The organism is Ruegeria sp. HKCCD6428 (assembly GCF_013110595.1).
Classification (GTDB): Bacteria; Pseudomonadota; Alphaproteobacteria; order Rhodobacterales; family Rhodobacteraceae; genus Ruegeria.
Genome location: NZ_WVQX01000001.1, coordinates 850,823 through 904,674 on the forward strand (window position 1 = coordinate 850,823; position 53,852 = coordinate 904,674).

The following is a 53,852-nucleotide window of genomic DNA, read 5'->3' on the forward strand; positions in this document are numbered from 1 at the left end:
CTCGAATCTCAGAAAACGCTCCTTTCCGCGTCAGGCCCCTGCGCTGTTCTGCCGGTTGTGGGACGAACAATCCGACCATCTTCTTTCCGCCCTCGACCTGCGTTGGCTGGTATCGTCTGTTCAGACCTTTGCGGATCACGGTCAGACGCCGACACAGCGCGAGGTCGGACATGCCTTGCGCGTGTTCTTCAGCATGATGAAGCTGTATGAGTTCGAGCGGCTCTTCTCGGGGCTGGCCCCGGAAACGCCGTTTCAGTTCAAGGACAGGAACCACGTCCCGCTGCCCTATCAGATGAAAGGCTTTTCCTTTGAAAAAGGCGGGCTTGACGTCAATCTCATCGCTCCGATCTGGACCAAGGCGATGAACGATCCCACGATTGCACCGCTGGTGGATCACCTGATGATCCAATTGAACAAGGACCCAGGTGGAGTTTTTCGACGCCTGAAACGCATGCGCGACACCCGCGCACCGCGCAAATGACCACCTGGGGCATTGTCTCCATGGTCCGGGGACCAACCGAAGACGTCCTTCGGTTCGTGGCCCATCACCTCGAACTGGGGGCGGATTTCATATATATCTACATGGACGAACCCAACCGCCGCACGTTCAGGGCTCTGAGAATGCATCCCAAGGTCCGGGTCCGTAACTGTGATGACGCCTTTTGGGAAAAACGCGGACGCGCACGGCCGGAAAAGCATCAGGTGCGCCAGTCGGTTCACGCCACTTTTGCCTATCGAAACACTCGGCTGGATTGGTTGACACATATCGATGTGGATGAGTTTCTTTGGCCGGCGGCCCCCATTTCCGATGTTCTGCGCGATGTTCCAGACACGGTTCCCGCGGTGCGCGTCCGCCCGTTGGAGGCCTTGGCCGGGGGCGATGACCTGTACAAAGCTCATATTCCGCATGGCCCGAACCGCGAAGCGCTGGTCGAGACCATTTACCCGAATTACGGCGCCTTCGTCATGGGCGGTTTCCTGAGTCATGTTCAGGGAAAGCTGTTCGTGCGCACCGGGTTGAAAAACCTGAGCATCCGCATCCACAACCTGTTTCAGAATAAGGTGCTGCTGCCCTGCAAATACGAACTTCCGCAGATCGATCTGTGCCATCGTCATGCCCCGGACTGGGACCACTGGATAGCGCACTACCAGTTCCGCATGGATCGTGGCTCGTATCAGGCCGGCATGGCACCGAATGTTCCGCGCGAACAGGGGGGGCTGAGCAAGAACGAACTGCTCAATTGGATCGAGGCCGAACAGGGCATGGTCGGGCTGCGTGCGTTCTACAATGAAATGAGCGGCGCGGACGCAGAGGTGCGCGCCAACCTGGAACGCCACGGCCTGCTGCGCCACCGCCCTTTGAACCTGGACGAAAAACTACAGAAACACTTCCCCGGAAGTTGCTGAATTGTTGCTGAAATTCACCGCAGACAAAAGGCAGGGTCAGGTGAAATTCTCTTCATTTGACCCCGATCAACGTTTTTGTTATGTCCGCGTACAAGCCGAAATGTCGCATTACGCGCATGGCCATCCGGGCCCGGCACATCTTTGACGCGCGGGCCAGGTCAAGTGTCCGCAAAAACCGGACATACATGACAAAATTCAACGAACTGAACCTGAACCCGAAGGTCCTCAAAGCCATTGAAGAGGCCGGATACGAATCCCCCACCCCGATCCAGGAAGGCGCGATTCCGCCCGCTCTGGAAGGCCGTGATGTCTTGGGGATTGCCCAGACCGGCACTGGCAAGACCGCCAGCTTCACACTGCCGATGATCACCCTGCTGGCCCGTGGCCGCGCCCGCGCGCGCATGCCGCGCTCGCTGGTCCTGTGTCCGACGCGGGAACTGGCCGCCCAGGTGGCCGAGAATTTCGACACCTATACCAAACACCTGAAACTGACCAAGGCGCTGTTGATCGGTGGCGTCAGCTTCAAAGAGCAAGAGGCCCTGATCGATCGCGGCGTCGACGTTCTGATCGCCACTCCGGGCCGCCTGCTGGACCATTTCGAACGTGGCAAGCTTCTGCTTACCGGTGTTCAGATCATGGTGGTGGACGAAGCCGATCGGATGCTGGATATGGGCTTTATTCCTGATATCGAACGCATCTTCTCGCTGACGCCGTTCACGCGGCAGACATTGTTCTTCTCGGCGACCATGGCTTCCGAGATCGAGCGCATCACGGATACTTTCCTGTCCGCCCCTGCCCGGGTTGAAGTCGCCCGGCAAGCGACCGCATCCGAGACGATCGAACAGGGCGTTGTCATGTTCAAAGGCGGCCGTCGGGACCGTGAAGCAAGCCAGAAACGCAACGTGCTGCGCGCCTTGATCGACGCAGAGGGCGAAAAGTGCACCAACGCAATCATCTTCTGCAATCGCAAGACAGATGTCGATATCTGCGCGAAATCGCTGAAGAAATACGGCTATGACGCTGCCGCGATCCATGGCGATCTGGACCAATCGCAGCGGATGAAGACGCTGGACGGGTTCCGCGACGGATCATTGCGTCTGCTGGTTGCGTCCGACGTCGCTGCGCGCGGTCTGGATGTTCCAGCCGTCAGCCACGTGTTCAATTTCGACGTCCCCGGCCACCCCGAGGATTACGTGCACCGTATCGGCCGCACCGGTCGCGCCGGGCGCGAAGGCAAGGCCATCACGATCTGCTCGGTCCGCGATGAAAAAGCCCTGGCTGCGATCGAAAAGCTGATCCAGAAGGACATCCCGCGCATCGACAATCCGGTCAAGGAAGAGCCCAAGCCTGAAAAGCCGAAGCCCGAGAAAAAAGCCCGGGACTCCGAAGCCAAGAAAGACACCCGGAAAGAGCGAGAGCCCAAAGGGCGTGGCCGCGGGCGCAAGGAAGACAATGGCCGGGCCGTGGTGGGTATGGGCGATCACCTGCCCAGCTTCATTGCCCTGAGCTTTGACGAGCGTCGTGCCGGCTAAATCGCCAGCACCAAGGCCAATATCGAGACACCCAACAGCAACATCCCGGCGATTTCTCGCCGGGTGATCGTCTCGCGGAAAAACAGGATCGAGGCCATCAGGCTGAAGATCAGCTCTACCTGCCCCAGCGCTTTGACATAGGCTGCGTTTTGCAGTGTGAAGGCCCAGAACCAACAAAACGAACCACCCAGACTGGTCAGTCCGACAAACACGCCGGTGGATCGGGTTTGCCACACCGCGCGCAGTTCGGCCCGGTCGCGCCACAACAGCCACAGGCCCATGCTGACAAACTGAAACGTCACGACGGCGGCCAGGGTGATCAGTGCGCGGAACCAGGCGTCGGCATCACCCAATTGCAACGAGGCCCCGCGATAGCTGACGGCGGAAAATGCAAACAATACCCCTGATCCAAGCCCCAATTGGGACGCGCGGTTGGTCAGATGCCGCCACCAGGCGCCGCCTCCTCCGGGGGTTTTCGACAGCAAAAGCACCGCCATCAACCCCAACAGGATCGCAACCAGCGCGCCGCTGGAAACGCTGTCGCCCAAAACCAGAAAGCCGACGATCGCGGTCTGAATGACTTCGGTTTTCTTGAAGGTGATCCCGACCGCAAAGTTTCGTTGTTTGAACAACGCCACAACACAGATCGTTGCCAGGATTTGCGCCGTGCCTCCGATGACAGCGTACAGCCAGAACACTCCGCCAATCGGAGGCAAGCTGGCGCCCGTTGTCAGCATCGCCACAAACAGCCCAGCAACGGCCAGCGGCATGGAATACGCAAATCGCGCAAAGGTCGCGCCGGCGGCAGACAGTTTCACGCTGCTCAAGGATTTTTGCAGCATGAACCGCACGGTCTGAAAACTGGCGGCGGCGATGGTGACAGGGATCCAGAGACTCATGTCACCCGTTGTGTCGCCAAATCAGTGCTTTGGCCAGAGCGGATGCGGAACTGGATCCTTGGCGCGCAGTAGATACTGCCGGAAAATCTGTGCATAGGAGCGGTAAACATACGCCTCATTGCAGGCCAGATACCTGTCTTTGCCATCCCGATACAACGACGGCAGCCGATACCATGGCGCGGCGGGATTCATGTGATGAACAACATGCAGGTTGTTGTTCAGAAACAGAAACGCCAACGGCCCGCTGTCTTCGATAATCACGGTCCGCGCGCGAGACTTCTCGTGCGCGCGGTGTTCCAGAAACGTGCGGATTTTCAGCAACGCCAGCCCGATATAGGCCGAAATCAGATAGGCCCAGATCGGCATGGCCGACTGTGCAACGATCCACAGTACTGCAACCGCGCCGGGGATATGCAATGCCCAGGCCAGCAGGATCGCCCTGTCGCCGCGCCGCAGCCCTCGCCATTCGTCGCGCAGAAACAGCACCTGCCCAATGGCCGGACCCAGAACCATTCGCCCCAGAAGCGTGTTGTTCAGGGCCAGCAAAGCCCGCACGCCACCCGGCAGGTCCGCCCAAACCTTGGGATCCAGATAGTTGGACTCGGGGTCGTCATACGGGTCGGTCAAAGTGGCATCCTGATGATGCGCCAAATGCAGATCGCGAAAACGGTTATACGGAATGGCCAAGGTCAGCGGCAGCGCCATCAGCGCCTCATTCAGCCATTTGGCTCGGAACGGGTGCCCGTGCAGGACTTCGTGCGTCAAAGACGAATGCAGGGCGGCAACAAAGCCCAAAACCAGCACCGTCAACCACAGCGAAACATCCGCCAACCAGAACAGCCCGACCAGCCATGCGGCATAGCAGCCGACGATCAGGGCAAATGTACCCCATTCGGGCGACTTGGGTGTTGAGGGCTCAGCCATTGCGCCCCCACGAAACTCCGGCCCAAATTCTTTCATAGACAATGTAAAGCGCCAGGCCAATGGCGGTATTCACCAGCGCCAATGCCCCGCCGACGGCGGCCGACCCCGTGGCGATCAGGCCCACCAGCGTCATGGTCGCCAGCCCCATGGCATTCCACACGATTGCTTTCACGACAGATCTTCGCCGCGTTTCCATTCCGAACCCCATTCTTTTTGCTTTTACAAAGGGGTTACATTTCATTTCTCACGCTGAAAATTCTGAATATGATTAACAAAACTAATCATCTGTGATATTTTTCATCGCATGAAGGAAAACATCGACAAACGCGACCGCGCCGCTCAATTCCGCCTACGCCTTGCCCGCGCGATGGAGGACCGTCACGTCAGCCAAAGCGCGCTTGCGCGCCACATCGGCGTGGACCGTTCGACCGTTTCTCAGTTGTTGACCGGTCATGGCGCGCGTCTTCCCAACGCGCATGTTGTGGGTGGCTGTGCCGCGGCACTGGGTGTCTCGGCTGACTGGTTGCTGAGCCTGTCCGACAGACCGGAAAGCGCGGCAGAGATTTTGGCCAGTTCCCTGTCCTTTACGGAAGCCCCTCGCGCCCTTGTCGATGAGCGGATTTTCGACTGGCACAAAGAAGCCGCCGGGTACAAGATCCGCTATGTTCCGGCCGCCCTGCCTGACATGCTCAAGACGCGCGCGGTGCTGGAGTGGGAATATGCCCCCCATCTGGGTCGCACGGCAGATCAGGCCATCGGTGCATCCGAAGACAGGTTGACCTGGATGCGCAGTGCGCAGTCTGATTACGAAATTGCAATGCCATTGTTCGAGATCGAAAGCTTTGCAAGCGGCACGGGGTATTACCAAGGCCTTTGTCCGGCGATTCGTCAGGAGCAGATCGATCATCTGCTGGAGCTGTGTGAACAGCTTTATCCCCGAATGCGTATCTATCTGTTCGATGCCAAACGGCTTTATTCGGTCCCTGTAACGATTTTTGGGCCGCTGCTGTGCGTTTTTTACGCAGGCAGTCACTATATGGCGTTCCGTGACCGGGACCGGATCGAGACGTTTTCACGGCACTTCGACACACTTGTGCGCGAGGCCGATGTGGCCGCCCGCGATTTCCCCGACCACTTGCGACAACTCAGAACTGCAGTATCCGGCAAGAATTGATGCAGCGGCGCAAAACCTGTGCTATCGTCCCTTGGCGCGAACCAACGGGCATTCCGATCACAAACGGAGGACCACAGGAATGGACGCAATTCAAACCGCTCAATACGCGCGCGCGCTGTATGCCGCGCACGGAGACCGGGCCGAGGCGGAAGCCGCGCAGAAAATGCGTGAATGCGAAGCCGCCGGAAACCAGAAAGAGGCGCAGGATTGGCAGGCGGTCCGTCAGACCATCCGCCAGATCCGCGGACCAAATCAGGGCTGACCTACAGTTTTGGGTCGGGGTTGACCGTGTGCCCATCCACCGCAATCACCTGCCCAGACACCAGCCGTGCTGCGTCTGAAGCAAGAAAGACGGCCATATTGGCAATATCCTGCGCTTCCACAAAGCGCCCCATAGAGGTGCCCGAGGCATAGCCCTGATAGACCTCATCGCGGGTCATGCCTTTCGCGGCGGCCTCTCGGGCCAAGACACCTTCCATGCGCGGGCCTTCCACGGCACCCGGGCAAATGGCGTTTGCGCGAATGCCCAGCGGTCCAAGTTCCATCGCCAGGGTTTTCATCAACCCTATGACCGCCCATTTGGCCGAAGCGTAGGGCGCTCGGAACGGATAGCCGTACTGACCGGCTGTCGAAGAGGTCAGAATGATGCTGCCCGCCCGCGCCGACTTCATTATAGGGGCCGCGTGTTTGGCGGCCAGAAAGGCCCCGTCCAGATTGACCGCGACGCAGGCGCGCCATGCATCCAGATCGATATCATCGATCGCGCTGGTCGGCCCGGCGATTCCGGCATTTGCGCACAAAACATCCAGCCCGCCGGCGGCCCCGACAGACTGAAACACCGCGCTCATGTCGGCCTCGTTGGTCACATCAGCCCTGTGCGCCACCCAATGGTCGGGCAAGATTTCCAGGGCTAACTGGTCAATATCCGTTACCCAGACATCATAGCCAGCAACGTCAAACGCCGCGGCCATGGCATGACCGACACCCGATGCCCCGGCCGTTACCAATACGCGCCTGGTCACGATGGCTTCCGAATGGCGGCACCCGCCCCTTCAGGGTAAGGCAAACCGGCCTGTGCCTCGGCAATCCGCGCCATCGCTGCTTCGATCTTGGGCGACGGCGGGCTGGGACGGCGGGTTTCAAGACTGACATGCAGCAGAAAGCTCTCGCCCGTGGCCAACAGCTTGTCGCCTTCATACATGCTGTGAAAGACATGCAGCTTCTTGCCCTGCCCCAACAGCATCTGCGTGCGCACGTCGATCTTCGCCCCTGCATGGACCTCGTCGATGTAACGGATGTGGTTCTCGGCGGTGAAATAGCTGCCACCCGACGCGATATACTCCATATCGCAACCGATGATCTCCATGAAACGGTCCGTGGCGGCCGCAAAGGCTTCCAGATACTTGGCTTCGTTCATATGGCCGTTGTAATCCGTCCAGTCCAACGGAACGGCGCGGGACAGGGTCAGGATCGGCTGGCTCAGATCCGCCTGATCCAGCGACGGCAGGGCACCCGGTTTCAACAGCGCATCATGCTGGTTCAGCACCGCCCCCGCACCATAGTTCTGCGCCTTGAGGGCACGCATCATGCCAACAAGGTTGTTGTCGCGAATGCGCTCCAGTTCACGGATCGAATGCATCCCTGATTGCGCGTCTGACTGATCGGCGATCAGGTCGACCAGTTCATCGGTGAATTCCGGCACGTCCATCAGTTTGGTCCAGGGCCATTTCAAGGCTGGCCCGAACTGAGCCATGAAATGTCGCATTCCCGCTTCACCTCCGGCCACGCGGTAGGTCTCGAACAATCCCATCTGCGCCCAGCGGATGCCAAAACCCATCCGGATCGCCTCGTCGATCTCTTCGGTCGTGGCGATGCCATCCTTGACCAGCCACAGCGCCTCGCGCCAGACCGCCTCAAGGAACCGGTCGGCGATATGCGCGTCGATCTCTTTCCTGACATGCAGCGGGAAGAAACCAACCGAGGTCAGCAATTCTTTGGCCCGTTCAATCATCTGCTGTGGGTTTTTGTCGGTCGGCACCAGCTCGATCAGCGGCAGCAGATAGACTGGATTGAACGGGTGCGTCACGACGATCTGTTCGGGCCGCAAAGCACCGTTCTGAAGCTCGGATGGTTTGAACCCGCTGGTCGATGACCCGATGATCGCTTCTGGATCACAAGCCTCCTGCAAGCCCTTGTAAACCTTCAGCTTCAAGTCCAGCCGCTCTGGCACGCTTTCCTGGATCCACATCGCGCCCTGTACGGCGTCGGCCATGTCGTCATGAAAGCTCAGTGCGCCCTCGGCCGGCAACGGAACGTCACTCAGCCCCGGCAGGGATCGCCGCGCATTGTCCAGTACTTCGCCTATTTTGCGTTCTGCTTCGGGGTCCGGGTCGAACACCCGAACGTCCCATCCATTGAGCAGGAACCGTGCGGCCCATCCGCCGCCGATGACACCGCCACCGATAATTGCTGCCGTCTTTGTCATGCTGTCCTCTAATCGATACAGATTACCTGCGCGCGCCCCGCCTCATCCAGATGCGGAATGCATCCGAATTGCGGTGTCACCGCGCTGCATTGTTTGGTGTCCGACAGGCAGAACCCTGCGCAGTCAGAGGCTTTTTCACAGGAGTTTCCAGCGTCGGGCAATGGTTCAAAGCAGATAAACTGCCGTATCCGCCCGCCTACCTCATAGCTTCCCCCTTTGGCTTCGCAGTCCTTGCGGGCCAAAGGGTCTTCCGCGGTCTGTGCCACCCCGACCCGGGGTAGACAAACGGCCAGAACCGTCGCGCAGATTACAAGCACCGATCGCATTGCTCACTTCCTCTTGCTGGCGCCCCTGCACTTACCGGTCATGGCAAGGGACGCAAACAGGTCAACCTTTGGGCGCCCGTTTGACCAGACCCAGCTTCTCACGCACTTCCTGCGGCCCGATCACCCGCGCGCCCATGTTCTCGATGATGGTGCCTGCGCGTTCGACCAATTGCCAGTTTTCGGCCAGCACACCCTTGTCCAGCCACAGGTTGTCCTCGAGCCCCACGCGCACATTGCCGCCCGCCAGCACCGAGGCCGCCACATAGGCCATCTGATGCCGCCCCAGCGAGAACGCGCTGAAGGTCCAGTCATCGGGCACGTTGTTTACCATCGCCATGAAGGTGTTCAGATCATCCGGCGCGCCCCACGGCACGCCCATGCACAGTTGAACCAGGGCGTTGGGTTCCAGAATTCCCTCTTTCACCAGTTGCTTGGCAAACCACAGATGGCCGGTGTCAAAGGCCTCGATCTCGGGTTTCACGCCCAGATCGGTCATCATCTGCCCCATCGCCCGCAACGCGCCGGGCGTATTGGTCATGACGTAATCCGCCTCGGCAAAGTTCATCGTCCCGCAATCCAGCGTGCAGATTTCGGGCAGACATTCGGCCACATGCGCCACACGCTCGGTCGCACCAACCAGATCGGTTCCAGCCTCGGCCAATGGCAACGGGTTTTCGATACCGCCGAACACCATGTCTCCGCCCATGCCAGCCGTAAGGTTCAGCACTGCGTCCACCTCGGCATCCCGAATCCGATCGGTCACCTCACGATACAGCGCCAGATCGCGCGACGGGGCACCTGTTTCGGGGTCGCGCACATGGCAGTGCACCACGGCAGCACCCGCCTTCGCGGCGGCAATCGCACTGTCGGCAATTTGCTTCGGTGAACGCGGCACATGAGGGCTTCGATCCTGCGTCCCGCCCGAGCCGGTCACGGCGCAGGTGATGAAGACTTCGCGGTTCATTTCCAGAGGCATGGCGTTTTCCCCAAGTTATACCCGGTTTTGCCTTGGGTTTTCCCCAGGCTTCTCCCCGGATTCCGATTTGCGTTCTGCCCCGACTCTGGCGCAGCCTTGGGAAAACCACTTGGCAGAATGCGAATCGAACTTGATGCAATCCGCAAAAAACATACTGCAACCCGAACATCGGGCCCTGAAAACCGCCGTTCTGGTGCTGGACGAATGCAACACGCTCAGCTTCGCCTCGGCGGTCGATCCGATGCGCGCGGCCAACCGTTTGGCGGACCGGCCCGCCTTTGACTGGGACTATGTGACCGCCACAGCCGAACCCGCGATGCTGACAAGCGCCCTGCAAGTGCCCGGCATCCCGCTCGCTCGCCTGCAAGGCTGCGACCTCATGATTGTCGTCGCGGGCTTCCAACTCGCCCGCCACGCCACCCCCAGCCTGCTGGCCGGGCTGCGCCGCATTGCCGGTACCGGCGCGACGATGGCCGGGATTGACGGCGGCCCCTGGTTGCTGGCCGAGGCCGGGCTGCTGGACGGTCACCCCGCGACAACCCACTGGGAAGACCTGGAAAACTTTGCCACTCGTTTCCCCGACGTGGACGTGCGCCCCGACCGTTTCACCGTTTCGGACGGTCGCCTGACCTCTGGCGGCGCGATTCCCGCTGTCGAGATGATGCTGCACATCATCGCCGCCCGTCATGGCGCGGGTTTCGCCTCCCGTGTCTCGGGCCTGTTTCTGTATGATGGCGCGCCGGACCCCGGCACACCGCAAAGCCGCACCGGCGTTCCACATCGCCACACCGCGCTGACGGCAAAGGCGAATTCGCTGATGCAGGCATCCCTGGATGATCCCCTGCCACTGGCCCACATCGCAGACCAGCTGGGCACCAGCCCGCGCACTCTGCAACAACAGTTCCGCCTGCGCCTGAACACCACGCCGCAGGATCACTATCTGCAACTGCGCCTGGCCGAGGCCCGCCGTCTGGTCACCGACACCGACCTTCCACTGATGGATGTCGCGCTGGCCACCGGTTTTGCCTCGCAATCCAGTTTCGCCCGCGCTTTCCGCACCGCACATGGTCAATCTGCCCGCGACCTACGGCAAGAGCGCGCGCACCCCACCCATCACTGACCCGATCCAACTTCATCTGGCCAGAAATATCCCGGGGGAGGCACGCGCGGCGTGCCGGGGGCAGAGCCCCCTCGCCTCAGTACGGCATCGGGTGCGCCTTGTGGACAGCGTCCAGCTCGGCCAGCAACTCCTTTGACAACGTCAAATCCGCACCGGCCAAAACGTGTTCAAGCTGCGCGACCGTGGTCGCGCCAAAAATCGCCGACATCATGAACGGCCGCGAGCGGCACCAGGCCAGTGCCATATGTGTCGGATCCAGGTCATGCCGCGCGGCAACATCCAGATAGGCCGCGACCGCATCAAACACCCGGTCAGACTTGCGCCCGCCCAATTCAGGCGAAAGCGACATACGCGAGCCGCCCGGCACGGCCCCACCCTGGTATTTTCCGGTCAGCAACCCGGTACCCAGGGGCGAAAACGCCATCAGGCCGACATCCTCTTGTACGCTCAGCTCGGCCATGTCGGTATCGAACAGGCGACACAGCAACGAATACTCATTCTGCACCGACGCCGCACGCGGTGTGCCCGTCTGTTCGGCCAGTCTCAGCCACTGCGCCGTACCCCACGCGCTTTCATTCGACAGACCAAAAGCACAGATGTTGCCTTTGTCCACCTGAACCTGCAAGGCCTCCAGACACTCCTGCATGTTATCCAGAACGTCCGCGGTATTGTGCCCCGAAGGCGCATAATCCCAGTTTTGACGGAACATATAGCTGCCGCGATTGGGCCAGTGGAACTGGTAGAGATCGATGTAATCCGTCTGCAACCGCCGCAAAGACCCTTCGATGGCCTCGGGAATGGTCTTGGCGGTGATCGGCGCACCGTCGCGAACATATGACAACCCCTCACCCGAATGCTTGGTCGCCAGTACGAAGTCCGCCCGGCGCGACGAATTTGCAGCGTTCCAGTTTCCAAGAATTTCTTCGGTACGACCAATTGTCTCTTGGGCGACAGGATTCACGGGATACATCTCGGCGGCATCCACAAAGTTGATCCCCGCGTCCAGCGCCATGTCCATCTGTCGGTGCGCATCCGATTCCGAGGTCTGCGACCCGAACGTCATCGTCCCGAGGCAAAGATCGCTCACGACAATCCCGGTGCGGCCCAGAGGCTTCATCTGCATCCTCAAATCTCCTGATAAATGGCACGGCCCGTCAGGCTTCGGCCTTCTTTTCCCACCGCCCGGATTCCTCCGACCAGTATTGCGCGGCGCATCCGGCGCCGGTCAGCGTCTTCCACTGCCCGCGCGCGTGCTGTACGGCCATGTCGTCATTGCCGTCGAACAGAATGCAAACCCGCTCCAGGGCCGACACCTCTTCGGGTTCGACCGGCGCGCCGTCCACCGCCATGACACACACCGCGCCGTTGGGGGCCTCGGCGCTGGTGGTCAGAAGGATCGGCTGCTCGGCGTCATGCGGGCCGCCTTCGCGACCATGCGGCAGGAACCCGTCCTCGGGGCCCAGCCACAGCTTTTCATCCAGCCAGTCCATCCGTGCGGGATCGGTGCCCCGCACGGCAATCTTCCACCCGGCCTGTCGCGCCTTGTCCAGCAGCACAGGCAAGGTGTGCTCCAGCGGCTGGCGGGTCAGATGGTAGAAATAGACGGCACCCATTCGCTTACTCGAAATTGTCCTGCACGAACCGGCTCAGCGCGCGCACACCCCAGCCCGTGGCACCTTTGGGCGCATAGGATGTCTCGGACGACACCGAGGCCACACCCGCGATATCCAGATGGATCCAGGGCGTATCCTCTTTCACGAAACGTTGCAGAAACTGCGCCGCGGTGATCGAGCCCGCCGGACGGCCACCGACGTTCTTCATGTCGGCGATGCGCGATTTGAGCAGCTTGTCATAGGCATCGCCCAACGGCATCCGCCACGCGCCTTCATCCTCGGCCCGGGCCGATTTCAGGAAGGCGTCACAGAATGTGTCATTGTTGGAAAACACACCTGCATTCTCATGACCCAGCCCGATGATGATCGCCCCGGTCAGGGTGGCCAGATCGATCATGCCCACCGGTTTGAACCGCTCCTGCGCGTACCACATAACGTCGCACAGAACCAAACGGCCTTCGGCATCGGTGTTGATGATCTCGACCGTGTCGCCCTTCATCGACTTGACCACATCGCCCGGACGGGTGGCATTGCCCGAAGGCATGTTCTCGACAAGCCCGACAAGGCCCACCACATTGGCCTTGGCCTTGCGCTTGGCCAACGCGCGCATCGTGCCCGCGACAACACCGGCACCGCCCATGTCCATGGTCATGTCTTCCATGCCACCGGCCGGTTTCAGCGAAATGCCACCTGTGTCGAAAACCACCCCCTTGCCCACCAAAGCCAAGGGCGCATCGTCCTTGTCGCCGCCATTCCAGTGCATCACAACGACTTTGGACGGGCTGGCAGAGCCCTGCCCGACGCTCAGCAAAGTGCGCATGCCCAGTTCAGCCAGCTTGTCCTCTTCCAGAACTTCGACTTCCAGGCCCAGCTCCTGCATCTCGACAAGACGATCGGCAAATTCCGTGGTCGTCAGAACATTTGCAGGTTCGTTGGTCAGATCACGGGTCATCCGCACGCCGTCGGCGATCGCGTATAGCGGTGCAAACTCTGCTTCGGCTTCCTTGGGTTTTGAATGTCCGATCGTAATCGAACCGCTGCCTTCGCTGTCCTTGGTTTTGTGCGCGTTGAAATCATAACTGCGCAGCACCATGCCAAGGGCCAGGTTTTCGGTCTGCGCCTGATTGCCAACCATCACCAGCATGTCCTTGCCAACTGCGGATTTGGCCAGCGCGGCACCAGCCTTGCGGGCCTCGTCGGCTTCCGGACGGCGCGGCAGCACCACGACGTCCAGCGCTTCGGCCGCCATCCCAGCCGGCCAGGCCATCGAGATGACATCGCCGGTCTTGGACTTTCCGAATTTCTCACTTTCGACAAGCCGCGCCACAGCGCCTTTCGTCAGACGATTGGCCCGACGCGCCGCAGGGTTCATTTTTCCGTCCGACGGAATGATGATGGCCACCCGCCCTTCGGCCTGCGCCATCGCATCCAAGTCAAACTCCTGAAAGCGGACCGGTATCAGACTGCTCATTGCAAACTCCTCGAATTCTGTTCCCCAAGACCTAGCCCGCGCCGCCCGACTTGACCAGATAGCAGTTTTCCCCGCGTTTCAATTGCAGTAAGGTCCCGCAAAAATAACCGGCAGGCTCGGGGGAGAAAGACGTGACACGAGAGGGCAGGCATACGCCGTCGCGCAGGAGGACATGCATGCGCGATTTCGGCCCGTTTTCCGGCGCAAAAGGCTTGGCGGGGGCACTCTTGTGATCCTCGACCGCTATTTCGCCCGCCGCTTTGTGCAGAGCTTTCTGGTCATCGGCGGTATTTTTCTGACCTTGATGATTCTCATCGATCTGATCGAACAGATCCGCCGATTTGACGACGTCGACCTGTCCTTCGGCCAATTGTTGCACCTGACGCTTCTGAACACACCGGCCGCCATTAGTGAAATGCTGCCCCTGCTGGTCATTCTGTCCACCATTGCCTTGTTCGTAGGGCTGGCACGGACCTCTGAACTCGTGGTGACCCGCGCCACGGGTCGCTCGGGTATCCGCGCACTGGTCGCGCCAGCGGCGCTGGCCCTGATCATCGGTGCGCTTGCGGTGGCATTGCTGAACCCCATCTCTGCGGCCACATCCCAGGAATTCCAACGCCTGTCCGATTCCTATCGCAACAACGGCAGTTCAGCGCTTTCGATCAGCAGCGAAGGCCTTTGGCTGCGTCAATCGGCGGAAAACGGACAGGCCGTCATCCATGCCCGGGGCACCTCGAACGGGGATACGCTGGGCCTGGACGACGTGACCATCATCACCTTTGCGCGCGATGGCAAACCCACCCAGCAGATCGTCGCCGACAGGGCCGTGCTGGAAGACCGAAACTGGGTCCTGTCGCGGGCCAAGATCTGGAATTTGCAGAATGGGCAGAACCCCGAAACCAGTTCGGTGGAGCATGAACGGCTGGAGTTGCCAACCTCGCTGACCCGGCAGCGGATTCTGGACACTCTGGGGCAACAGGATTCAGTGTCGGTTTTTGACCTGCCGCAACTGATCAAGGATCTGCGCGAAGCCGGGTTTTCGACCAAGCAATATGAAGTCTGGTTGCAGGTGCAGCTGGCCCGGCCGTTCTTTCTGGTCTCGATGGTGCTGATCGGGGCTGCTTTCACCATGCGCCACGTTCGGTTCGGCGGTACCGGAATAGCAGTTTTGACGGCCGTACTGCTTGGCTTTGCCATCTATTTCGTCCGCAATTTTGCGCAAATCCTCGGGGAAAACGGACAATTGCCCGTCTATATCGCGGCCTGGGCGCCGCCCTTCGCCGCCATCTTGTTGTCCCTTGGCCTGCTTCTACACGCGGAGGACGGCTGATGCGGAGCATGATTTCCCTGCTGCTGACCAGCGCAATCGCGTTGTCGGCACCGACCGTTCTGGCGGCGCAAACCACGTCGGCCGAGCCTGACCCGCAAGCTGCGCAGTCACAGGCCGAACCCGCCCTTTTGGTTGCCGACAAAGTCTTTATTACACCCGACAGAAAACTGGTGGCCGAAGGCAATGTCGAAGCCTTTCAGGGCGATACCAAGCTGTCAGCCCAACGTGTCACCTATGACCGGGAAACGGGTGAGCTGACGCTCGAGGGACCTATTCGCATTGATCAGGGGGGCCAGTCGACCCTTCTGGCCGATTCCGGACAGCTGGACAGCGGTATCCAAAACGGTCTGCTGATCGGTGCTCGGATGGTTTTCGATCAGCAGATCCAGATTGCCTCGGTTCAGGCGAAACGGGCAGCGGGCCGCTATACGCAATTCAGCAAGGTCTCGGCCACTTCCTGCCATGTCTGCACCAATGGTAAGCCACCCCTTTGGCAGATCCGCGCCCGCAAGGTCACACATGACCAGTTGGAGCGGCAATTGTACTTTGAAGGCGCGCAGCTTCGCGTGCTTGATTATCCGGTATTCTATTTCCCGTATCTGCGCTTGCCGGATCCGACATTGGAGCGCGCAACCGGCTTTCTTGTGCCGTCGATCCGCAGCACCTCACAACTGGGAACGGGGGTTCAGGTTCCCTATTTCTTCAAGCTGGGGGACCACAAGGATCTGACCTTGACGCCGTACTTGTCGGGCAAGACCACGACGCTGGGGTATCGATATCGCCAGGCGTTCGTGAACGGGCGCATTCAGCTTGAAGGGGCCTATACCCGTGATGATGTCCAGCCCGATCAGGATCGCGGTTATCTGTTCGCCAGCGGTTGGTTCAACCTGAAGAACGATTTCCGGCTGACATTCGCTCTGCAAACCACCTCGGACGACGCCTATCTGGCGGACTACGGGCTGCCGGGCCTGGATCGTTTGCGCAGCGAGATAGCGCTGGAACGGATCAAACGCGACACCGCGTTCAAAACAAGCCTGATCCATTACAAAACACTGCGTGACAGTGAAAATCAGGACGAAATCCCATCCCGCGTCTTCGACCTGAATTATGAAAAGCGATTCTTCCCCGGCGCACTTGGCGGCGAGGTTCGGCTGGCTTTCATCGGTCATGCACATGAACGCACCAGCGACGCCGATATCGTTGGCCGTGACCTAGCAAGGGCAACTGTTGATGCCGAATGGTTGCGAAGCTGGACATTTGCATCGGGCCTGCGCGCGGACGCGACGCTGGGCGCATCGGTGGATACGTTCAATATTCGCCATGACAGCAACTTTCCCAGCAATGTGACCCGCTCGACGCCGCGCGCGGCGTTGACGCTTCGCTATCCGATGACCCGTCGTGAAAAGACCGGCGCGGTTCAGCTTCTGGAACCGATCGCACAGTTGGGATGGACCCATGTCTCGGACACTGATGTGCCAGATGATGAAAGCACGTTTCAGGAATTCGATCAGGGTAACCTGCTGGCCCTGTCCCGATTCCCTGCGGAAGATCAGCGCGAAGACGGTGCCACCGGGGTCATCGGCCTGAACTGGGCCCGCTATGGTGCAGACGGACAGCAGGCGCTTGTAACGTTGGGTCAGGTGTTTCGGGCGGATGCCGACCCGAATTTCACCCTGACGTCCGGGTTGCAGGGCACCACGTCCGACTTGCTGGTGGCGGGGCAAATCACCACGGCCAACGGTTGGTCACTCGGCGGGCGCGGTCTGATAGACAGCGATTTCAGTTTCGTCAAAGCTGAATTGCGCGGCGCCTGGGCATCCGAGTTTGCCGGCCTGTCCGGAAGTTATATCTGGCAGGAAGAGGATCCGGCGGAAAACATTGCGGATGAAATCTCGGAAATCTGGCTTCTGGGCCGCTATCAAGTCGACCAGAACTGGCTTACGAATGCCGAGGCACGCTATGATCTGAACCAGTCAGAGCCAATCCGGTTGGGGCTTGGTGTAACCTACCAGAACGAATGTGTTCAGGTTAACATGTCCGTAAGCAGACGCTTTACTTCAACATCCACTATTGAGCCTTCGACAGAATTCGGCTTTACCCTATCGCTGACAGGATACGCCCTTGAAGGCGGTGGTAACACATACAAGAGAAAATGCAGTTGATATCAGGTTTCTCCAGGTTTCTTCGTTCCGGTTGGCACAAACCGGTCACGCCGGCACTGGCCGCCGTTTTCCTCGCTTTTTCAGCACCGCAGGTCAGCGCCCAGAGCCTGTTCTCGCCAGCGATCCGCGTGAATCAGGATATCGTCACCTGGTACGAACTGGAACAGCGCCTGCAATTCCTGAATGTTCTGGGCCTGCCCGGCGGCAATGAAGCTGACGTCAGAGAAGCCCTGATCGAAGAAAAGTTGCGCAAGCAGGCCATGCGTGAAGCAGGCGTGGAAGCTGCGCCGGAAGCCGTACAACTGGGTATCGACGAGTTCGCCTCGCGCGGGCAATTGTCCACCGAACAATTCCTGCAACTTTTGGGTGAGGCAGGCGTCGACCCGGAAACTGTCCGTGATTATGTTGCAGATCAGCTGGCCTGGCGCGACTATATCAGCTCGCGCTATCTGTCGCAGGCCCGTCCGACCGAAGACGAGATTGATCGCGCGCTGGGACAAACCGGTGGCGGCGGCCTTCAGGTTTTGCTGTCCGAGATCATCATCCCGGTGAACCCACAAACCGTTGCACAGACCGAATTGCTGGCGGAAGAAATCTCGCGACTTGAAACTATCGAAGCGTTTTCAGCCGCAGCGGCGCAATATTCCGGAGCGGCAACCCGCAACGAAGGCGGACGTCTGGACTGGCTGAATATCTCCAACCTTCCGCCTGCCTTGCAGCCGGTTATTCTTGGGCTTCAGAACGGTGAGATCACCGATCCCATCAGTTTGCCAAACGCCGTCGCCCTATTTCAGTTGCGCGGATTGCGCGAGGTGGCAACCGCCGCGCCGCGTATTTCCAAGCTAGATTATGCTGCCTATTACCTGCCGGGTGGTCGCAGCGCCGAGACCCTGGCACGGGCTGCCACCCTGCGGGAGGAGATCGACACCTGCGATGACTTGTATGGAATCGCCAAAGATCAACCCGTCGAAGTCCTGGACCGTATCGAAGCCAGCCCTTCAGAAGTACCACGCGATTTCGCCGTAGAGCTGGCCAAGCTGGATCGCTTCGAGGTGTCAACAAACCTGACCCGTAACAACGGGCAGACGCTGGTGTTCTTGATGTTGTGCAACCGAGTCCGCGACCTGGGCGAAGACACCTCGCGGGCGGATGTCGCGAATGCACTGGCGCAGCAGCGGCTACAGGCCTTTGCGTCCAGCCTGGTAGAGCAGCTGCGGGCTGACGCCACCATTGTTCAGGAATGACACGCCCGATTGCGCTCAGCTGCGGTGAACCGGCCGGGATCGGCCCTGAAATCGCGGCCAAAGCATGGGCCGAGCTGCGCCAAACCTGCCCGTTTTTCTTTATCGGCGACGCCAACCACCTGCCCGCTGGCACGCCCATTGCGAAAATCCAAACCCCTTCGGATGCTGTTGCAGTCAGTGATCAGGCCTTGCCCGTGCTGCAACTGAACTTCCCTGCTGCAAACATGCCCGGTCAGCCAGACCCGGCCAATGCCCCATCGGTGATCGATGCCATCGAAACCGGCGTCGATCTTGTGAAAGCCGGGGCAGCGGCCGCTCTTTGCACCGCGCCCATTCACAAGAAGGCCCTGATCGACGGGGCCGGGTTTACCTATCCCGGCCATACCGAGTTTCTGGCTGCGCTGTCGGGCACCCGCCGGGTTGTCATGATGCTTGCCAGCGACCAGTTGCGGGTTGTCCCGGCGACAATCCACATTCCCCTGGCGCAGGTTCCCGCCGCGCTGACACCCGACCTGCTTCGCGAGACGATCGAAATCACCACGCGCGGTCTGCGCGACCAGTTTGGCATACAACACCCCCGCATCGCCATAGCCGGCCTGAACCCCCATGCCGGCGAAGGTGGCAAAATGGGCAGCGAGGAGCTTGACTGGATCGCCCCAATGCTGGCCGATCTGAACCCGGAAGCTGCGACCCTGACGGGCCCGCACCCTGCGGATACGCTGTTCCACGCCGCTGCCCGCGCGCGCTATGACGCGGCGATCGCAATGTATCATGATCAGGCCCTGATCCCGATCAAGACACTGGATTTCGACCGGGGCGTTAACGTCACCCTTGGCCTGCCCTTCATCCGCACGTCGCCGGATCATGGCACTGCACTGGATATCGCCGGGAAAGGCATCGCCAATCCTACCAGCCTGATCGAAGCTCTGAAGCTTGCCCAACGCATGGCACAAGGCTCTTGATCCTTCATCTGGCTGAAAATATCCCCGCCGGAGGCATAAAATTTCTGGCGCTGCCCCTGCGGCCTGCGTCACGGTAATCGGATCATGAGTGCTATCGACAATCTCCCCCCTCTGCGCGAGGTCATCGCCACACATCAACTCTCGGCGCGCAAATCCTTGGGTCAGAACTTCCTGCTGGACCTCAACCTGACCGCCAAAATCGCCCGTCAGGCTGGCGATCTTGCAGACTGCGACGTACTGGAAATCGGCCCCGGTCCTGGTGGCCTCACCCGAGGGCTCCTGTCCGAAGGCGCACGCAAGGTCGTGGCGGTCGAAAAAGACACCCGCTGCATCGCCGCCCTGAACGACATCGCCGCCGCCTATCCCGGAAGGCTGGAGGTCATCAATGGTGACGCGCTCGAGATCAACCCGCTGGAACACCTGACCCCGCCAATCCGCATCGCGGCCAACCTTCCATACAACGTCGGCACCGAACTGCTTGTGCGCTGGCTGACACCCCCGGAATGGCCCCCCTTCTGGCAGAGCCTGACGCTGATGTTCCAACGCGAAGTGGCCGAACGCATCGTGGCCCAGCCGGGCAACAAGGCGTATGGCCGCCTCGCCATCCTTGCCCAATGGCGGGCCGAGGCGCGCATCGCCATGTCCCTTCCCCCCGGCGCCTTCACCCCTCCGCCCAAAGTCTCCAGCGCGGTGGTCCACCTGACCGCCCTGCCCGAACCGCGCTATCCTGCTAACGCAGCGACCCTGTCGCGAGTGGTGGCCTCTGCCTTCAATCAACGCCGCAAAATGCTGCGCGCCTCGCTCAAAGGCGTTGCCCCGGATATCGAGGATCGCTTGCGGGCCGCAGGTATCCAACCCACTGAACGGGCCGAGCAGGTTCCGCTTGAAGCGTTCTGTGCCCTGGCGCGCGAAATCCAGAAACCCTGATCACAAAAAAGCCCCGAGGCTTGACCTCGGGGCTTTGCAAATTCTGATGCCGGCTTATTCAGCCGCTTCCGGTGCGTCGCCATCCGTTTTGGGCGCATCTTCAGCCGCTGGCGCCGGTTTGGGTTTGCGTGCCCGCGGTTTGCGCACAGGCTTTTCCTTCTTCTCAGCTGCCGGGGCTTCGGCCCCTTTGCTTTCCGGTGTCTCGACCAGACCGCTTTCCGGAGCAGCGTCCGGTGCCGCGAAATCCATTACGTCCGGCTGCGGCGCTTCGGCGGGATCGGCCTGCCGGGCCGCTTCACGTTCCTGGCGCTCGGCGCGCTCACGGTCACGCTCGGCCTGACGTTCGCGGTTCTGGCGCTCCTGCTCTTCGCGGCGCGCTTCAATCTCGCGCTGCGCCTCACTCAGCATGCGCAGATAATGTTCCGCGTGCTGCTGGAAGTTTTCCGCCGCAACGCGGTCGTTTGACAGCTGAGCGTCACGCGCCAGCTGATTGTACTTATCAATGATTTGCTGCGGTGTGCCACGCACCTTGCCTTCAGGGCCCGAGCTGTCAAAAACCCGGTTCACGACGTTACCGCCGGAAGGACGATTGCGGTTGTTCTTGGCCCGCGAGCGGGATTTGGAAGATCTCATTTTACTTTACGTCAGCCTTATCAATGCGCTGTCGCTCAACCCGTGTTTTGCACTGCTCTGAGGCGTTTGCCGTGACGGGATGTCGACTTTTTTGGGCTTGGCGTCAGGGGTGCGCTGCAACAGCGTCAACCTCGCCGACTAATCCTGAGTAAACATGTCCTGACCGTGCAGACAAGAGGAATCTCGAATTTTCACACGCTTTTTTACTCGGGGCAGCATTTTTTGGCCTCAGACAACAGTTTCAACCCGGCATCTTCGCGCCGACAACCCGGTCACGCCCGTCCAGATCGGGGATCACGCGAATATCCGCCAAACCCGCCGCATCAAACAAGGCAGACACCAGATTTGCCTGTGTCGGGCCAATTTCCACAAGTATTCGCCCGCCTGGCAGCAGGTAATCCGGGGCCGAGGCCGCAATCTGCCGATACGCGCCCAGCCCGTCCCCTTCATCGGTCAGCGCCATGCGCGGCTCGTGCTCCCGCACTTCGGGCGAAAGATCCTCCATTTCGGTTACGGAAATATACGGTGGGTTGGAAACAATCAGGTCAAACCGGCCTTCAATGTCTTCAAACCAGTTTGACTGCGCAATCTCGGCTCGTCCTTGCACCTTGTGGAGCACGGCATTGGCGCTGGCCTGAAGACAGGCGGCTTCACTCAGGTCGACCCCAAGACCCGAAGCGCTGGTTCGTTCCGCAAGCAATGTGACCAGAATACAGCCCGACCCGACGCCGAGGTCCAAAACATGGTCGAAAGGTTCGCTCAGCGCGGCCTCGATCAGGGTTTCAGTCTCGGGGCGTGGATCCAGAACATCGGAGCTGACACGAAACCTGCGCCCATAGAACTCGCGTTCGCCCAGAAGATGAGACACCGGCACCCGAATGGCACGCAAAGAAACCAACTGGTCATAGCGTTCAGCGATCTCGGGCTGCAACTCTTCCGGGGCAATCAGCGTCACTCGGCTGGCTTCTATCCGTGCGGCATGGGCCAACAACAGGCGCGCATCGCGCGCCGGGTCATCCACGCCCGCGGCCCTCAAACGCGCGGTTGCGGCCACCATGGCCTGCGCTGCTGTTTGCGGCCCCATCATTGCGCCATCTCGGCCAGCAACCGGGCCTGATCATCCGCCGTCAGAGCGTCAATCACTTCGTCCAGATCCCCCTGCATCACCTGATCCAGTTTATAGAGCGTCAGGTTGATCCGGTGATCCGTCATCCGCCCCTGTGGGAAATTATAGGTGCGAATGCGTTCCGAACGATCCCCTGACCCCACCTGGCTGGCCCGGTCGGCGGAACGTTCTCTGTCGATCCGCTGCCGCTCGAGGTCATAAAGCCGCGTTTTCAGCACCTGCATGGCGATCTCGCGGTTGCGATGCTGGGACTTCTCGGAACTTGTGACCACCAAGCCCGTCGGAATATGGGTGATCCGCACCGCCGAGTCGGTGGTGTTCACGTGCTGCCCGCCCGCGCCGGAACTGCGCATCGTGTCGATACGGATGTCATTGGCGTCTATCTGGATGTCGACATCCTCGGCCTCGGGCAGTACCGCCACCGTCGCCGCCGAGGTGTGGATGCGCCCGCCGCTTTCGGTTTCGGGCACGCGCTGCACACGGTGCACACCGGATTCGTATTTCAGCCGGGCAAAGACGTTGTCGCCCTTGATATGGGCCACCACCTCTTTGATCCCGCCCAGATCAGAAGCCTGTTCTTCGATGATCTCGAACTGCCACCCGCGGGCCTCGGCATAGCGTTGATACATACGCAATAGATCGCCCGCGAACAAAGCGGCCTCGTCCCCGCCGGTACCGGGGCGAATTTCCAGCATCGCCGGCCGCGCATCCGCCGCATCCTTGGGCAACAGCGCCAGTTGCAGCGCGTGTTCCGCCTCGGGGATGCGCGATTGCAAGTCCGGAATTTCCTCTTCGGCCAACTCCTTCATATCCGGGTCGGCCAGCATCGCCTCGGCCTCAGTCAGATCTGCCACCAGCTGGCGCCAGGCCATGATCTGATCGACCACGGGTTTGAGGTCGGAATATTCCTTGGCCAACGCCGCAATATCGCCGCCCGATGCGCCATCCGCCATGGCAGCTTCGAGGTATTGGAATCGCTGGGTGATCTGTTCAAGACGTTCTTCGGGGATCATCCCGGCGGTGTCTATCATCCGGGGGCTTTGGTCAAGGGCCACGTCGTGCTAAGCTTGCTGTCATGAAACGGATTTTGCTTGCCCTTTTGCTGACGTCCACGCCGGTTTTCGCCGATTACATCGGCCCCGACGGCAAGACCCGCGATTGCTATTGCACCGACACGTCCGGGTCCCGCATCGAACTGGGTGAGATGATCTGCCTACAAGTCGACGGCCGCATGTTCACGGCACAATGCCAGATGTCCCTGAACGTGCCCATGTGGCGCGAGGTGCAGGAAGGGTGTTTATCGTCCGGGTTGCAAAGCGATCCAGTTGATCACTTTGAACAGGATGAGGCGTCCTGAGCGCCGGTAGAGCAGTTACATCTGCTTCAACCACCCATCAACCCGTGCCTTGTTCACCCCGAAATCCCTGCGCCCGAACCGCAAACGGCCATGGATGCGCAGCGTGTCGCCGTCCTGCTGAACAGTGGTATAGTCGGGAAAACCGATCCATTTCGTGCGGGTGACATAGGTGATCATGCCCTCATCGACCGAACCTGCCAAAACCGAGGTGCGCGGCGTGGCGCGGGCGATCCGATCGAGCTTTTGCAAACCTTCCGGGCCGGTTGCAACAACGCGCAGAACGCCACCCGGCAAGTCCTGATCAACCTCTGCAATCGGTGCAATATGCCATTGGGCCGGCGCAGATGGGGCCAGCCGGATGTAAGCGCCCAGCCCAAGCACCAGCGCGATCACCGCCCAAAGAACCATTCTTTTCATCCCGCTTTACCCTCTTGCAGAAACCCTATGCGGATCACGCGCCGGGGCAAGCCGTTCCGGGCCGGTTTACCGTGACGTCACACCCGGCAGGATGCACAGCATCTCGTAGATTAGGTTGGCTGCCGTCAGGGCCGTGTTGCCGGACGGGTCATACGGAGGTGAAACCTCGACCAGATCACACCCCACTACATTCACACCCTGCAACGCGTGGATCAGTTGCAGCGCCTGCGGCGTAGTCAGCCCGGCAATCTCTGGCGTACCCGTGCCCGGTGCAAAGGCCGGGTCCAGGCTGTCGATGTCATAGGTGACATAGACCGGATGATCCCCGATGATCTTGCGGATCTGAGAACCGATCTGCGTCAGATTCTGCTGCCACAACTCCCAGGCCGGGAACTGGCGGAAGCCCCAATCCTTGGCTTCGATGAAATCCGAAGCCGCGTAGCCCGATCCGCGAATGCCGATCTGAAAGGTCTTGTCGGGGACAATCAGCCCCTCTTCATAGGCGCGGCGGAAGACGGTTCCGTGGGTCTCCTTCTCGCCGAACATCTCGTCATTCACATCCGCATGGGCATCCACATGCACCAGAGCCACCGGCCCATGCTTTGCCGCAATGGCCCGCAGGATCGGCAGGGTGATCGAATGATCGCCCCCCATCGCCACCGGGGTCACGTTCTTTGCCAGGATTGCATCATAGCTTTCCTTGATGATCCTCAGGCTGTCCGCAAGCGAAAAGGTGTTGATCGCCAGATCCCCGATGTCGGAGATTTGCAAGCTGTCGAACGGAGCCGCCGAGGTGGCCATGTTGTAGGGCCTTATCATCGCGCTTTCGCTGCGGATCTGTTTGGGTCCGAACCGGGTGCCCGATCGCCACGAGGTGCCGATATCCATCGGAATCCCCAGAACCGCCACATCCAGCCCCGCCAACGAGGCAGCCTGGGGCAGGCGCATAAACGTATTCGGCCCCGAGAACCGCGCCAGATCATTGCCGCTGACCGGTTGATTGAATTCAGTCATGCGCGTTGTATCCCCATCCCTTCAACTTTCTTTACCCAGCACATACCGGAAGTATGGCTAACCAATGGTTAATACGCATCCAAACGGTTATGTTCTTGCCAGCTTGTTCCACCCCAACAGGCAGACGATCTGCGTCGCCACATGCGCCCCCGCAATCGCCGTGGCGCCGGATGTATCGAACGGCGGAGACACCTCGACCACGTCGCCGCCCTTGATGTTGATCCCGGCGATGTCGCGCAGGATGATCTGCGCCTGAATGGAACTCAAACCACCCCAGACCGGTGTCCCCGTACCCGGTGCAAAGGCCGGGTCCAGACCGTCGATGTCAAAGCTCAGATAGACCGGGCTGTCGCCCAGAATGCCCTTGATCTTCTGCGCCACAGCAGCGGGGCCGGATTCGTAGACCTCGCGCGCGTCGATGATGTTGACGCCCAGCGTGTCCTCGTTGGTGGTGCGGATCCCCACCTGGACCGAGCGTTTCGGATCCACGATCCCCGACTTCACCGCCTTGTAGAACATGGTGCCGTGGTCCACCCGGCTCATGTCGTCGTCGGCCCAGGTGTCGGTATGGGCATCGAACTGCAACAGCGACATCGGCCCGTATTTCTCGGCATAGGCCTTGAGGATCGGAAAGCTGATATAGTGATCGCCCCCCAGCGTAACTGAGGCCACATCCGCCGCCAGAATGGTGCGGATATGGTCGGTCAGCGTGTCTGGAAAGGCGGGGATATTGGCATAGTCATAGGCCATGTCGCCGTAGTCGATGATCGCCAGCTCGCTCAGCGCATCGAAGGGCCAGCCATAAGGCGCATCGGGAGATTGCAGCGCACTGGCCTCGCGGATCGCACGCGGGCCAAGACGGGTGCCCGGGCGGTTGGTCACCGCCTGATCAAACGGCACGCCGGTCACGGCGATGTCGGCACCGGTCAGGTCCTTGGTATACAGCCGCCGCAGAAACGAGGTCGCCCCGCCAAAGGTATTTTCATAGGACAGTCCTTTGAGGTCCGGATTGGTGAATGCCTCATCCACCTGGTTTTTCGCGTCTTCCAGTGCCATTTCGCTCCCCCATCAGCCCAACGGCTGCGCCTTTTCCACGATCCGAGCGAAGAACGATGCCCCCACCGGCGCGATATCGTCATTGAAGTTGTATTTCGGATGATGCAGCCCGGCACCCTCACCCTGACCCAGGAACAGATAGGCCCCCGGCCGCGACTGCAACATGTATGAAAAATCCTCGGCCCCCATGTCGCGGCCCATAGTGTCGACCACCCGCTCAGGCCCCGACACTTCGCGCGCGACGGCCGCGGCAAAGGCAGCCTTTTCAGCATCGTTGATCGTCGCCGGATATCCCACCTGATATTCCAGCCGTGCCTCGACACCGTAAGACGCGGCCTGCCCCTGAACGATCTGCTCCATCCGCTCCATCACCATTTTCTGCACCGAAGGATCGAATGTGCGAACCGTGCCGTTCAGATAGGCGGTGTCCGGGATCACGTTGTTCACCGTTCCGGCATGGATCTGAGTGACCGAAACAACCAGGTCTTCCACCGCATAGTGGTTGCGGCTGACGATGGTCTGAATCGCCTGCGCAATGCCGCAGGCCGCCATGACCGGGTCGCGGGTCTGATGCGGCATGGCGCCATGGCCGCCGACGCCTTGGATATGAATCTCGAAGGTATCGACCGCCGCCATGATCGGCCCCGGCGTTGTATGGAACGTACCTTCCGGGTTTCCCGGATCGTTGTGGATGCCATAGACCTCAGAGATCCCGAACCGCTCCATGATGCCTTCCTCGACCATCACGCCCGCGCCGCCGCCTTCTTCCTCGGCCGGTTGAAAGATCAGGGCCACGCGGCCGCTGAAATTTCGCGTCTCGGCCAGATACCGCGCCGCGCCCAGCAGCATTGTGGTGTGCCCGTCATGCCCGCAGGCATGCATCTTTCCGGGATTCTTCGATGCATATTCGACGCCTGTTTCTTCGGTAATCGGCAATGCATCCATATCGGCACGCAGGCCAATGGTCGGGCCGTCGCCCTGCCCGTTGATGATCGCGACCATCCCGGTCTTTGCGATCCCTTCATGCAATTCATCGACCCCGAACTCACGCAGACGCTCGGCCACAAACGCGCCAGTCTCAAAGCACTCGAACTCCAACTCGGGTATCGTATGCAGATATTGGCGCCATCTGGTCATATCGGCAGAGAAATCGGCAATTCGGTTGACGACGGGCATCTGGGGTGGACTCCTGATCGGGACTGCGGGATGGATGCATCTGACACCGGAATGAAAGGGTTCGCAATGGCCGATAATCCTCTGATCCATGACAGTAACGCAGGGATCGAACGCCTGCTGGAAATCATGCGCCGCCTGCGTGATCCGCAAACCGGCTGCCCGTGGGATATCGAACAGGATTTCGCCACCATCGCGCCCTATACGATCGAAGAGGCCTATGAGGTCGCCGACGCCATCGAGCGTGAGGCCTGGGACGAGCTGAAAGGCGAGCTGGGCGATCTGCTGTTCCAATCCGTCTTCCACGCTCAAATGGCGGAAGAGGCGGGATATTTCACCTTTCAGGACGTGGTGCGCACCATGTCAGACAAGATGGTCAACCGCCACCCGCATGTTTTTGGCGACGAATCCCGCGACAAGTCCGCCGATCAGCAGACCCGGGATTGGGAAACGATCAAGGCGGCCGAACGTGCGGGCAAGGAACAGAAAGGCGCGCTGGACGGGGTGGCCGCCAACCTGCCTGCCCTGCTGCGGGCCCATAAGTTGCAAAAACGGGCCGCACGCGTGGGGTTCGACTGGCCCGATGCAAGCCACGTGCTGGCCAAGATCACCGAAGAAGCCGCCGAGTTGGAAGAGGCGCGTGACAAGATGGACGCGGATGCGCTTGAGGATGAATTCGGTGATCTGCTGTTCGTGATGGTCAATCTGGGCCGCCACCTGGGTATCGAACCCGAAGCCGCCCTGCGCCGCACCAATGCCAAGTTCACCCGTCGCTTTGAACAGATCGAAGCCCGGCTGGCCGAACGGGGAAAGACCCCCTCGCAAAGCGACCTGACCGAGATGGATGCGCTCTGGGACGAGGTCAAAACCGAAGAGCATCGCGCCAACGGCAAACTCCCGCCGGTTGATGTTTTGGCCGCACCCAGAAACGGGTAGACAAGGCACCCGACACTTGCGAGTGTCCCACCTTCACGACCACCGGAGACACCCATGCCCCCTCGCAAGATCATCATCGACACCGATCCCGGACAGGACGACGCCGTCGCCATCCTGCTGGCGCTGGCCAGCCCGGAGGACATCGAGGTACTTGGCATCACGGCGGTCGCAGGCAACGTGCCCCTGGAATTGACCGCCAAGAACGCTCGGATCGTGTGCGAACTGGCGGGCCGGACCGACATACCTGTTTATGCGGGCTGCGACAGACCGTTGAACCGCCCGCTGGTCACGGCCGAGCATGTGCATGGCAAGACAGGTCTGGATGGCCCGGACCTGCCCGATCCGCAGATGCCGCTGGCCGAGGGGCACGCGGTGGATTTCGTCATCGACACCCTGCGCGCTGAAGAACCGGACACGGTAACCCTTTGCCCGCTGGGGCCACTGACAAATATCGCGACTGCGTTCAGCAAGGCTCCGGACATAGTGGACCGGGTACAGGAAATCGTTCTGATGGGCGGAGCGTATTTCGAGGTCGGCAACATCACCCCGACAGCTGAATTCAACATTCACGTCGATCCAGAAGCCGCTGATATCGTTTTCAAATCCGGCAGACCTATCGTGGTCATGCCGCTGGATGTCACGCATAAGGCGCTGGTCACCCAACCCCGCAATGATGCGTTCCGTGCGCTGGGAAACAAAGTCGGAATCGCTGTCGCCGAGATGACCGATTTCTTTGAGAGGTTCGACAAGGAAAAATACGGCAGCGCGGGCGCGCCTTTGCACGACCCTTGCGTGACCGCCTATCTGATCCGGCCCGAGCTGTTTTCAGGCCGTCATGTGAATGTCGAGATTGAAACCCAGTCCGAGCTGACAATGGGCATGACCGTCGCCGATTGGTGGGGCGTGACCGACCGCTCGCCCAATGCGCTGTTCATGGGGGAAATCGACGCCGACGGCTTCTTCAATCTTTTGACGGAAAGGTTGGCAAGATTATGAGCGCCGCCCTGCGCCTGGCGCGCCCCGAAGACCTGGATCGTCTGATGGCACTGGTCACCGCCTTCCATACCGAGGCCGGATTGACGCAAGACCCGGACCAGACCCGAAATGCTCTGACACCCCTGCTCGAGGGTATTCCCCATGGCTGTGTCTATCTGATCGGCCCCGGACGCGCGCCGTTGGGCTACATCATCCTGACCTTCGGCTGGTCCGTCGAATTCGGCGGCATGGACGGTTTCGTGGACGAAATCTATATCCGGCCCGCTGTTCGCGGCCGCGGCATCGCGACCGAAGTTTTGCTGGCACTGCCCAAAGCTTTGTCCGAAGCGGGGCTGACTGCCCTTCATCTGGAAGTCGACCGACACAACGAAGCCGCTCAGAAAATCTATCTGCGCACCGGGTTCAAACCACGCGACAGATATATGCTGATGAGCAAGTTGCTTTAACGAGACTCGCCGCGGAAGATATTGGCCGGGTTCATGTCCTGTACCGGGTCATTCGCCGAGACCGGATCTCCGGTAATTGGGTAGGTTCCCGGACCCGCGCAGGCGGAAAGAACTGTGACGGAAGCTGCTGCGATTACCAGAAGGAATTTGGATACAGACATCGTGGTCTCCTTTCTGCAATGCATCCAGATTAGATCACGTGCCTGTGATTTACTTAGTAACAAGTTCACACATAATGTGATTTTTGCATTCTTTTTTGACACAAAAGGGCCATTGCAATACGCCTGCGAAACAAAAACCATTGAAATGATTGCGTAATCCGGATCACACCTCTTTCGCGAAAAGATCCAAGATTTCTTGAAAACTTTCAACTTCAACTGCAAGCAGGCCCGGCAATCTTAAACCCAAAGAAGGATCGAACCAGAGAGGTTCAATCAAGGGTGGATATCAGCTGAAGTCGTGTTTCCCGCCGCAACTTTCACCGGGATCGCCCGGAAGATGCTGGTTCAAGGCCCATGAAACGCTTGAATCCAAGAGGTCCGAAGGGTCAACAGCACCAATTGATCCGTCTCGCGGATTGCGGCACGGGCAGCGGGACGACCGTTTGATGGATCAGAGACCTGCACTTTCAAAAATGGGGGCCGTTGGCCCCCATTCCATGCTTATTTCAGGATCGACGCGCCGGCGTATTCGGCCACTTCCCCCAGCGACTCCTCGATCCGGATCAGCTGGTTGTATTTCGCCAACCGGTCCGATCGTGCAAGCGAGCCGGTTTTGATCTGACCACAATTGGTGGCAACCGCCAGATCGGCAATGGTCGCGTCCTCGGTCTCGCCCGAACGGTGCGACATCACGTTGGTGTAGCGCGCGCGGTGCGCCATATCGACGGCACGCAGGGTTTCCGTCAGCGAGCCGATCTGGTTCACCTTGACCAGCATCGAGTTCGCACAGCCACGTTCGATCCCTTCGGCCAGACGTTCCGGGTTGGTCACGAACAGATCATCACCAACCAGTTGCACCTTGTCGCCGATGGCATCGGTCAGGGCCTTCCAGCCATCCCAGTCATCTTCGGACATGCCGTCTTCGATCGAGATGATCGGATAGTCATTGACCAGCGCAGCCAGATAAGCCGCGTTTTCCTCGGATGTCAGGGTCGTGCCCTCACCCGACAGAACATATTTGCCGTCTTTGTAATACTCGGTCGCCGCGCAATCGAGCGCCAGGTGGATTCCCTCACCCGGCTTGTAGCCCGCCTTTTCGATGGATTTCAGAATGAAATCCAATGCTTCACGGGTCGAGGCGATGTTGGGGGCAAAACCGCCCTCGTCGCCCACACCGGTCGCCAGACCTGCGCCTGACAGTTCCTTTTTCAGCGTATGGAACACCTCGGACCCCATGCGCACCGCTTCGCGAATGTTCGCGGCGGCGGTCGGCATGATCATGAATTCCTGAATGTCGATCGGGTTGTCGGCATGTTCGCCACCGTTGATGATGTTCATCATCGGCACCGGCAGAACCCGCGCCGAGGTGCCACCCACATAGCGATACAGAGGCTGGGTGGTGAAATCCGCCGCCGCCTTCGCCGTGGCAAGCGAGACACCCAGAATAGCGTTTGCACCCAGACGGCCCTTGTTCTCGGTGCCGTCCAGCTCGATCATGGCCTGGTCAATGGCCACCTGCTCGGTCGCGTCAAAGCCCACCAGTTCTTCGGCAATCTCGCCGTTCACGGCGGCGACGGCTTCCAGAACGCCTTTGCCCATATAGCGCGCCTTGTCGCCATCGCGTTTTTCAACCGCCTCATAGGCACCGGTGGACGCGCCCGAGGGCACGGCAGCGCGGCCCATGGTGCCGTCTTCCAGAATCACGTCAACTTCGACTGTCGGATTGCCCCGGCTGTCCAGAATTTCGCGTGCGTGGATGTCGATGATGGTGCTCATGAAGCCTGTCCCTGTGACTGCGGTCGGTTGCACGCGTCATAACAGCAACCGGCCAAAAGTAAACCGGTTCCGTTAACGCTAACACGCATATTCCCGGACATTTAGGGCTAACAATTCGCTGTTTGCGCCAACAGGGTCAGGCAGGTGCCAATTCGCGCGCCAGACGCCGTTCGCGGACAAAGGTATAAAGACCCGAACCGATGATCAGGGTCGCCCCCGCCATTGTCAGCGCATCAGGGCGTTCACCGAACATCAGCATTCCAGCAAGGATAGAGAACACAAGGCGCGTGTACCGGAACGGCATCAGGGCCGAGGCTTCGCCCACCCTCATCGCAGTGACAATGCCGTAATAGCCCAGCACGCCAAATCCGATCGCCCCAGCATAAGGGCCCGTTTGACCGGCTTGAACCGGCACGAAGGATGCCCCGGACATGACCATCAGAAGCAGGCCGGCCACAGCCACCGCAATATAGGCCTGCATCGCAACAACGGATGAAGCCACGCGTGGGTCCAGCTTGCGGGTAATCAGATCGCGCGCCGCAATTGCGACCACGGACAACACCACAAACAGGGATTCCGGCCGAAAGCCCTCCATCCCCGGGCGGATGATCATCAAAACACCGACAAAGCCGACACCGATCGCGCTCCAGCGGCGCCACCCGACCTGCTCTCCAAGAAACAGGGCCGCCCCCATGGTGACGACCAGCGGCATGGCCTGAAACACGGCCGCAACGGTGGACAGGTCGATCAGCGACAACGCCGTCACGAACGCCACTGCGCCAAAGCCTTCGGTCGCGGCGCGGATCAATGGCAGGGTTTTCCATGCCACGGGGTCAAGGATCCGCTTGCGGGTGACCACTGACATCGTGGCGAACACGAGCCCGCAAAACACGCCCAGAAACACCATGATCTGCCCTGTCGGCACAGAGCCGGACAGGAGCTTGATGAACATGTCCTCAAGTGCAAAGGCCGCCATCGACCCGATGAGCAGCAGGATGCCGTTTACGTTGTTCATTTGCGCGTCCGTTGGAAAGGGCACATCTGGTGCCTGTAGATGCACAACAACCTCAACCAACGGCATCTGGCAAGACAATTCCCGTCACGCCTGATGAATTAAAGTGAGGGCATCAATCGCGTTTCGTGATGGGTCAGTCCTTTTCCAGCGGGACGCCATACAGCTCCAACCGGTGCCCCTTCAGCTTGTACCCAAGCTTCGCGGCGATTCTTTCCTGCAGGGCTTCGATCTCGGGGTCGACGAATTCAATTACCTCTCCTGACTGCATGTCGATCAGGTGGTCGTGATGATCGCGCTCGGCGTCCTCGTACCGGGCCCGTCCGTCGCCGAACTCAAGGCGTTCCAGAATACCAGCCTCTTCGAACAGTTTGACCGTGCGATAGACCGTTGCAATGGAAATGCCTTTGTCCACGGCAGACGCCCGCGCATAGAGTTCCTCGACATCCGGGTGGTCGTCGCTCTGTTCCAGCACCTGCGCGATGACCCTTCTTTGACCGGTCATGCGCAGCCCCTTGGCTTCACAACGCCCAATAATCGTTTCCGACATGATGCCCCTCAGACTTGCTCGGGTGTCTGTCTTAATATGTCTGCGCAGGTTTCGCTACAGGGATTTCACCTTTTGCGACCTTCTGATCTGGCACGCGTCAGATCGGCCCAGACCGGCAGGTGATCAGATGCGATATGCGCGGGACGTGTGTCGTGAACACCGTGCGCCACGGCCTGTATTCCGCTGCCCAGCGCGATCCGATCCAGCGCGCCCAGGGGCTGCGCGGCGGGAAAACTTGGTCTGGGGGGCAGAAACCGCATTTCGGGGACCAGATGATCCAGAACTGGCTGACGTGACCACTCGTTGAAGTCACCGGCCCAAACAGTCGGCATCTGGTCCATGTCCCAATCGTTCCGCCGAATGTGTAAAATCTGCTGTCGCCGCGACGCTGGCAGCAGTCCCAGATGCATACCCATCACGCGCAAGGGCCCGATATGGGTGTCGAACTCGACCCGAACCGCCCCGCGCGGCTCCAGCCCCGGCAACTCGTGATGCCCTTTTCGGCGGACCGAGATCCCCTCTCCGCGCCAGATCACCGCGTTGCCGTGCCAGCCCAGACTTCCCGCGCCGCCCAGATCGACGATCTGCCATCCCGCCTCGTCCAACATGAAATGCGGCAGCGCGGCCGGACGGGGCGGCAGGCGTTTGTCGGCCTCCTGCAACACCACGATATCCGCTTTCATGTTTTCGATGACTTGCAGAATACGCTGGGGCTGACGCCGGAAATCCAACCCGACGCATTTCTGGATGTTGTAGCTTGCGATACGCAGCGTGGACGAAGTTGGCATGAGGGCGTGACCAAATGAATTGACCCTAAAGTGCCATGCCTGACGTGAGGCGCAACCCCTGTGCTCGGTTTCCTGCTGCGACAATTCCGATACGACACCCGCCCCCGGCAATCTGCCTGCTATTTCGGCGATTGAAACGTGACTGATATCAAAGCGAAGGTTCCGCTTGATCCCCGGCCCTGCAACGCTCTATCCCGATGCGGTGACGACAACGCATCGCAGCCAAAGCGGGGCCCGCATGAGCCTGAGCCAGACCCAACCCGACAACAGCACCCGGGCCAGTATGGTTTTGGTGACAGGCGGCGCGCTGTGGGGCCTTTATTGGATTCCGGTGCGGTTTTTCTACGATCAGGGCCTGACCGGCCCCTGGTCAGGGATCGCAATGTACTGCGCGGCCCTGATTGCGCTGATCCCCTTTGTCTGGTCCGACAGGCGCATGCTGGCCCGGCAATGGCGCGATCTGATGCTCAGCGGAATGTTCACAGGGGCTGCATTCAGCCTGTATTCGATCAGCCTTGTCTACACCGACGTCGTCCGCTCGATCCTGTTGTTCTATCTCACTCCGATCTGGGGCACGATTCTGGGCGTCGTATTTCTGAAAGAACGCCTGAGCCTGATGCGCCTTGCGGGCCTGATCTGCGGGCTTGGCGGGCTGTTTGTCGTGCTCGGAGGCGCCGGATTCGTGCCATGGCCGCAGAACTTGGGCGACTGGCTGGCGCTGGCATCGGGCATATGCTGGGCATTGGGCACACTGGGCCTGTACAAGGCTGGTAGCATGACCATCTCGGGTCAGGTCTTTGCCTTTGTGATTGGCGCGTTGTTGCTGTCGCTTGTCAGCCTGCTGATGCTTGGGGGCCAAACCCTGCCGAACATCACAAGCGAAGAGCCGATCCGCATAGCGGGATACGCGCTGCTGTCGGCCTTTTATGTCCTGCCCATGATCTACATGACCATCTGGCCAGCAACCAAGCTGTCCCCCGCAAAGGTCGGTCTGCTGCTGATGAGCGAGGTTGTCGTTGGCATCGCGTCGGCCGCAGCCCTGTCAGGAGAACCATTTGGCCTGCGAGAATTTCTGGGCGCCACCCTGATCGTCAGCGCTGCGGTGTTGGAAATCCTGAGGAAATAGACGCAGGCCTCGCGTCACGTCCCGCAGAATGTTGCATGAACCACCTCATTTTCGGCCGGAGGACGCCTCAGATCTTCCGCATCCCCTTGATCCTCGTACGGCCGCGCCAACACGGCGTTCAACCGGTCGAAGGGCGCATAGTCGCCCTGCACCGCCGCCTGAATCATCTGTTCGATCCGGTGATTGCGCGGAATGAATGCGGGGTTTGCGGCGGCCATCACCTCCTGTGGCGCCGCTTCGCGCGCCAACCGTGCGCGCCAGTCTTTTTCCCAGGTGTCAAACGCTGCCGGGTCAAGGAACTGATCCCGCGCCGTGCCGCCGCCCAGCGCCCGGAAGGTATTGGTGAAATCCGCCTGCCCCTCGGCCATGAGCTTCAGAAGATCGGTGATCAGTTCCTGATCGCCCTCGTCCGCGGTTGCCAGTCCGATCTTCGCCCGGAACCGGGACAACCAATTCTGTTGCAGCAGGTCCGGCATCGCGTGGACGATCTCGGTCGCCTCTTCCACAGCGGCCTCTTTGTCGTCCATCTGCTGGATCAAGGACGTTGCCAACTGCGCGAGGTTCCACACCGCGATATCGGGCTGGTTCGAATAGGCATAACGACCCATCCGGTCGATCGAGCTGTAAACGGTGTTGGGGTGATACGAATCCATGAACGCACATGGGCCGTAGTCAATGGTCTCGCCCGCGATCGAGCAGTTGTCGGTATTCATCACGCCATGGATGAACCCCACGCTCATCCACCGTGCAATCAAACCGGCCTGCGCATCGCGCACCGAACGCAACAGGCCCATCGGCCCTTCTGCCTTGGGATAATGCCGCGCAATGGCATAGTCCGTCAGGCGCTTCAGGCTGTCCATCTGCCCACGCGCGGCAAAAACCTGAAATGTCCCCACCCGCAGATGACTGGATGCAACCCGGGTCAGAACAGCTCCGGGCATCGGGCCCTCGCGAAAGACGGTCTCGCCGGTTTCCACCGCTGCCAAGGCGCGTGTGGTCGGAATGCCCAGAGCATGCATCGCCTCGGACACCACATATTCTCGCAGCACCGGCCCCAGCCAAGCCCGGCCATCGCCCCGGCGGGAAAACGGCGTAGGGCCCGAACCTTTCAGCTGGATGTCCCGGCGCACCCCGTCCGTTCCGACCGTCTCGCCCAGCAGCACCGCACGCCCGTCGCCCAGCTGCGGGTTGTACTGCCCGAACTGATGCCCTGAATAAAGCTGTGCGATGGGCTCGGCACCTTCGGGAATACTGTTTCCCGCAAAGGCTTCGGCCATGTCCTCGACGTCTCCGGGTGAAATCCGCAGCAACCTGGCCAGATTATCGTTGAACGCAATCATCCTTGGCGCGCGCACGGGAACCGGTGACTGCCGTGCAAAGAACGCACCCGGCAGACGGGCATAGGAGTTATCGAAAGGGATTTTCAGGGTCATGTCGTAAACATATCCCTCGGACGCATGAATACCATAGCGGATCACACCGGCCCGTGCATAATCGCACCCAAACACGAGGAACCACATGACCGCACAAGAGATTATCGAACGCTTGAACCTGCAACGGCATCCCGAAGGTGGTTGGTACGCCGAGACATGGCGCGCCGAAAACGAAGGTCGCCCCACCGGCACCTGCATCTACTTCCTGTTGCAGAAAGGCGAAAGCAGCCACTGGCACCGCGTCGATGCAACCGAGATCTGGCTGTACCATGCCGGCGCGCCGCTTGTCCTGTCGCTCAGCGCAATGGACCAAGGCCCCGCCACCGAACATGTGCTGACCCCCGATCTTTCCTCTGGCGCACCACAATTGATCGTCCCGGAAGGCCATTGGCAAGCCGCCCGCAGCACAGGTGATTACACGCTGGTCAGTTGCACGGTCTCGCCCGGTTTCCAGTTCGAGGGGTTCGAACTTGCTGCACCGGGCTTCGATATCCCCAAGGTGTGAATGTTTACATAACGATCCCTGAAAAGGTCAGTTTACAGACGGTTGCCCATTGATCATTCTGTACACGCAGCCACAGGCGACGGAGTAACGAGTAAGAATGAAACAGGTCCTGCTGACTGTCTTGTTCTTGTGTCAAAGCGCAGCATTCGCCAGCGCAGAGCCCGCTTGCGCCGAGGCCCGTCTTGCATCCGATCTGACTGCGCCAGAGCTGATCGGGGAAGAAACGGCTGAAGATGCTGACCCGATCGTGACAGCCGAACCTGCGGTGCTGGTTTCCAGGCGCCCCGCCCTACGGCCCTGCAAGTTTCGGCAATTCGAAGCGGGCCGTGAACGAATGCAGGAACGGGGCGCCGTGTGCGGCGACTGGACCATTCTGGGTGAAACACGCAAGCCCGTCGCGGGAAAGGCCCGCGGATGCGGGATCACGAACCCGGTTCGGGTTTACAAAATCTCTGATATCGCACTCAGCCAATTCTCATTGATGGACTGCCAGACAGCGGTCACGCTGAAAACGTGGATCGAAAACACGGCCAAGCCGGCCTTTGCCGATATGGGCGGCGGGCTGAAGGGGATGCGGATCGTTGGCCACTATGCCTGCAAGACCCAGAACAACCAGCCGCGCTCACGCATCTCGGAACATGCGCGCGGAAGGGCGATCGACATATCGACCTTCGTTCTAAAGGACGGAACTCAGATCACGGTCCGGGACGGGTGGAACAACGCGCAGGGCGCTGTTTTGCGAGAGTTGCACGATGGCGCCTGCGGCATATTCGGAACCGTGCTTGGCCCGGACGCCGACCGCTATCACGTCGGGCATTTCCATTTTGACACAGCCCGCCGCAAGGGCGCTCCGGTGTGCCGATGAACCTTCGGGTTGCGCCTCTACTTGTCGCTTCGGCTTTTGATCAACAAATTGATCAGCGGTACCAGCAGCGTCGCTGCCGATCCCAAAGGGTTCGATCTAATGCTCTTAACCGCCTGCACAACCTCTTTGGCCTCTGCGGTCATCTCCTCCAATTCGTCTTCAATATCCGCTATGGCCATATCGCGCACCTCGACGGCCGGTGCGACTTCGTCGTCGATATTTCGGCGTTTTGCAATCAGCACCATAAGCCCGGCAAAAACGATGTTTCCAAAGGCCAACAGCGCCGCCGCCGATGCTGGTGACATCGAGCTTTGAAACGCCAAGAACAAGGAGACATTCAAAAGCACCACCGCCGACAATGCCGCGATGCCCGCGATGCCCATCAGTATGGTCTGTTGCTGCACCACCCCAAGACGGCGGCGCGCAATCAAACGTTCGGTCCGATAGATCGTAACCAGGTTCTTGCTCAGTCTGCTCATAACCTGCCTCCTAGCCCTGCGCGCGCCCAACGACATACCCAAGCGAAAAGGCAATCAGCAACGCCGTGATCGGATAGTCTTTCTGAAGCCGACCGAACTCCTCGACAACGTCATGTCCCAAGGACTGAACCTGGCTCAGGTCGATCCCGTGGTCTTCCAGCAGCTGCCGGATTTCATCCGACGATTTGGTACCCTCAGGCGGATCTTCGGAACCCGCTTCCTTTTCGGCCTGCGCCTCCAACGTCGCATTCCGCTTCCGCAACTCCTCCAACTCGGCCTCGAGCTCTGCCTTGGTCGCCATGCTGCCATGTCCCTGATCCATCGGTCCGGGCAATCGTCGCACAAAGAGTTGTTTTTTTGAACTGTTTTCGGATCGGGTTATCCGACCGGGTCCATCGACACCGTACTGACGACCCCGCCACCGACAAGCGCCTGAACGCCGGTGGTTCCAGGACAAGAGGTCGGCAACCCTCGCGCGACGCGCACCGCCAGATAGGCAAACGCCTGCGCCTCAAGCATGTCGCCGTCCAGCCCCACCGCCTCAACCGGTTCGACCGGGCAATCCAGCGACACGCGCAACATCTCCATCAGCACCGGGTTGCGCCTGCCGCCCCCGGTGACCAACACACAGGACGGAGGTTTCGGACAGTGCTCCATCCCCTGCACAACAGCTGCGGCGCACATACCGGTCAGAGTCGCCACCGCGTCAGCGTCATTGAGTTCCTTGACCAAACCGATCATTTCCGAAAAATCGTTCCGGTCCAGGGATTTCGGCGGCATGCGAGAAAAATACGGCTCGGCCAGAAACAGCTCCAGCGCGCCCATTTCCACCGTTCCATCGCGCGCAAGCGCCCCGTCGCGGTCCATCGGAAGCCCCAGCCGGGCCTGCATCAGATCATCGACCGGCGCATTGGCCGGGCCTGTATCAAAGGCCAGCAACGCTCCGGGCGCTTCGGGGCCTTCGAACGCCGGATCCACATAGGTCAGGTTGCCGACCCCGCCCAGGTTCAGGAAACACAGCGGCCGGTCCGCGCCGAACCATTTGGCACAGGCGAAATGAAAGAAGGGCGCAAGCGGAGCCCCCTCGCCCCCCATCGCCACATCGTCGCTGCGGAAATCCCAGACCACCGGGCGCCCAAGGGCCTGCGCCAGCCCCAGCCCGTCACCGACCTGCAAGGTCCCGCGCCCGCGCGGCTCATGCGACAGCGTCTGTCCGTGAAAACCGATCAGATCCACATCCTCGAACTCGGACAGTGCTTCGGCATGGGCGATTGTCACCATCTCTGCCGCCGCATCGACCTGGGGTCCGTGCCACTGGCCCAGCGCGGCGCGCAACACGTCGCGTTCCGCATCCGAATACGCGCGGTATCCACTTTCCCCAAACCCGTAAATCGAATGCCCGTCGGTTTCCACCACCGCGGCATCAACCCCGTCCATGGATGTGCCGGACATTGCGCCCAAAGCCCGGAGCTTTCCGTATTTCGCGATGGTCTGGCCCAAGCCTGCCTCCTGAATTGGCTGTGTCTTTCGCCGCCTCCGGGTCGGGGATTTCACCTTTGGGTTGCAGCCCGGTCAACGTGCCTTCTGTTGGGGCGAAAAGGCAAGCGTTCCGGACCGGCCCGGCAATTTTTTTCTCAGCGCGCGTGTCTGGATCGACACCCTCGACCACACCCCGCGCCCGAGGTGAAAAGGTGGCTTTTCCTCCCACGCGCTGCCGCCTATACAGTGCCCCGCAACATTAACCCAAAGGGCACGATATGACCTACCACCCCAAATCGGATTTCATCGCCACGATGATCGAGCGCGGCTTTCTCGCCGACTGCACCGATTATCAGGGCCTTGACGACGCGCTGATCAGTGGGTGCAAACCGGCCTATATCGGCTTTGATGCCACGGCCAAGTCGTTGCATGTGGGCAGCCTGATCCAGATCATGATGCTGCGCTGGTTCCAGAAAACCGGTCACCAGCCGATCACCCTGATGGGTGGTGGAACCACCAAGGTTGGCGACCCTTCGTTCCGCGCGGATGAACGCCCCCTGCTGGGGCCCGAACAGATCGACGAAAACATCGCGGGCATCAAAAAGGTGTTCTCGGCTTATATCGACTATGACACAGAGGCCGAGAACAAAGCGTTGATGCTGAACAATGCCGAGTGGCTGGACGACCTGAACTACCTCGATTTCCTGCGCGACATCGGGCGTCATTTCTCGGTCAACCGGATGCTGAGCTTTGAATCGGTGAAATCCCGACTGGACCGTGAACAATCACTGTCCTTTCTCGAATTCAACTACATGATCCTACAGGCCTATGACTTCCTGGAACTGAACCGCCGCTATGGTTGCTTGCTTCAGATGGGCGGCAGCGACCAGTGGGGCAATATCGTCAACGGGATCGACCTGACCCGCCGCGTGCTGGACCACGAGATCTACGGCCTGACCTCACCCCTGCTGACCACCAGCGACGGCAAGAAAATGGGGAAATCTCAGGATGGCGCGGTCTGGCTGAACGCTGACATGCGTTCGCCCTACGAGTTCTGGCAATTCTGGCGCAACACGACCGACGCGGATGTCGGGCGGTTCCTGAAGCTATACACCGAAATGCCGGTGGACGAGTGCGATCGTCTGGGCGCGCTGCAAGGGTCCGAGATCAACGAGGCCAAGATCCGTCTTGCCAACGAGGTGACAACTCTGGCCCATGGTGCGCAGGCCGCGGCGAACGCCGAAGCCACTGCGCGCGAAGTCTTCGAAAAGGGTGGCGTGGGCGGGGATCTTCCGACCCTGACCCTCAGCGAGGCCGAACTGGGTGACGGCATGTCCATCGTGCAGATCATCGTCAAATCCGGCCTCGCCAAATCCGGCAAAGAGGCCAAGCGCCTGATCGCCGAAAACGGTGCCAAGCTGGACGACGCGCCACTGACCGATGCCGGGCTGATGATTGACGCAAATGCCCTGTCTTCGCCGATCAAGCTGAGCGCAGGCAAAAAGCGCCACGCGCTGGTTCAACTGGGCTGACCCGGCAAGGCTGAAAGACACGAAACTGCAACGGCCACCCAAACGGGTGGCCGTTTTTCATTCAGTAAGCCGTGCTTATCTGCGTTCTTTTCCGCCGCCACGACCGGGCCGGTCGCCACTTTCGTCATTGTTGGCGTTATGACCGCGGCCCGGGCTGCTGCCTTCACCGCCATTGCCATGGCCGTTGTTGCCCTTACCACCACCTTTACCCTTGCCGCCTTTACCTTCGCCTTTGCCTTCACCACCGCCGGATTCACCACCGCCACCGGATTCACCTCCACCGCCGGATTCATCACCGCCACCGGATTCGCCACCGCCACCGGATTCACCTCCACCGCCGGAGTCACCTCCACCGCCAGATTCACTTCCGCCGCCGGATTCACTTCCTCCACCGCCGGACTGGCCGCCTCCATTGTTTTCGCTTTCTTCAGACGCGCCGCTGGGGCCACTTTCACCGCCTCCGACAGTTCCACCAGCATCGGCGAATCCAGACCCACCGGGTTCAGAGCCGCGGCTTTCACCCCGATTTTCTGCGGAACCAGACAGGCTTGCCGTCGGCAAATCCGTCAGCAACGCGGCCAGCCCCGGGCATTGCGCCCCGGTTACACTCAAGGTTGTTTCAAAGTCGGCCCGCTTTTGAAGCCTGTCCAGAAAGCTCGGGGTTACCTGCACACAATCGCACAACCCGGCATAGTCCCCTGCGTTGGCAAGATTTCGAGCCGTTTTCCAGTTGCAGGTTTCCGGTGCGGCAGCAGCATCGCCAACCATCACCATTCCAAAAACAGGCACAGCGACAACTGCACCCAGTATGTGTTTCGTACTTATTACCATAACAGATCCTCCTGGCGGAAAAACACACAAAGGCGCCGAGTTCTTCACTCACGAACAGGCGCGTTTTCGTGAAGTCGGCATTAAGTATTGTTGAGGATCGGCCGAAACATCGGGGCCAAGGACCCTACCCGCCAACCAAGTTCCTGCTTTCTCAATTTTGTGGACTCTGGCCCCAAAATGCAGTTATTGAACAAGTGTTCATATCCTTGGGAGGAGTTCACCATGCACCTGTCCACCACTGCCGCCCTCATTACCGGAGGCGCGTCCGGTCTGGGCGAAGCCACGGCACGCCACTTCGCCTCGGAAGGCGCGCAGGTCACCATTCTGGATCGTGACGCAGATCGCGGCGCACAGGTCGCCGCCGAGATTGGCGGGAATTTCGCGCAAACGGATGTGACCGACGAAGAGTCGGTGGCCGCAGCCGTGCGCCATGGCATGGACAAGATGGGCAAGATCACGGCCACGGTGAATTGTGCAGGTATCGCCTATGGTATTAAGACTGTCGGCAAGGATGGCCCTCACCCTCTGGATGCTTTCCAGCGTACGATCGACATCAATCTGGTTGGCACCTTCAACGTGTCCCGGCTGGCCGCTGTCGAAATGGCAAAGAATGAACCCGAACCAGATGGGGCACGTGGGGTGATCATCAACACCGCCTCGATCGCTGCGTTTGACGGGCAAAAGGGTCAGGCGGCCTATGCGGCCTCGAAAGGCGGCGTCGTGGGCATGACGCTGCCGATGGCCCGCGACCTGGCCTCGACCGGCATTCGCGTCATGACCATCGCGCCGGGCATTTTCATGACCCCAATGCTGGCGGGCCTGCCCGAAGAGGTGCAACAACAGCTTGCCGCCGACGTCCCGAACCCTGCCCGCCTTGGCGATCCGCAAGAATACGGAAGACTGGCCGGCTTCATCGTCGAGATGGGCTATCTGAACGGTGAGGTCATCCGCATCGACGGTGCCCTGCGTATGCGCTAAACCGGGGCTCATGACCGAGCGGCAGAAAATGGAAGCGGGTGAATGGTATTGCTGCCTTGACCCAGAACTGGATGCGCTTCGGGCCGAAGCGCGCCGGGCCGTTCATGCCCATAACACATGCCCGCCGGATGCCCGTGGGGCCATCGCGCCGGAACTGGCTGCGCTTTTTGCGGGAGTTGGACGGGATTGCTTTCTCGAGGCTCCGTTTCACTGTGCCTACGGAATAAACCTGTCGTTGGGAGACCGCGTGTTTTTTAACGCAGGCTGTGTCGTGCTCGACACCGCGCCGGTGATGATTGGGAATGACACGATGCTTGGGCCTGCGGTGCAGATCTATTGCGCCGAACACGCGAAAGATCCTGCCTTGCGCGCTCGGGGCCTCGAAGTCGCCCACCCGGTCAGGATCGGCGAAAACGTCTGGATCGGCGGGGCGGCGATCATCATGCCGGGCGTTACGATCGGCGACAATGCCATCATAGGAGCCGGCAGTGTAGTGACAAAAGACGTTCCCGCCGGCGAGACCGTCGTTGGAAACCCTGCCCGACCTATACGCGCCCACCGATAGCCCTGCTCTTCCCCCAATCCGCCAGGGCCTTGTTCGCGGGGCGCAGCGCCTGTTTTTTTCAGGCAGCGCCGGGTAAACGTGTCCCCAAGGGGGCGCGCGCCCGGGCAAGGGTGGATTTTGACCGCGCCGAACTCAAAAGTGTCATCGCCTGCACCGAAGAAGAATGCACCCAAAACGACGCCAATGTGGTTGCGACACATCCCGGTGTCGTTGCCTTCCATGCAATTTGGAACAGCCGCGAACCGTCGCAGACGCATTTGAACGCGCTTCATCTCGCCAGTTGCATAAAAATGCTCGACGGGGTCGCAGCCGAAGCAAGCTGAACGAATTGACGCGGATCGGCTGGTCCGGTCCCCGGCAAAACCGAAGCAGCAGGCGAACTCCGGTTTTTCAGCAGCTTTTTCCACGCCGTCTGATAAGGCGGGCGCAGTTGGCGTCTACTCAGCCTGGGCTTTCTCTTCCAGTGTCAGCCATTCCTCTTCGGCCGCCGACAACTTGTCTTGCCGTTCGACAAGCGCCTCGGACGCTTTCTGGAACTTGACCGGCTCGCGGGTAAACAGCTCGGGGTCGGACATCAATTCTTCGAGCTTTGCAATCTCGGCCTCCAGCCGTTCAATCTCGGCCGGCAGCTTTTCCAGCCGGTGCTTTTCGGAAAAGGACAATCCCGACCTGGCTTTTGCTTCCTGCTTCACCTTCGGCTTGGAAAGCTTTGTTTTGCTGTCTTTTTTCTCGGAAACTTCACCCCGCTGCGCAATATAGTCGGACCAGCCGCCGGCATAGACGGTCGCCCGCCCGTTGCCTTCCATCGCGATGGTCGTCGTTGCAACGCGGTCCAGAAAATCCCGGTCGTGGCTGACCAGCAGAACCGTTCCTTCGTAATCGTCCAACAACTCCTGCAACAGATCCAGCGTTTCGACATCCAGATCGTTGGTCGGTTCGTCAAGCACCAGAAGATTGGAAGATTTCGCCATCAACTTGGCCAGCAGCAACCGTGCCTTTTCCCCACCCGACAAGGATTTGACAGCCGCCCTTGCCTGCCGCTCGTCAAACAGGAATTCCTTGAGATAGCCCACGACATGTTTGGGCTGCCCGCCAACCATCACCTGATCGGCCTTGCCGGAAACCCGCATATCCGGGTCGCCGGTCAGGCTGTCCCACAAGCTCATCTCGGGGTCCAGTTGCGCGCGGGTCTGATCGAACACCGCGACCTCAAGATTGGTACCCAGCGACACCGAACCTTCGTCCGGCTCCACCTGCCCCAGAAGCATCTTCAGCAAGGTCGTCTTGCCAACCCCGTTCGGCCCGACAAAAGCCACACGATCACCGCGCTGCACCAGCAGATCAAAACTCCGAACGATCTGCTTGTCGCCGAACCCTTTGGCCAGCCCTTTGGCCTCGATCACCTTGCGGCCCGATTTTGGCCCGGCCTCCAGCGTCATCGCAGCGGAACCCTGACGCTTGATCTGTGCCGCCTTTTCGGCCCGCAGCGCCTGTAGGGCCCGCACCCGGCCCTGATTGCGTTTGCGCCGCGCGCTGATACCCTCGACCGCCCATTTGGCCTCGGACTTGATCAGACGGTTCAGCTTGTGACGCTGCTGGTCTTCTTCTTCCCAGATCTTGTCCCGCCAGGCTTCGAACGCGTCAAACCCTTGCTCCTGCCGTCGAACCGCGCCCCGATCAATCCACAGTGTCGCCCGCGTCAGTGCCCGCAAAAAGGCCCGGTCGTGCGAGATCAGCACAAACGCCGCTCGTGTCGACCCAAGCTCGCGCTCCAGCCACGCGATGGCTTCGATATCCAGATGGTTGGTCGGTTCGTCCAACAGCATCAGGTCCGGTGCCTCGGCCATCAGTTTGGCCAATGCCGCCCGCCGCCGCTCACCACCCGAAGCAGTCTCAACCGGGCGCGCAGGATCGAATTTCAGCCCCGCACCCGCCCGTTCAACCTTGTAGAGCTCACCCGGCTCCAACCCGCTCGACGCATAGTCTCCCAGGGTGGCAAAGCCCTCCATCGTCGGGTCCTGCTCCATATAGCCCACGGATTTTCCGGGCGGCACGACAATTTCACCGCGGTCAGCCTCGACCAGGCCGGCCATCACTTTCATCAGCGTGGATTTGCCCGACCCGTTGCGCCCAACCAGCGCGACGCGGTCACCGGGCTGTACCACCAGATCCAGTTCGGAAAACACCGGTTCGCCCCCGAAAGTCAGGGATATGCCGGACATCTGCAACAAAGGAATTCTCGCCATGCCCGCCAGCTAAACCGGCGGCCACACTGCGTCAACGCCCTGTCTTCACCTTTTCGGAAATACTCATCTTAACCGGCCAATGCCCGCAGCAGGCGTTTTCGGGCCGGAGGGATCGCCCCGATTTCAAGCCCGGTAAACACATGCAACGTGTTCATGTGGCGATCCACAACCGCGTGATCACTCACCCACCCTCCCATCATCAGATAGGTTCGCAACAGGGGCGGCATGCGCGACATTGCCTTTTTCGCATCCGGCCGGCGCCGCAGACGTGCGGCGAAACGGAACACGTCCGGAGCCTTGACCCGCGGCAACCACCGTTTCGGGGCCAGGTGGCGATGTTTGAGCATCGCAAAGGCATCAAGGTATCGCCCGGTTTCGGTCCCGGCAAAGGACGAACATCCAAACAGCATCTGGACATTGTGTTGATCGACATAGGACGTCATTGCACCCCAGGCGACACGCAGAATGTCGGGATCGTTCAGACCCGGATGAACGCAAAACCTGCCCATCTCGACCATGCGGCCACTGAACCCTTCCAACGAGCTCAGGTCGTAGAACTGTGCTGAATAGCTGCGTCCGATTTCACCACCATGTTCCATTGTCAGCATCCGAAAGCAGCAGACCAACTGCCCGGCGGATCGCATATCTTCAATCAGGACATGGCTGCATTGCGCGTCAAAAGCGTCAACGTCCGATTGCCGGGTCCCGAACGCCAATGTCCGCAGGCTTTGTGCGGCCCTGATATCCTCGGCCGATTCCGCCATTCGGGCGCGATAGCGCCCCTTGCTCAACATAACTGCCGCCGCCACGGTCGCGTCCTCCATGGGTGCCGACCCACGAGTGTCGGCACGACACCGTTAACACAAGACATGTGACTGCCTTGTGACCAACGCAAGGTTCCGGCGCGATCAGTTGGCGCCAGGAATATTGGCCGGGTTGAAGTTGCCGATATTGCCCAACAGCTGACGCAGGAAGCCTTTGTCCTGAACGTTGGAATCGGTCACACGGCGTTCCAGCGGAATCACGATGCCGTCTTCCAGGCCAAAACGCTCAATGTTTCTGACGACTCCACGCTGATCAAAGCTGATGGCGACCAGTTCGCGCGCCACCACTTCGGGCCGTTTCGGGCCGTAATGGCGCACCCGCGAGCGGACATAGTAATAGCCCGAATCCCGCACGACCCCGGACGCACCCGGTGCGCCAATGGCTTCTTCCACGCTGTCGCGCGTATCGACGCCCACTTTGATTTCGGCCAGTTCCTCGGCCGGAGGCACATAGCCGTGATTCTTGTAGATCGGCGTACAGGCCCCGGCCGCAGCCAGACAGGCAACAAACACAAGCGATTTCGTCGCTGGTTTCAACCGGTTCACTACCTTCAACATGCACACCCTCTTGCCTTGGCCTCTTACGGCTTCTATCCGATTACAGAAACCGCTGCCACGGTTCAACACATAGAAAGGCTCACGAATGGGCAACGTTACATCATTTCGGGTGGCTGACCTGCCCCAGAACGCCCCGACACCCTTTGAACTGCGCCCCGCAAGCGCCGCATTGGATGAGATCAGGCAGGGTCTGGGGCTGCTGGGGCTGCGCAAACTCAGCTTTTCCGGCGAGCTTCGCGCACAAGGCAAGCGCGACTGGGTTCTCAACGGCAAACTCGGTGCAACCGTGATCCAACCCTGTGTCGTGACGCTCGAGCCGGTCACGACCCGGATCGACATTCCAGTGCACCGCACCTTTCTGGCCGATTGGACCGACCCGGATGAACCCGAGTTCGAAATTCCCCAGGATGACGAATCCGAGCCCTTGGGCCCGGAAATCGACCCCGCATTGGTGATGGTCGAGGCGCTGTCGCTGGCCCTGCCGCAATATCCGCGCAAGGAGGGTGCGGAACTGGGTCAGGCAGACTATACAGAACCCGGAAAACAGGCGATGACCGACGAAGACGCCAAACCTTTCGCCGGATTGGCGGGATTGCGCGATACGCTCAAAAAAGACGAGTGACAGAGCGCAGATTTCCTGTCATAGCAGGCGGTCAGAAAAATCGCTTGAACATACCGAGAATCGCAGTATTTTCGCGCGCTCATCGGATTTTGGGTTGGACATTGCGGGGCCCGTCGCCTAAACGCGCGTCAAACCACGATAAACGAACTACGAAACCCGGGTCGGCAGCGATTCTGCGACCCCTAGTCAGACAAAGGTTGAGACCATGGCCGTCCAACAGAACAAAGTTTCCAAGTCGCGTCGCAACAACCGCCGCGCACACGACGCTCTGGTTGCTGCAAACCCGAACGAATGCCCGAACTGCGGCGAGCTGAAGCGCCCGCACCACGTTTGCGCATCCTGCGGCCACTATGATGATCGCGAAGTCGTCGCTCAGGCCGATGAAATCGATCTGGACGAAGACGCAGCCTAAGCCTGATCGAGCGCAGACCAAGGCATGACTGAACAGCCCACGCACGCCGGACGGATAACCATCTCGGTCGACGCTATGGGTGGGGACGCAGGTCCCTCGGTCGTTGTTGCCGGTCTTGCGAAATCGGCCGACAAGAACCCGGATATCAGGTTCTTGCTGCACGGGCCCGAACAGGTATTGCGCAAGCTTGTCGCCAAACGGCGCGTCCTAGAGGGGCGCGTCGTTTTTCGTGATTGCTCGGGCGTGGTCACGATGGAGGACAAGCCCAGTCAGGTCGTGCGCAACGGCAAAGAGACCTCGATGTGGTCCACGCTGGAAGCGGTACGCCAGGGCGAAGCCCATGGCGCGGTGTCCTGCGGCAATACCGGTGCGCTGATGGCCCTGTCGATGATGCGCCTGCGCAAACTGCCGGGCGTGAACCGGCCGGCCATCGCGATACTGTGGCCCTCGCGCAACCCTCAGGGGTTCAACGTGATGCTGGATGTCGGCGCAGATGTGCGCGCCGACGCCAAGGATTTGCTGCAATACGCCCTGATGGGCGCCTCTTATGCGCGCAACGGTTTGGCCCTGAGCCGCCCTCGGATCGGACTTCTGAATGTCGGCACCGAAGAACACAAGGGGCGCGCCGAACTGAAAGAGGCGCACTCGATGATCGCGGGCTTCGCGGAACAGGCGAATTTCGATTTCGTGGGTTTCGTCGAAGGCAGCGACATCCCCGGTGACAAGGCGGATGTCATTGTAACCGATGGCTTTACCGGCAACGTCGCGATCAAGACCGGCGAAGGCACGGCAAGCCTGATCGGTGACCTGCTGCGGCAGGCGTTCAAATACTCCCCGCTATCCCGATTGGCCTCGATTCTGGCTATCACGTCGCTGAACCGTTTGAAGAAACGGATCGACCCGCGACGCGTGAATGGTGGCGTGTTTCTGGGGTTGAACGGCACCGTGGTGAAATCCCACGGCGGCGCTGACGCAACAGGCGTGTCAGCTGCGATCAAACTGGCCTTCACCCTGGCGCAGTCCGGCTTTTCCGAAAAATTGGCTGCGCGGGTTGCATCCACTGCCCAGCTTGCACAAGATGCCGCGCAATCAGCGCCGCAAACAGATAAATAACAAAAAAGGCAGTACCGGAAAATGGCAGGCCGTTCAGTTGTAGTAGGTGTCGGGCATTATTTGCCTGAACGCGTTGTTCCCAATTCCGAGTTTGAAAAAACCCTGGACACGACCGACGAATGGATAAAGACCCGCTCGGGGATCGAACGCCGCCATTTTGCAGCCGAGGACGAGACGACATCCGATCTGGCCACCAACGCCGCCCAGGCCGCGCTGGCCGACGCGGGCCTGACGGCGGATGATATTGACGCAATCGTACTGGCGACTTCAACGGCGGATCTGACCTTTCCTTCGGCCGCCACCATGGTTCAGGCGCGGCTGGGCATGACCAAGGGTTTTGCCTTTGACGTGCAGGCTGTTTGCGCCGGATTCGTTTTTGCACTGTCCAACGCAAATGCGCTGATTGTTTCCGGTCAGGCCAAACGCGTGCTGGTGATCGGGGCCGAGACTTTCTCACGGATCATGGATTGGACCGATCGGTCCACCTGCGTTCTTTTCGGCGATGGCGCCGGTGCAGTGGTGCTGGAGGCTCAAGAGGGCACAGGCACCGCCGAGGACCGCGGTATTCTGGCAACCGACCTGAATTCGGACGGGCGCTACAAGGATCTTCTCTATGTCGATGGCGGCGTTTCGACCCAATCAACCGGGCATCTGCGTATGCAGGGCAATCAGGTTTTCCGTCATGCCGTTGAAAAGCTTACGAAAACAGCGGAAACAGCGTTGGAACGAGCGGGGCTGAGCAGTTCGGACGTTGATTGGATCGTGCCGCATCAGGCCAACATCCGCATCATTCAGGGCACCGCCAAGAAAATGAACCTTCCGATGGAAAACGTGGTTGTGACCGTTCAGGATCACGGAAACACGTCGGCCGCATCCATCCCATTGGCCCTGTCCGTGGGCAAGCAGCGCGGACAGATCAAGCCGGGTGATCTGATCGTGACCGAAGCCATTGGCGGCGGTCTGGCCTGGGGCGCAGTGGTTCTGCGCTGGTAACCGGCGCAAACCGGCTTACACAGCCGCCCGCAATTCATTGATATTGACAGCGAATTTGCCATACCCATATGCTTCAATAGCAACAGGGGAATTAGCATGGGCGACAAAACACTGACTCGAATGGACCTGAGCGAAGCCGTCTTTCGTGAGGTAGGTCTGTCACGGAACGAAAGTGCGCAGCTGGTTGAAAGCGTTCTGAACCACATGTCCGACGCCTTGGTGCGTGGTGAACAGGTGAAGATCTCGTCTTTCGGTACATTCAGTGTTCGCGACAAGACCGCCCGTGTCGGTCGCAACCCCAAAACCGGCGAAGAAGTCCCGATTCAGCCGCGCCGTGTGCTGACTTTCCGCCCGTCGCATCTGATGAAAGATCGCGTCGCAGCCGGGAACCGCAAGTAAGTTCAGGACGTCCAGGTTATGAGTAAGTCCCCCGATGCCTTTCGCACCATAAGCGAAGTTGCGGACTGGCTCGGTGTTCAGGCTCATGTTCTGCGATTCTGGGAAAGCCGGTTCACGCAGGTAAAGCCCGTCAAACGCGCAGGTGGACGCAGGTATTATCGCCCGAACGACATGCGTCTGTTGGGCGGGATCAAAAAACTGCTGCACGAAGACGGAATCACGATAAAAGGTGTCCAGCGTATCCTGCGCGAACAAGGCGTCGCACATGTCGCGGCGCTGTCCCCTTCCCTGGACGATCCCGGCCCAGCCACAATTGCGCCCGTCCAGGACACCGTGGTGCCGTTCGAACCAAAGCCTGCCCCCGCAACGGAACAGATTCGCATGGATCTGCGCGAACCGATCCAGCCAACCGGCAAGGACGATGCGCAGACAAACGCACGCGCTTCTGCCGCGTCACAGCCGGAGCCAGAGCCCGAACTGGACGCCGCGCCCTTGATGGGGGGAATCGCGTCGCTTGCGTGGAATCAGACAGATTTTGATGACGACCTGCTGCGGCGCATCGCTCCGATTGCGAAAGATCTGCGCCGCTGGCTGGACCGGGTTGAAACACAGGCGGCGGGTTAGGACAAAAGGCATTGATTTCCTCTTGCCCCTGCCGGGAAAATCTTTATGAACACCCCAACGTCGGGCTATGGCGCAGCCTGGTAGCGCGTCCGTCTGGGGGACGGAAGGTCGCAGGTTCGAGTCCTGCTAGCCCGACCAAATTACACCGACGTTTATGGCATACAGGCCAGATCCCGCTCTGGCACCAGGGGGGATCGAGATGACAGGTGTTTGCCCGAACCAACAGCTAGAGGCGATGATCGCGCGCGGTGAGATCACCGCCGAACCAGAGGTTCTGCCTGCCCAGATTCAACCTGCCAGCCTTGATTTGCGACTGGGAACAGTGGCTTACCGTGTTCGCGCCTCGTTTCTTGCGGGCGAAGGCCGGACTGTCACGGATCGCTTGACCGAGTTTGAGATGCACCGCATCGATATTTCGGATGGCGCGGTTCTGGAAAAGGGCTGCGTCTATCTGGTGCCCCTGATGGAATCGCTTGCGCTGCCCGACAGCATGAGCGCCGTGGCCAACGCCAAAAGCTCGACCGGGCGACTGGACCTTCTGACGCGGACGATCACCGATGGCGGTACCGAGTTCGACCGGGTGCCCGCAGGTTACACAGGCCCGCTTTTTGCCGAAATCTGCCCGCGCTCGTTCTCGGTTCTGGTTCGTCCCGGGATGCGTTTGAACCAGATCCGTTTCCGCCAGGGTCAGGCCGTGTTGTCCGATGCGGAACTGAGGTCCTTGCATGCCGAATCTCCGCTTGTGGACGGACCTGCCGTCATTCAGGACGGTCTGGGCTTTTCGGTCGACCTGCAACTGCCCGATACCGATCTGGTGGGCTATCGCGCCAAACCTCATACCGGGGTGATCGATCTGGATCGAATCGGTGAATACGATCCGCAGGACTATTGGGAAGAGGTACGCACCAAGGATGGTTGCATCATCCTGGACCCCGGCGCGTTCTATATCCTTGTCAGCCGCGAGGCGGTGCATATTCCACCGATGTACGCGGCTGAAATGGCGCCTTATCTGGCGATGGTCGGTGAGTTCAGAGTGCACTATGCAGGCTTCTTCGATCCCGGTTTTGGTCATGCCGCTGCCGGGGGGGCCGGTTCCCGTGGCGTGCTTGAGGTACGCTGCCACGAAGCGCCCTTCGTGCTGGAACACGGACAGGTCGTCGGACGTCTGGTCTATGAAAAAATGGCTGAAATGCCGACCCAGCTTTATGGTGCGGGCATTGCCTCGAACTATCAGGGTCAGGGCCTGAAACTGTCAAAGCACTTCAAAGCCGCAAGCTGACCCCTAGAACTTCATGAACCGGCGCATTTGACGGGTCACGCGCTGTGCCTGCCTGAGGTTCTGCGCATGTCGCGGTGCGCTGGTTTTTTCGGGCCCATTCGATATGCCGGGTCCGCCCTCCTTTCGGCTGGCCAGATCGATACCCTTGTTCACACCTTTGTTGACCAGACGGCGCATGACCTGACGCACAATCATGTCGATGATCCGGTTTGCATTCATCTCTCAACTCCGTGTCCTCACGCACAAAGATAGGCGCTTTATGCGGCAACAAAAGGGCTGTTCGATCACTCTTCTTCGAACAACTCGCTCTGGTCTTCGTCAACTTCGTCCTCGCGCCCTTCCCCCAAAGGGATCGCACCCGGAGGAGGCCGATTTTCCAACAATCCCGCGGCGCGCAGCTCTTTCAGGCCCGGCAGGTCGCGCGCGTTTTCCAGACCAAAATGATCCAGAAACTCAGGCGTCACCACAAACGTCACCGGACGACCCGGCGTCATGCGGCGGCGGCCCAGCTTGATCCACTCCATCTCAAGCAACTGATCGATGGTCCCGCGCGAAACCGACACACCCCGGATTTCCTCGATCTCGGCCCGCGTGCAGGGCTGATGATAAGCCACGATGGCCAGAGTTTCGATCGCGGCGCGGCTGAGCTTGCGCGTCTCGACCGTTTCCTTCTGCATCAGAAAACCCAGATCAGGGGCCGTGCGGATGGCCCAGGCATCCCCCACGCGCACCACGCGCACGCCACGCCCCTCGTAACGTTTCTGAAGAAATTCAACCGCTTGCGCCGCGTCGCTGCCATGGGGCATCCGCGCCTCAAGATCCGCAATCGTCACCGGCTCGGCGCTGGCGAAAAGAACGGCTTCGACCATACGCTCCTGCTCTGCCAGTGGAGGCGCCTCGAACAGCGTACCGGTCTCTTCTGGGGCATCAGTCACGTGTTTCGGTCCTCTTGCGCAATTGGATCGGAGCGAATGTCTCGCTCTGCTTGATTTCCAT

General features: G+C 60.1%; 62 protein-coding genes and 1 tRNA gene (2 of these 63 running past the window's edge). 30 read left to right on the plus strand and 33 right to left on the minus strand.

Going from position 1 to position 53,852, the window contains the following annotated elements:
- The 3 genes from GS620_RS04165 to GS620_RS04175 form a co-directional block, all read left to right on the plus strand.
- Window positions 1–481, plus strand: the 3' portion of a protein-coding gene (locus tag GS620_RS04165) for a hypothetical protein (protein ID WP_171614202.1). 263 nt of this gene lie to the left of the window's left edge; only the last 481 of its 744 coding nucleotides appear in the window; its start codon lies off the left edge, out of view; its stop codon occupies window positions 479–481.
- A gap of 20 nt (window positions 482–501) precedes the next feature.
- Window positions 502–1,407: a glycosyltransferase family 2 protein gene (locus GS620_RS04170; protein ID WP_171614204.1), complete on the plus strand. Its 906-nt coding sequence runs from the start codon at window positions 502–504 to the stop codon at window positions 1,405–1,407.
- 185 nt (window positions 1,408–1,592) lie between these two features.
- Window positions 1,593–2,939: a DEAD/DEAH box helicase gene (locus tag GS620_RS04175; RefSeq protein ID WP_152458188.1), complete on the plus strand. Its 1,347-nt coding sequence runs from the start codon at window positions 1,593–1,595 to the stop codon at window positions 2,937–2,939.
- Here the strand turns inward: GS620_RS04175 and GS620_RS04180 are convergent.
- Genes GS620_RS04180 through GS620_RS04190 form a run of 3 tightly spaced genes read right to left on the minus strand, consistent with a single transcriptional unit; the run spans window position 2,936 to window position 4,958 of the window.
- Entirely contained in the window at window positions 2,936–3,838 is a 903-nt protein-coding gene (locus tag GS620_RS04180) for an EamA family transporter (protein ID WP_152458189.1), read from the minus strand. The genes GS620_RS04175 and GS620_RS04180 overlap by 4 nt on opposite strands.
- Window positions 3,839–3,859: 21 nt before the next feature.
- A complete protein-coding gene (locus tag GS620_RS04185) occupies window positions 3,860–4,762 on the minus strand; it encodes a fatty acid desaturase (protein WP_171614206.1) in 903 nt (300 codons plus the stop codon).
- A complete protein-coding gene (locus GS620_RS04190; protein ID WP_171614208.1) occupies window positions 4,755–4,958 on the minus strand; it encodes a DUF2061 domain-containing protein in 204 nt (67 codons plus the stop codon). Before GS620_RS04190 ends, GS620_RS04185 begins: the two co-directional genes overlap by 8 nt.
- Window positions 4,959–5,066: 108 nt before the next feature.
- Between GS620_RS04190 and GS620_RS04195 the strand changes: the two genes are divergently transcribed.
- Window positions 5,067–5,936 (plus strand): helix-turn-helix domain-containing protein, encoded by an 870-nt coding sequence (locus tag GS620_RS04195; protein WP_171614210.1) that lies wholly within the window; start codon window positions 5,067–5,069, stop codon window positions 5,934–5,936.
- Window positions 5,937–6,015: 79 nt separating this feature from the next.
- Window positions 6,016–6,198 (plus strand): hypothetical protein, encoded by a 183-nt coding sequence (locus GS620_RS04200; RefSeq protein WP_117868740.1) that lies wholly within the window; start codon window positions 6,016–6,018, stop codon window positions 6,196–6,198.
- A gap of 1 nt (window position 6,199) precedes the next feature.
- Here GS620_RS04200 and GS620_RS04205 read toward each other — a convergent pair whose 3' ends face one another.
- The 4 genes from GS620_RS04205 to GS620_RS04220 form a co-directional block, all read right to left on the minus strand.
- Window positions 6,200–6,958 carry an SDR family oxidoreductase gene (locus GS620_RS04205; protein ID WP_171614212.1) on the minus strand — a complete coding sequence of 253 codons (759 nt, stop codon included), beginning with the start codon at window positions 6,956–6,958 and terminating at the stop codon, window positions 6,200–6,202.
- Complete coding sequence (locus tag GS620_RS04210) at window positions 6,955–8,421, minus strand: carnitine 3-dehydrogenase (protein ID WP_171614214.1); 1,467 nt, start codon at window positions 8,419–8,421, stop codon at window positions 6,955–6,957. Before GS620_RS04210 ends, GS620_RS04205 begins: the two co-directional genes overlap by 4 nt.
- Window positions 8,422–8,429: 8 nt before the next feature.
- Entirely contained in the window at window positions 8,430–8,747 is a 318-nt protein-coding gene (locus tag GS620_RS04215) for a hypothetical protein (RefSeq protein WP_171614216.1), read from the minus strand.
- 61 nt (window positions 8,748–8,808) lie between these two features.
- Entirely contained in the window at window positions 8,809–9,723 is a 915-nt protein-coding gene (locus tag GS620_RS04220) for a 3-keto-5-aminohexanoate cleavage protein (RefSeq protein WP_152458196.1), read from the minus strand.
- Window positions 9,724–9,856: 133 nt separating this feature from the next.
- Here GS620_RS04220 and GS620_RS04225 point away from each other — a divergent pair, with 133 nt between their 5' ends.
- Window positions 9,857–10,843 (plus strand): GlxA family transcriptional regulator, encoded by a 987-nt coding sequence (locus GS620_RS04225; RefSeq protein WP_171614218.1) that lies wholly within the window; start codon window positions 9,857–9,859, stop codon window positions 10,841–10,843.
- Window positions 10,844–10,919: 76 nt separating this feature from the next.
- On the opposite strand, the gene GS620_RS04230 is transcribed toward GS620_RS04225, so the two are convergent.
- From GS620_RS04230 to GS620_RS04240, 3 genes are read right to left on the minus strand one after another with little or no spacing between them, the layout of a single operon-like run.
- Entirely contained in the window at window positions 10,920–11,966 is a 1,047-nt protein-coding gene (locus tag GS620_RS04230; protein WP_171614220.1) for an aldo/keto reductase, read from the minus strand.
- A 31-nt stretch (window positions 11,967–11,997) separates the two neighbouring features.
- Window positions 11,998–12,456 (minus strand): DNA polymerase III subunit chi, encoded by a 459-nt coding sequence (locus GS620_RS04235; protein ID WP_171167813.1) that lies wholly within the window; start codon window positions 12,454–12,456, stop codon window positions 11,998–12,000.
- 4 nt (window positions 12,457–12,460) lie between these two features.
- Window positions 12,461–13,927 (minus strand): leucyl aminopeptidase, encoded by a 1,467-nt coding sequence (locus tag GS620_RS04240; RefSeq protein ID WP_171614222.1) that lies wholly within the window; start codon window positions 13,925–13,927, stop codon window positions 12,461–12,463.
- Between the two features lie 229 nt (window positions 13,928–14,156).
- Between GS620_RS04240 and lptG the strand changes: the two genes are divergently transcribed.
- The 5 genes from lptG to rsmA all read left to right on the plus strand — a co-directional run bounded on the left by lptG (window position 14,157) and on the right by rsmA (window position 20,552).
- On the plus strand, window positions 14,157–15,257 hold the full coding sequence (lptG, locus tag GS620_RS04245; protein ID WP_171614502.1) for an LPS export ABC transporter permease LptG: 1,101 nt from the start codon (window positions 14,157–14,159) through the stop codon (window positions 15,255–15,257).
- Window positions 15,257–17,419 carry an LPS-assembly protein LptD gene (locus tag GS620_RS04250; RefSeq protein ID WP_171115570.1) on the plus strand — a complete coding sequence of 721 codons (2,163 nt, stop codon included), beginning with the start codon at window positions 15,257–15,259 and terminating at the stop codon, window positions 17,417–17,419. The genes lptG and GS620_RS04250 overlap by 1 nt, the downstream gene beginning before the upstream one ends.
- Window positions 17,410–18,663 carry a peptidylprolyl isomerase gene (locus GS620_RS04255; RefSeq protein WP_171614224.1) on the plus strand — a complete coding sequence of 418 codons (1,254 nt, stop codon included), beginning with the start codon at window positions 17,410–17,412 and terminating at the stop codon, window positions 18,661–18,663. Before GS620_RS04250 ends, GS620_RS04255 begins: the two co-directional genes overlap by 10 nt.
- Window positions 18,660–19,625, plus strand: coding sequence for a 4-hydroxythreonine-4-phosphate dehydrogenase PdxA (gene pdxA, locus GS620_RS04260; protein ID WP_171614226.1), 966 nt, complete (start codon window positions 18,660–18,662; stop codon window positions 19,623–19,625). Before GS620_RS04255 ends, pdxA begins: the two co-directional genes overlap by 4 nt.
- An 84-nt stretch (window positions 19,626–19,709) precedes the next feature.
- Window positions 19,710–20,552, plus strand: a complete 843-nt coding sequence (gene rsmA / locus GS620_RS04265; protein WP_171614228.1) for a 16S rRNA (adenine(1518)-N(6)/adenine(1519)-N(6))-dimethyltransferase RsmA — start codon at window positions 19,710–19,712, stop codon at window positions 20,550–20,552.
- Window positions 20,553–20,606: 54 nt separating this feature from the next.
- On the opposite strand, the gene GS620_RS04270 is transcribed toward rsmA, so the two are convergent.
- From GS620_RS04270 to prfA, 3 genes are all read right to left on the minus strand, one after another.
- Complete coding sequence (locus GS620_RS04270) at window positions 20,607–21,185, minus strand: DUF4167 domain-containing protein (protein ID WP_171614229.1); 579 nt, start codon at window positions 21,183–21,185, stop codon at window positions 20,607–20,609.
- 241 nt (window positions 21,186–21,426) lie between these two features.
- The gene (gene prmC / locus GS620_RS04275; RefSeq protein WP_171614231.1) at window positions 21,427–22,272 is read right to left on the minus strand and encodes a peptide chain release factor N(5)-glutamine methyltransferase; all 846 of its coding nucleotides are present in this window, start codon (window positions 22,270–22,272) and stop codon (window positions 21,427–21,429) included.
- Complete coding sequence (gene prfA / locus GS620_RS04280) at window positions 22,269–23,324, minus strand: peptide chain release factor 1 (protein WP_171614503.1); 1,056 nt, start codon at window positions 23,322–23,324, stop codon at window positions 22,269–22,271. The genes prmC and prfA overlap by 4 nt, the downstream gene beginning before the upstream one ends.
- Before the next feature lie 62 nt (window positions 23,325–23,386).
- Between prfA and GS620_RS04285 the strand changes: the two genes are divergently transcribed.
- On the plus strand, window positions 23,387–23,668 hold the full coding sequence (locus GS620_RS04285; protein ID WP_152458207.1) for a hypothetical protein: 282 nt from the start codon (window positions 23,387–23,389) through the stop codon (window positions 23,666–23,668).
- A gap of 15 nt (window positions 23,669–23,683) precedes the next feature.
- On the opposite strand, the gene GS620_RS04290 is transcribed toward GS620_RS04285, so the two are convergent.
- The 4 genes from GS620_RS04290 to GS620_RS04305 form a co-directional block, all read right to left on the minus strand.
- Window positions 23,684–24,085: a DUF1499 domain-containing protein gene (locus GS620_RS04290; protein WP_171115555.1), complete on the minus strand. Its 402-nt coding sequence runs from the start codon at window positions 24,083–24,085 to the stop codon at window positions 23,684–23,686.
- Window positions 24,086–24,151: 66 nt separating this feature from the next.
- A complete protein-coding gene (gene speB / locus GS620_RS04295) occupies window positions 24,152–25,099 on the minus strand; it encodes an agmatinase (protein ID WP_171115553.1) in 948 nt (315 codons plus the stop codon).
- Between the two features lie 87 nt (window positions 25,100–25,186).
- Window positions 25,187–26,155, minus strand: coding sequence for an agmatinase (gene speB / locus GS620_RS04300; RefSeq protein ID WP_171328141.1), 969 nt, complete (start codon window positions 26,153–26,155; stop codon window positions 25,187–25,189).
- Window positions 26,156–26,167: 12 nt separating this feature from the next.
- Window positions 26,168–27,331 (minus strand): M20 aminoacylase family protein, encoded by a 1,164-nt coding sequence (locus GS620_RS04305; RefSeq protein WP_171614233.1) that lies wholly within the window; start codon window positions 27,329–27,331, stop codon window positions 26,168–26,170.
- 66 nt (window positions 27,332–27,397) lie between these two features.
- On the opposite strand from GS620_RS04305, the gene mazG reads away from it, so the two are divergent.
- Genes mazG through GS620_RS04320 form a run of 3 tightly spaced genes read left to right on the plus strand, consistent with a single transcriptional unit; the run spans window position 27,398 to window position 29,706 of the window.
- Complete coding sequence (gene mazG / locus GS620_RS04310; RefSeq protein ID WP_171614504.1) at window positions 27,398–28,264, plus strand: nucleoside triphosphate pyrophosphohydrolase; 867 nt, start codon at window positions 27,398–27,400, stop codon at window positions 28,262–28,264.
- Between the two features lie 54 nt (window positions 28,265–28,318).
- Window positions 28,319–29,260 (plus strand): nucleoside hydrolase, encoded by a 942-nt coding sequence (locus GS620_RS04315; protein ID WP_171614235.1) that lies wholly within the window; start codon window positions 28,319–28,321, stop codon window positions 29,258–29,260.
- Entirely contained in the window at window positions 29,257–29,706 is a 450-nt protein-coding gene (locus GS620_RS04320; RefSeq protein ID WP_152458213.1) for an N-acetyltransferase, read from the plus strand. The genes GS620_RS04315 and GS620_RS04320 overlap by 4 nt, the downstream gene beginning before the upstream one ends.
- On the opposite strand, the gene GS620_RS04325 is transcribed toward GS620_RS04320, so the two are convergent.
- The 5 genes from GS620_RS04325 to GS620_RS04345 all read right to left on the minus strand — a co-directional run bounded on the left by GS620_RS04325 (window position 29,703) and on the right by GS620_RS04345 (window position 33,993).
- Window positions 29,703–29,867, minus strand: coding sequence for a hypothetical protein (locus tag GS620_RS04325; protein WP_171115544.1), 165 nt, complete (start codon window positions 29,865–29,867; stop codon window positions 29,703–29,705). The two genes, GS620_RS04320 and GS620_RS04325, sit on opposite strands and share 4 nt — an antisense overlap.
- A 501-nt stretch (window positions 29,868–30,368) precedes the next feature.
- On the minus strand, window positions 30,369–31,643 hold the full coding sequence (eno, locus tag GS620_RS04330; protein WP_171614237.1) for a phosphopyruvate hydratase: 1,275 nt from the start codon (window positions 31,641–31,643) through the stop codon (window positions 30,369–30,371).
- A gap of 136 nt (window positions 31,644–31,779) precedes the next feature.
- Window positions 31,780–32,658 (minus strand): DMT family transporter, encoded by an 879-nt coding sequence (locus GS620_RS04335; protein ID WP_171614239.1) that lies wholly within the window; start codon window positions 32,656–32,658, stop codon window positions 31,780–31,782.
- 133 nt (window positions 32,659–32,791) lie between these two features.
- Window positions 32,792–33,205 (minus strand): Fur family transcriptional regulator, encoded by a 414-nt coding sequence (locus GS620_RS04340; RefSeq protein WP_152458216.1) that lies wholly within the window; start codon window positions 33,203–33,205, stop codon window positions 32,792–32,794.
- Between the two features lie 65 nt (window positions 33,206–33,270).
- On the minus strand, window positions 33,271–33,993 hold the full coding sequence (locus tag GS620_RS04345; RefSeq protein ID WP_152458217.1) for an endonuclease/exonuclease/phosphatase family protein: 723 nt from the start codon (window positions 33,991–33,993) through the stop codon (window positions 33,271–33,273).
- 166 nt (window positions 33,994–34,159) lie between these two features.
- Here GS620_RS04345 and GS620_RS04350 point away from each other — a divergent pair, with 166 nt between their 5' ends.
- Window positions 34,160–35,119: a DMT family transporter gene (locus GS620_RS04350; RefSeq protein WP_171614241.1), complete on the plus strand. Its 960-nt coding sequence runs from the start codon at window positions 34,160–34,162 to the stop codon at window positions 35,117–35,119.
- Between the two features lie 14 nt (window positions 35,120–35,133).
- On the opposite strand, the gene GS620_RS04355 is transcribed toward GS620_RS04350, so the two are convergent.
- Window positions 35,134–36,552 carry a YdiU family protein gene (locus tag GS620_RS04355; RefSeq protein ID WP_171614505.1) on the minus strand — a complete coding sequence of 473 codons (1,419 nt, stop codon included), beginning with the start codon at window positions 36,550–36,552 and terminating at the stop codon, window positions 35,134–35,136.
- Window positions 36,553–36,637: 85 nt separating this feature from the next.
- On the opposite strand from GS620_RS04355, the gene GS620_RS04360 reads away from it, so the two are divergent.
- Complete coding sequence (locus GS620_RS04360; RefSeq protein WP_171614243.1) at window positions 36,638–37,057, plus strand: cupin domain-containing protein; 420 nt, start codon at window positions 36,638–36,640, stop codon at window positions 37,055–37,057.
- A 97-nt stretch (window positions 37,058–37,154) separates the two neighbouring features.
- On the plus strand, window positions 37,155–37,922 hold the full coding sequence (locus GS620_RS04365) for an extensin family protein (protein WP_171614245.1): 768 nt from the start codon (window positions 37,155–37,157) through the stop codon (window positions 37,920–37,922).
- 17 nt (window positions 37,923–37,939) lie between these two features.
- Here the strand turns inward: GS620_RS04365 and GS620_RS04370 are convergent, their stop codons facing one another.
- The 3 genes from GS620_RS04370 to GS620_RS04380 all read right to left on the minus strand — a co-directional run bounded on the left by GS620_RS04370 (window position 37,940) and on the right by GS620_RS04380 (window position 39,853).
- Window positions 37,940–38,401, minus strand: a complete 462-nt coding sequence (locus GS620_RS04370; RefSeq protein ID WP_171614247.1) for a hypothetical protein — start codon at window positions 38,399–38,401, stop codon at window positions 37,940–37,942.
- 10 nt (window positions 38,402–38,411) lie between these two features.
- Window positions 38,412–38,702: a hypothetical protein gene (locus tag GS620_RS04375; protein ID WP_171614249.1), complete on the minus strand. Its 291-nt coding sequence runs from the start codon at window positions 38,700–38,702 to the stop codon at window positions 38,412–38,414.
- A gap of 77 nt (window positions 38,703–38,779) precedes the next feature.
- On the minus strand, window positions 38,780–39,853 hold the full coding sequence (locus GS620_RS04380; protein ID WP_371807870.1) for an anhydro-N-acetylmuramic acid kinase: 1,074 nt from the start codon (window positions 39,851–39,853) through the stop codon (window positions 38,780–38,782).
- A gap of 305 nt (window positions 39,854–40,158) precedes the next feature.
- Here GS620_RS04380 and tyrS point away from each other — a divergent pair, with 305 nt between their 5' ends.
- Window positions 40,159–41,412: a tyrosine--tRNA ligase gene (gene tyrS / locus GS620_RS04385; RefSeq protein ID WP_171115528.1), complete on the plus strand. Its 1,254-nt coding sequence runs from the start codon at window positions 40,159–40,161 to the stop codon at window positions 41,410–41,412.
- Here the strand turns inward: tyrS and GS620_RS04390 are convergent.
- Window positions 41,400–41,891, minus strand: coding sequence for a hypothetical protein (locus GS620_RS04390; protein ID WP_171204900.1), 492 nt, complete (start codon window positions 41,889–41,891; stop codon window positions 41,400–41,402). The two genes, tyrS and GS620_RS04390, sit on opposite strands and share 13 nt — an antisense overlap.
- 574 nt (window positions 41,892–42,465) lie before the next feature.
- Between GS620_RS04390 and GS620_RS04395 the strand changes: the two genes are divergently transcribed.
- From GS620_RS04395 to GS620_RS04405, 3 genes are all read left to right on the plus strand, one after another.
- Window positions 42,466–43,221 carry a 3-hydroxyacyl-CoA dehydrogenase gene (locus GS620_RS04395; protein WP_171328118.1) on the plus strand — a complete coding sequence of 252 codons (756 nt, stop codon included), beginning with the start codon at window positions 42,466–42,468 and terminating at the stop codon, window positions 43,219–43,221.
- A gap of 10 nt (window positions 43,222–43,231) precedes the next feature.
- Entirely contained in the window at window positions 43,232–43,786 is a 555-nt protein-coding gene (locus GS620_RS04400; protein ID WP_171328117.1) for a sugar O-acetyltransferase, read from the plus strand.
- Between the two features lie 110 nt (window positions 43,787–43,896).
- Window positions 43,897–44,109, plus strand: coding sequence for a hypothetical protein (locus tag GS620_RS04405; RefSeq protein ID WP_171328115.1), 213 nt, complete (start codon window positions 43,897–43,899; stop codon window positions 44,107–44,109).
- 114 nt (window positions 44,110–44,223) lie between these two features.
- On the opposite strand, the gene GS620_RS04410 is transcribed toward GS620_RS04405, so the two are convergent.
- The 3 genes from GS620_RS04410 to GS620_RS04420 all read right to left on the minus strand — a co-directional run bounded on the left by GS620_RS04410 (window position 44,224) and on the right by GS620_RS04420 (window position 47,414).
- Window positions 44,224–46,032, minus strand: a complete 1,809-nt coding sequence (locus GS620_RS04410) for an ABC-F family ATP-binding cassette domain-containing protein (protein ID WP_253283435.1) — start codon at window positions 46,030–46,032, stop codon at window positions 44,224–44,226.
- Window positions 46,033–46,100: 68 nt separating this feature from the next.
- Window positions 46,101–46,856 (minus strand): GNAT family N-acetyltransferase, encoded by a 756-nt coding sequence (locus tag GS620_RS04415; protein ID WP_171614251.1) that lies wholly within the window; start codon window positions 46,854–46,856, stop codon window positions 46,101–46,103.
- 84 nt (window positions 46,857–46,940) lie between these two features.
- Entirely contained in the window at window positions 46,941–47,414 is a 474-nt protein-coding gene (locus GS620_RS04420; RefSeq protein ID WP_171167760.1) for an outer membrane protein assembly factor BamE, read from the minus strand.
- An 85-nt stretch (window positions 47,415–47,499) separates the two neighbouring features.
- On the opposite strand from GS620_RS04420, the gene GS620_RS04425 reads away from it, so the two are divergent.
- The 8 genes from GS620_RS04425 to GS620_RS04460 all read left to right on the plus strand — a co-directional run bounded on the left by GS620_RS04425 (window position 47,500) and on the right by GS620_RS04460 (window position 52,856).
- The gene (locus GS620_RS04425; RefSeq protein ID WP_171614253.1) at window positions 47,500–48,036 is read left to right on the plus strand and encodes a DUF177 domain-containing protein; all 537 of its coding nucleotides are present in this window, start codon (window positions 47,500–47,502) and stop codon (window positions 48,034–48,036) included.
- Between the two features lie 205 nt (window positions 48,037–48,241).
- Window positions 48,242–48,448, plus strand: a complete 207-nt coding sequence (gene rpmF / locus GS620_RS04430; RefSeq protein WP_008756996.1) for a 50S ribosomal protein L32 — start codon at window positions 48,242–48,244, stop codon at window positions 48,446–48,448.
- Window positions 48,449–48,472: 24 nt separating this feature from the next.
- A complete protein-coding gene (gene plsX, locus GS620_RS04435) occupies window positions 48,473–49,561 on the plus strand; it encodes a phosphate acyltransferase PlsX (RefSeq protein WP_152458232.1) in 1,089 nt (362 codons plus the stop codon).
- Window positions 49,562–49,582: 21 nt separating this feature from the next.
- Window positions 49,583–50,554: a beta-ketoacyl-ACP synthase III gene (locus GS620_RS04440; RefSeq protein ID WP_171614255.1), complete on the plus strand. Its 972-nt coding sequence runs from the start codon at window positions 49,583–49,585 to the stop codon at window positions 50,552–50,554.
- 96 nt (window positions 50,555–50,650) lie between these two features.
- Entirely contained in the window at window positions 50,651–50,953 is a 303-nt protein-coding gene (gene ihfA / locus GS620_RS04445) for an integration host factor subunit alpha (RefSeq protein ID WP_152458234.1), read from the plus strand.
- Between the two features lie 18 nt (window positions 50,954–50,971).
- The gene (locus tag GS620_RS04450) at window positions 50,972–51,577 is read left to right on the plus strand and encodes a MerR family transcriptional regulator (RefSeq protein WP_171231482.1); all 606 of its coding nucleotides are present in this window, start codon (window positions 50,972–50,974) and stop codon (window positions 51,575–51,577) included.
- 61 nt (window positions 51,578–51,638) lie between these two features.
- Window positions 51,639–51,715, plus strand: a tRNA-Pro gene (locus GS620_RS04455).
- 61 nt (window positions 51,716–51,776) lie between these two features.
- Entirely contained in the window at window positions 51,777–52,856 is a 1,080-nt protein-coding gene (locus GS620_RS04460) for a 2'-deoxycytidine 5'-triphosphate deaminase (protein WP_171232026.1), read from the plus strand.
- A 3-nt stretch (window positions 52,857–52,859) separates the two neighbouring features.
- Here GS620_RS04460 and GS620_RS04465 read toward each other — a convergent pair whose 3' ends face one another.
- From GS620_RS04465 to GS620_RS04475, 3 genes are all read right to left on the minus strand, one after another.
- The gene (locus GS620_RS04465) at window positions 52,860–53,075 is read right to left on the minus strand and encodes a hypothetical protein (protein ID WP_171204906.1); all 216 of its coding nucleotides are present in this window, start codon (window positions 53,073–53,075) and stop codon (window positions 52,860–52,862) included.
- A gap of 65 nt (window positions 53,076–53,140) precedes the next feature.
- Window positions 53,141–53,791, minus strand: coding sequence for an SMC-Scp complex subunit ScpB (gene scpB, locus GS620_RS04470; RefSeq protein WP_171614257.1), 651 nt, complete (start codon window positions 53,789–53,791; stop codon window positions 53,141–53,143).
- Window positions 53,784–53,852: the 3' end of a ScpA family protein gene (locus tag GS620_RS04475; RefSeq protein WP_152458239.1), read on the minus strand. 726 nt of this gene lie beyond the right edge of the window; only the last 69 of its 795 coding nucleotides appear in the window; its start codon lies off the right edge, out of view; the stop codon is at window positions 53,784–53,786. The genes scpB and GS620_RS04475 overlap by 8 nt, the downstream gene beginning before the upstream one ends.

Excerpts from the sequence above, each read along its gene's own strand:
- GS620_RS04170 (WP_171614204.1), top strand. The coding sequence starts at position 502 with ATGGTCCGGGGACCAACCGAAGACGTCCTTCGGTTCGTGGCCCATCAC.
- GS620_RS04175 (WP_152458188.1), top strand. The coding sequence starts at position 1,593 with ATGACAAAATTCAACGAACTGAACCTGAACCCGAAGGTCCTCAAAGCC.
- GS620_RS04180 (WP_152458189.1), bottom strand. The coding sequence starts at position 3,838 with ATGAGTCTCTGGATCCCTGTCACCATCGCCGCCGCCAGTTTTCAGACC.
- GS620_RS04185 (WP_171614206.1), bottom strand. The coding sequence starts at position 4,762 with ATGGCTGAGCCCTCAACACCCAAGTCGCCCGAATGGGGTACATTTGCC.
- GS620_RS04190 (WP_171614208.1), bottom strand. The coding sequence starts at position 4,958 with ATGGAAACGCGGCGAAGATCTGTCGTGAAAGCAATCGTGTGGAATGCC.
- GS620_RS04195 (WP_171614210.1), top strand. The coding sequence starts at position 5,067 with ATGAAGGAAAACATCGACAAACGCGACCGCGCCGCTCAATTCCGCCTA.
- GS620_RS04200 (WP_117868740.1), top strand. The coding sequence starts at position 6,016 with ATGGACGCAATTCAAACCGCTCAATACGCGCGCGCGCTGTATGCCGCG.
- GS620_RS04210 (WP_171614214.1), bottom strand. The coding sequence starts at position 8,421 with ATGACAAAGACGGCAGCAATTATCGGTGGCGGTGTCATCGGCGGCGGA.
- GS620_RS04215 (WP_171614216.1), bottom strand. The coding sequence starts at position 8,747 with ATGCGATCGGTGCTTGTAATCTGCGCGACGGTTCTGGCCGTTTGTCTA.
- GS620_RS04220 (WP_152458196.1), bottom strand. The coding sequence starts at position 9,723 with ATGCCTCTGGAAATGAACCGCGAAGTCTTCATCACCTGCGCCGTGACC.
- GS620_RS04225 (WP_171614218.1), top strand. The coding sequence starts at position 9,857 with ATGCAATCCGCAAAAAACATACTGCAACCCGAACATCGGGCCCTGAAA.
- GS620_RS04230 (WP_171614220.1), bottom strand. The coding sequence starts at position 11,966 with ATGCAGATGAAGCCTCTGGGCCGCACCGGGATTGTCGTGAGCGATCTT.
- GS620_RS04235 (WP_171167813.1), bottom strand. The coding sequence starts at position 12,456 with ATGGGTGCCGTCTATTTCTACCATCTGACCCGCCAGCCGCTGGAGCAC.
- GS620_RS04240 (WP_171614222.1), bottom strand. The coding sequence starts at position 13,927 with ATGAGCAGTCTGATACCGGTCCGCTTTCAGGAGTTTGACTTGGATGCG.
- GS620_RS04250 (WP_171115570.1), top strand. The coding sequence starts at position 15,257 with ATGCGGAGCATGATTTCCCTGCTGCTGACCAGCGCAATCGCGTTGTCG.
- GS620_RS04255 (WP_171614224.1), top strand. The coding sequence starts at position 17,410 with ATGCAGTTGATATCAGGTTTCTCCAGGTTTCTTCGTTCCGGTTGGCAC.
- pdxA (WP_171614226.1), top strand. The coding sequence starts at position 18,660 with ATGACACGCCCGATTGCGCTCAGCTGCGGTGAACCGGCCGGGATCGGC.
- rsmA (WP_171614228.1), top strand. The coding sequence starts at position 19,710 with ATGAGTGCTATCGACAATCTCCCCCCTCTGCGCGAGGTCATCGCCACA.
- GS620_RS04270 (WP_171614229.1), bottom strand. The coding sequence starts at position 21,185 with ATGAGATCTTCCAAATCCCGCTCGCGGGCCAAGAACAACCGCAATCGT.
- prmC (WP_171614231.1), bottom strand. The coding sequence starts at position 22,272 with ATGATGGGGCCGCAAACAGCAGCGCAGGCCATGGTGGCCGCAACCGCG.
- prfA (WP_171614503.1), bottom strand. The coding sequence starts at position 23,324 with ATGATCCCCGAAGAACGTCTTGAACAGATCACCCAGCGATTCCAATAC.
- GS620_RS04285 (WP_152458207.1), top strand. The coding sequence starts at position 23,387 with ATGAAACGGATTTTGCTTGCCCTTTTGCTGACGTCCACGCCGGTTTTC.
- GS620_RS04290 (WP_171115555.1), bottom strand. The coding sequence starts at position 24,085 with ATGAAAAGAATGGTTCTTTGGGCGGTGATCGCGCTGGTGCTTGGGCTG.
- speB (WP_171115553.1), bottom strand. The coding sequence starts at position 25,099 with ATGACTGAATTCAATCAACCGGTCAGCGGCAATGATCTGGCGCGGTTC.
- speB (WP_171328141.1), bottom strand. The coding sequence starts at position 26,155 with ATGGCACTGGAAGACGCGAAAAACCAGGTGGATGAGGCATTCACCAAT.
- GS620_RS04305 (WP_171614233.1), bottom strand. The coding sequence starts at position 27,331 with ATGCCCGTCGTCAACCGAATTGCCGATTTCTCTGCCGATATGACCAGA.
- mazG (WP_171614504.1), top strand. The coding sequence starts at position 27,398 with ATGGCCGATAATCCTCTGATCCATGACAGTAACGCAGGGATCGAACGC.
- GS620_RS04315 (WP_171614235.1), top strand. The coding sequence starts at position 28,319 with ATGCCCCCTCGCAAGATCATCATCGACACCGATCCCGGACAGGACGAC.
- GS620_RS04320 (WP_152458213.1), top strand. The coding sequence starts at position 29,257 with ATGAGCGCCGCCCTGCGCCTGGCGCGCCCCGAAGACCTGGATCGTCTG.
- GS620_RS04325 (WP_171115544.1), bottom strand. The coding sequence starts at position 29,867 with ATGTCTGTATCCAAATTCCTTCTGGTAATCGCAGCAGCTTCCGTCACA.
- eno (WP_171614237.1), bottom strand. The coding sequence starts at position 31,643 with ATGAGCACCATCATCGACATCCACGCACGCGAAATTCTGGACAGCCGG.
- GS620_RS04335 (WP_171614239.1), bottom strand. The coding sequence starts at position 32,658 with ATGAACAACGTAAACGGCATCCTGCTGCTCATCGGGTCGATGGCGGCC.
- GS620_RS04340 (WP_152458216.1), bottom strand. The coding sequence starts at position 33,205 with ATGTCGGAAACGATTATTGGGCGTTGTGAAGCCAAGGGGCTGCGCATG.
- GS620_RS04345 (WP_152458217.1), bottom strand. The coding sequence starts at position 33,993 with ATGCCAACTTCGTCCACGCTGCGTATCGCAAGCTACAACATCCAGAAA.
- GS620_RS04355 (WP_171614505.1), bottom strand. The coding sequence starts at position 36,552 with ATGACCCTGAAAATCCCTTTCGATAACTCCTATGCCCGTCTGCCGGGT.
- GS620_RS04360 (WP_171614243.1), top strand. The coding sequence starts at position 36,638 with ATGACCGCACAAGAGATTATCGAACGCTTGAACCTGCAACGGCATCCC.
- GS620_RS04365 (WP_171614245.1), top strand. The coding sequence starts at position 37,155 with ATGAAACAGGTCCTGCTGACTGTCTTGTTCTTGTGTCAAAGCGCAGCA.
- GS620_RS04370 (WP_171614247.1), bottom strand. The coding sequence starts at position 38,401 with ATGAGCAGACTGAGCAAGAACCTGGTTACGATCTATCGGACCGAACGT.
- GS620_RS04375 (WP_171614249.1), bottom strand. The coding sequence starts at position 38,702 with ATGGCGACCAAGGCAGAGCTCGAGGCCGAGTTGGAGGAGTTGCGGAAG.
- GS620_RS04380 (WP_371807870.1), bottom strand. The coding sequence starts at position 39,853 with ATGTCCGGCACATCCATGGACGGGGTTGATGCCGCGGTGGTGGAAACC.
- tyrS (WP_171115528.1), top strand. The coding sequence starts at position 40,159 with ATGACCTACCACCCCAAATCGGATTTCATCGCCACGATGATCGAGCGC.
- GS620_RS04390 (WP_171204900.1), bottom strand. The coding sequence starts at position 41,891 with ATGCTGGTGGAACTGTCGGAGGCGGTGAAAGTGGCCCCAGCGGCGCGT.
- GS620_RS04395 (WP_171328118.1), top strand. The coding sequence starts at position 42,466 with ATGCACCTGTCCACCACTGCCGCCCTCATTACCGGAGGCGCGTCCGGT.
- GS620_RS04400 (WP_171328117.1), top strand. The coding sequence starts at position 43,232 with ATGACCGAGCGGCAGAAAATGGAAGCGGGTGAATGGTATTGCTGCCTT.
- GS620_RS04410 (WP_253283435.1), bottom strand. The coding sequence starts at position 46,032 with ATGGCGAGAATTCCTTTGTTGCAGATGTCCGGCATATCCCTGACTTTC.
- GS620_RS04415 (WP_171614251.1), bottom strand. The coding sequence starts at position 46,856 with ATGGAGGACGCGACCGTGGCGGCGGCAGTTATGTTGAGCAAGGGGCGC.
- GS620_RS04420 (WP_171167760.1), bottom strand. The coding sequence starts at position 47,414 with ATGTTGAAGGTAGTGAACCGGTTGAAACCAGCGACGAAATCGCTTGTG.
- GS620_RS04425 (WP_171614253.1), top strand. The coding sequence starts at position 47,500 with ATGGGCAACGTTACATCATTTCGGGTGGCTGACCTGCCCCAGAACGCC.
- rpmF (WP_008756996.1), top strand. The coding sequence starts at position 48,242 with ATGGCCGTCCAACAGAACAAAGTTTCCAAGTCGCGTCGCAACAACCGC.
- plsX (WP_152458232.1), top strand. The coding sequence starts at position 48,473 with ATGACTGAACAGCCCACGCACGCCGGACGGATAACCATCTCGGTCGAC.
- GS620_RS04440 (WP_171614255.1), top strand. The coding sequence starts at position 49,583 with ATGGCAGGCCGTTCAGTTGTAGTAGGTGTCGGGCATTATTTGCCTGAA.
- ihfA (WP_152458234.1), top strand. The coding sequence starts at position 50,651 with ATGGGCGACAAAACACTGACTCGAATGGACCTGAGCGAAGCCGTCTTT.
- GS620_RS04450 (WP_171231482.1), top strand. The coding sequence starts at position 50,972 with ATGAGTAAGTCCCCCGATGCCTTTCGCACCATAAGCGAAGTTGCGGAC.
- GS620_RS04460 (WP_171232026.1), top strand. The coding sequence starts at position 51,777 with ATGACAGGTGTTTGCCCGAACCAACAGCTAGAGGCGATGATCGCGCGC.
- GS620_RS04465 (WP_171204906.1), bottom strand. The coding sequence starts at position 53,075 with ATGAATGCAAACCGGATCATCGACATGATTGTGCGTCAGGTCATGCGC.